The following is a 57671-nucleotide window of genomic DNA, read 5'->3' as shown; positions in this document are numbered from 1 at the left end:
TAGTAAGTTTATGAAACAGACAAATACAAATATAAGGCTTCTTACTAAAATTTCAGATTATATAAAACTCATGAGAATAAAGCAATATATAAAGAATTTCTTTGTATTTTCAGCTATAATTTTTTCAAATAACATACTAAATATAAATCTATTGTTAAATACGATTATTGCATTCGTATGTTTTTGTCTAATGTCATCATCAGTATATGCGTTAAATGATGCCATAGATATGGACAAAGATAAGAAACATCCTAAAAAATGTAATAGACCGGTGGCAAGTGGAAGAATAAGTAAAAAAGGTGCTAATATACTATTTGTAGTATTAGCATTAATCTCAATCTGTTTATCAACAGTTGTTAATTTTAATCTTTCTATAATTCTTAGTCTTTATTTGATAAACAATATATTATATTCTCTTAAACTAAAGAATATAATACTATTAGATGTGTTTTCCATATCTCTTGGATTTATACTCAGGGTTTATGCAGGGTGTGTAGCCATAAATGTTAGTTTGTCGAATTGGATAATATTATGTACATTTTTCTTATCTTTGTATTTAGCTTTTGGAAAACGTAAAAAAGAAATAGTAACCTTAAGAGACGATGCAATTGAACATAGAAAAATACTAGGAGATTATGATGTAGAAAATTTAAATCAAATGATGGTGGTTATGTTAAGTTCTACAATTGTCTGTTATGCATTGTATTCTACAAGTAATCCAGAAAAGCCACATATGATATTTACAACAATATTTGTAGTTTATGGTGTACTTAGATATAATTATATAATCAACACAATAAATGAAGGTAACCCTACTGATATTGTTCTAAAAGACAATGCTTTAAAAATAAATGTAATCTTGTGGATAATTACATGTTTAATAATATTGATTTTTTAGTGATAGGATGGGGAAATACTTATGAAAAAAAGTGTATTATTACTCGATGTAGATTATACTGTTATAAATACTGACAGCATGATAGATTTTTTTATTTACTCTTTAAAAAATAAAACTTTTAAAACTGTTATAAAGTTGCCATACATTATTTTTAATCTATTTATGTATTTGATTAGAATAATACCGTTGAAAAAGGCAAAAGAGGCAATCTTTTATCCAATAGTAGATTTTAGTGAAGAAGATTTAAAGAGATTTTTTGATGACTGTATAATGAAAAAAATTAATGAGTATATGAAAAAGGTTATCTACAAAAATAAAGAAGAGCATAATGTTGTAATTATGATAACTGCATCTCCATATGCGTATATGAAATACTTTAAGTACTATGGTTTTGCAGATGAAGTCATAGGAACTGAGTTGTTTTATGAAAATTCAAGATACAAAAATCAATTCGTTGGAGAAAATTGTAAAGGAATTGAAAAAGTACAGAGAATAAAGGCTTTATTAGATAAACTTGGAATAGAAATTGATTATGAAAATTCATATGCATATTCAGACTCTAAGAGTGATTTACCAATGCTTTCATTAACTAAAAATGCGTTTTTGGTTAGTAGAAAGAATGGTGAGGTTATAGAACAAATAAATTAATAACTTAAGTCGCTTAGAATAGGAGGGAATAGTTTGGGATATTTACACATATTAATTTTATCTATGGTTCCTGTAACAGAATTAAGGGGAGCCATTCCTATAGGTATTGCAATGGGATTAAATCCTATATGGGTTTATGTATTTAGTGTAATTGGTTCTACCTTGGTATCGATTCCCTTGATATTGACATTTAGGCACATATTGCAATTTCTAAGAGGTAAAAAACTATTTAAAGGGATTGCTGATATAGTTGATAGAAAAATAAACTCAAGAATGAAGAAATTAAAAAGTGTTTCAATAGTAGGTATAATACTATTTGTAGGGATACCTCTTCCAACTACAGGAACATGGACTGCATCTGCTATAGCTTCCATATTAAAAATGAGAATAAAAGATGCTTTTATAGGAGTATTTCTTGGTAATTTGCTATCTGGAGTTATAGTTTCAGCCCTTTCTCTACATATAATATAAAACTATCTAAGTAATATACTTGGATAGTTTTTTTATGAGTACATGTAAAAAAATTTTTAAAACTATATAAAAGAATTAGAAAAAGTATTTAAATTCATTTAGTTCTAAAATGTTTACTATGGCAAATGAAATATAGTATAGTATTACTTATGAGGAAAATATTATAACTTTAGCTATTAATAAAATAAATTTTTTATATAGAATAAGATTTTAATCATGATAAATTTTAATTAACAGATTAAGGAGGTTTTAAGATGGGAAATACAAACACTAACTTAGGCAATGAAAGTGTGGGTAAATTATTATTTAAACTTGCTACACCAGCTATTATCGCACAAATTGTAAATGTTTTATACAACATAGTTGATAGGATTTTTATTGGTAGAATGGAAAGTGGAGAAGTTGCTATGGCAGGTGTCGGAGTGGCATTTCCAATAATAATTATAATAACTGCATGTAGTTATTTAATTGGTATGGGAGGAGGACCGTTAGCTGCTATAAAAATGGGTGAGCAGAACAATGATGATGCAGAGAAAATAATGAGTAATAGTTTTTCTGTACTAGTGATTTTAGCAATACTTTTGACTATAGGTTTTCAGATTGGAAAAGAGCCTTTGCTTTGGATATTTGGAGCAAGTGAATCTACCATTGGATATTCAATGGATTATTTAAATATTTATCTAATAGGTACAGTGTTTGTTCAGATTTCAATGGGTATGAATACTTTTATAAATACCCAAGGGTTTGCTACAACTGGGATGATGACAGTTGCTATAGGTGCTTTGATAAACATAGTACTTGACCCGATTTTTATATTTGGCTTTAATATGGGCGTAAAAGGAGCTGCATTAGCTACTATAATTGCACAAGGTGTTTCTGCTATTTGGGTACTTATGTTTCTTTTTGGAAAGAAAAGTATACTTAAGATAAAAAAGAAGTATATGATACCCAAAGCAAGTATCATCTTACCTGTGCTGGGCTTGGGAATATCTCCATTTATAATGCAATCTACAGAAAGTCTAGTACTTATAGCCTTAAATAGTAAATTACAAATGTATGGAGGAGATTTAGCAGTAGGTTCAATGGCTATAATGAGCAGTATAATGCAAATTCTTATGCTTCCTAATATGGGGTTTACACAAGGAGCACAACCAATAATAAGTTACAATTATGGTTCAGGTCAACTTGATAGAGTAAAGAAGACATTTAAGTTATGTCTATTATCATGCTTTACATATTCTACGATTTTGTGGATTTTATTAATGATATTTCCTGCATTTTTTGTTGGTATATTTAATAAGAATCCACAGTTGCTTAGTATGACTAGTTGGAGTATAAAAATATATTTTGCTGGTGCTTTTATGTTTGGTATTCAACTAGCCTGTCAACAGACATTTTTAGCACTTGGAAAAGCAAAAATATCTTTAATTTTAGCTCTTCTTAGAAAGATTGTACTTTTAATACCACTAATATTTATACTTCCACCATTTTTTAATGAAAAACTTTTTGCAGTGCTTTTAGCAGAGCCAGTTGCGGATATAACAGCAGCCACTATAACAGCAATTTCTTTCTTTATATTTTATAAATGTTTTCTATCAAAACCTAAAACAATAGAAGAATAAGATATACAATATAAATTTTTTATGAAAATATTTTATTAGATAAAAATTAGAATTTGTATTTTAATTTAATAAGATATTTTCTATAATGTATAAAGATATAAAGTAGAATTTATTTTTAAAATTATAGTAAGAAAAATGTAAGTATTTGCAATATTAATGGTATAATATTTACAGATATGATAATCAATAAGAGGAAAGGATGTTTATAATGGAAAATGATTTAACAATGCAAGAATTACTTGACCAGCAAGAGCAAGTATTCAGCAAAGTGAAAGTTGGAGAATTGACAACTGGAAAAATAACTGCAGTGAGAAATGATGAAATACAATTAGGATTAGACTATGGGTTTGATGGAATAATACCTATAAGTGAATTGAACATAGAAAAAAATCAATATATAGAAGATTTATACCACATAGGTGATGAAATAACTGTTGTAATAACAAAAGTATCTCAAAAAGATGGGATAATAACTTTATCTAAATTACAACTTGATAAAAGAAATGATTTTGCTGAATTACAAAAGGCTTATGATGAACATAGAATAATAACTGTAAATGTTGAAAAAAATATAGATAAAGGTGTATTTGCTAATTATAATACATATACATTTTTTATACCAATATCTCAACTTAATACAAAGTTTGTTACAGACACATCTAAATTTGTTGGTCTTAACTTAGAAGTTTATATAAAAGAATTGGATATTAGAAAAAATAGACTTGTAGCATCTCATAGAGATGTATTACAAGAGCGTATAAATAAAGAGAGAGAAGAAAGAAGAGCTCAAATTAAAGCAGAAAAAGAAGCTGAAAGAGCAAGAATTAAGCAAGAAAGAGAAGAAGAAAAAGCTCGTATTAAAGCAGCTAAAGAAGAATTATTTAACTCTCTTGAAGTTGGACAAAAAAGAGATGGTAAAGTGACAAAAATAATGTCTTATGGTGCATTTGTGGATATTGGTGGGATTGAAGGATTAGCACATATAAATAATTTAGCTTGGACAAGAGTTGAAAGTGTTGAAGATGTTGTTTCAGAGGGGCAAGAAGTAGAAGTTTATGTGTTAGATGTAAATGAAGAGACTAAAAAAGTTGCATTGGCATTAAAAGACATAAATAATGACCCTTGGGACTTAATAGCAAAAGAAGTAAAAGTTGATGATGTTGTTAATGCTAAAGTTCTTAGAATAATAGAAAAAGGAGCTTTTGTTCAAATTAAAGAAGGTGTAGACGCGTATTTACCAATATCTGAATTGAGTGATACTAGAGTGGCTAAAGTTACTAATATTGTGAATATTGGAGATGAAGTTAAAGTTAAAATTCTTGATTTTAAACCAAAGACTAAAAGAATGTTAGTTTCAATAAAAGAGGCAACTAGAGAGCCAGAAGAAGATATAACAGAATACTTAGAAGTAGAAGAATTTTTAGGAAGTATTGGAGAGTTATTTAAAGATAAATTTAAAGATTTAGAAGTGTAAAACAATTAAAAATGGGGCTGTTTTAAAACGTTACTCTGTCTATTATGACAGCTTTAGTTTTGAAATAGCCCTTTAGCTATTTTCAAAAACTTATATAAGATATTAGGAGGAAATTTAATGAAAAAGTCTATTATGGATGTACATTGTCACACTCTAATAAGTGGACATGCACATAGTACTTTCAAAGAAAATGTTGAAGAAGCAATTAAGAAAAATATAAAATATCTAGGAATATCAGACCATGGACCTAATATGCCTGGAGGGCCACATCCATTTTATTTTTATAATCTACATTTACTTCCACGTAAAGTAGAAGATGTAAAGATTCTTAGGGGTATAGAAGGTAATATAATGGATTATAATGGGAATTTGGATGTTCAAGAAGATATGTTGCAACACTTGGACTATATAATTGCAAGCCTGCATAGACCTTGTATAGCTTCTGGTACAAAAGAAGAAAATACAAATGCTATTTTAAATGTGATGGATAAACACAAGGTAAAGATAATTGGACACCCAGATGATAGTAGGTATCCTTTAGATTATGAACCTATAGTAAAGAAAGCTAAAGATAAAAATATCCTTTTAGAAATAAATAATTCATCATTAAGTTCAAACTCTCATAGGACTGGAACTTGGGAAAATGCAAGTCATATGCTAACATTATGTAAAATGTATGGTGTAAGAGTAATTCTTGGTACTGACTCTCATATATGTTATTCTATAGGAGAATTTGAAAATGCAGAGAAAGTTTTAGAATCAGTAGATTTTCCAGATGAATTAGTCATAAATTATCATGAAGATGAAATTATAGAGTTTTTTGATGTGAATTTTTAGAATCGTGGGAGTGAAAAATTTTGAGTAAAAACAAGTTTATCTATATGAATTATTATGACAATGGTTATTTTAAAAAAGGAATGGCTATATATATGGTCTTAGCACTTATAATTTTAGCCACAATTTTTATATATTCAACGACAATTTTGTATCTTTTATGTATAATAACAGCAGTTTTTCTTTTTAAACAAGGTCGTGATTTTTCAAATAAATATGAGGGAAAAGTATACCTTACTCTCGATAATCATTCAATATTAATAAACAATCAATGTATATTCAGTATAAAATCGAAACATAATCAAAAGTTTAATTATAAAATAATAGAAAAAATAGAAGTAGCAAAAAAAATATTAAACATATATACTGATGATTCTAATTATAAAATTAGATTAAGTGCATTGAGTTTGGAAGATGAAAAAAAATTATTAAATATCCTAGATGAAAAGATGAAAAAGTTTAAGGCATAATATCATACTATTTTCAATAGTTAGCATGTTTTATAAAATTGCTTATCAAAAATCAAAAATAAATATAATTATTTTTTGTGTTGACAATACATTTCAATGTGTATTTAATAACTATTAAATCAGAATATTTAGAAAATTTAAACGATTAAAAAAGTGATGAATAGAAGTAGTAAGAACAATGAAACTTTCAGAGAGCTAAAGTATGGTGTGATTTAGTAGTTGATAGTTCTGAACTTGTCTAGGAGCTGTTTCCTAAGATTTAAGTCTTAGGATAATCGGAGTAATTCCACGTTATAGGAAATATAGTCATCATAATTATTTATATTGGCTATTACTAAGGGAGCTTTTTAGAAAGCTAAATAGAGTGGTACCGCGAGCAAAACCTCGTCTCTAATTTTATTAGAGATGAGGTTATTTTTATTCTAATGATAAAATTGACATTTATTCTTATGAATTAAATAAGGTAGGATTGCGCCAATATAAGGTATACTGGATACAAAAAATAAAAAGGGGGAAATAACATGAAATATGGGAAGTATAAAAGATATGGTAAAATGCAAATAGCAAATCGTAAATGGCCAGACAATGAAATATTTAAGGCTCCAATTTGGTGTAGTGTCGATTTAAGAGATGGAAATCAATCACTACCAACACCTATGAGTGTAAAGGTAGGTAAATTCTTTGCAAGTTCACAAATATGCAATAAATGTGGGTACAAAAACGAGGAAGTGAAGAACTTAAATATAAGAGAATGGATTTGTCCTAGTTGTAATGAAACTCACGATAGAGATATAAATGCAAGTATAAATATACTAAAAGAAGGATTAAGACTAATAACAATTCAAAATAAATAACTTATGTAAGAACCGTAGGAACTATGGGGATAGCCTGTGGAGAATTAGTAAGACATATTTTAGTATGCAAAATTCTATGAAGCAGGAACCCTGTGACTTTAGTCATGGGAGGTTCAGGGTGCACTTTATAAGTCAATGGAATTTTGTGGAGATGGAGTAGAATACTTATCTATGGATGATAGATTTACTATTTGTAATATGGCAATAGAAGCAGGAGCAAAAAATGGAATTTTTCCAGTAGACGATAAGACTATGGAATATATAAATTCACATAAGTGTTCAACTATAACAAAAGATGTAAATATATATGAAGCAGATGAAGATGCAGTCTATGATGAAGTATACGAAATAGATTTAGCCGAACTAAAAGAAACAGTAGCCTTTCCTCATCTTCCTGAAAATACTAGAACAGTAGATGAGATAGATAAGGATATAAAGATAGACCAAGTTGTAATAGGTTCTTGTACAAATGGAAGAATATCAGACCTTGAAGTAGTAGCTGAGATAATGAAAGGCAAAAAAGTAGCAGATGGAGTTAGAGTTATGATATTTCCTGGAACTCAAAAAGTATATCTTGAAGCTATAGAAAAAGGGTATATTACCACTTTTATAGAGGCAGGAGCAGCAGTTTCTACACCAACTTGTGGTCCATGTCTAGGGGGACATATGGGTATACTTGCAGCAGGAGAAAAATCCATTTCAACAACAAATAGGAATTTCGTAGGAAGAATGGGGCATGTTGATTCAGAGGTGTATCTTGCAAGCCCAGCTGTAGCAGCATCATCAGCTATAACTGGAAAAATATCAAAACCATCAGAAATAATTTAAGGGAGGTAAAATTTATGATTGCCAATGGAAGTGTTTTTAAATTCGGTGACAATATAGATACAGATGTAATAATACCAGCTAGATATTTAAATATAGCTGATTATAAAGAACTAGCAACGCATTGTATGGAGGATATTGATGATAAATTTATCTCTAAGGTAAAAAAAGGAGATATTATAGTTGCAACTAAAAACTTTGGTTGTGGTTCATCAAGAGAACATGCACCAATTGTAATAAAAGAAAGTGGAGTATCCTGTGTGATTGCTTCTACTTTTGTTAGAATATTTTTTAGAAACTCTATAAATATAGGGCTTCCTATACTTGAATGTGAAGAAGCTGCCAATAACATAGATGAAGGGGATAATATAGAAGTAGATTTTTCTACAGGTGTGATAAAAAATATAACAAAAGGAAAAGAATATAAAGCAGAACCATTTCCTAAGTTTATGCAAAATATTATATTAAATGAAGGCTTAATTAACTCAATAAAAGCAAATAGGGGGTAGTGGAGTATGAATTGTAATATAGCAGTCATAAAAGGTGATGGTGTTGGACCGGAAATTATAGATGAAGGTATAAAGGTTCTAAATAAAATTTGTTGTAAATTTAATCATAGATTCGATTGTGAATATGTATTAGCTGGAGGATGCGCGATTGATGAAACTGGAGAACCTCTACCTAATAAAACTGTTGAAACTTGTCGAAAAAACGAAGCTGTATTGCTTGGTGCTGTTGGAGGACCAAAGTGGGATAAATGTAAGGGAGATAAAAGACCAGAGTCTGGTCTTTTAAAATTAAGAGAGTCATTGGGTTTATTTGCAAATTTAAGACCAGCTACAATGTATGAAAGTATAAAAGAAGCTTCACCACTTAGAACGGATATAGTTGAGAAAGGCATTGATTTTGTTGTTGTAAGAGAATTAACAGGGGGCATTTATTTTGGAGAACGTGGAAGAAAAATCATTGATGGTATCGAAAATGCTTATGATGTAGAAATATATAACGAAAATGAAATAAGAAGAATTGGTAAGAGAGCTTTTGAAATAGCCAGAAATAGAAATAAAAAACTTATAAGTGTAGATAAGGCAAATGTGCTTGAGAGTTCAAGACTTTGGAGAAGTATAATGGAAGACTTAGCTAAAGAGTTTGAAGATGTAGAACTGTCACATATGTATGTTGATAATGCTGCTATGCAAGTTGTAAAAGACCCTAGCCAATTTGATGTAATAGTGACTAATAATATATTTGGAGATATAATATCTGATGAAGCATCTATGATTACGGGTTCTATAGGTATGTTACCATCAGCATCACTTAGAGAAGATAGTTTTGGTATATATGAACCAATACATGGAAGTGCGCCTGATATAGCTGGAAAAGATATTGTAAATCCAATTGCAACTATTCTATCTGTAAGCATGATGTTAAGACATAGTTTTAACTTAGAAGAAGAAGCTAAGTGTATTGAAGATGCTGTACAAAGTGTACTCAATAAAGGTTATAGAACTATTGATATCTATAATGGTGTGGGAAATGTTGTAGGAACAAGAGAAATGGGCGAATTAATAGTAAATGAAATTTAGAATTATAGTTTAATTTGAATAATATAATTTAAATATATAACTTGTAGAATTAGTAAAAATCTATTGTAATATAATTTGTTTTATGAGGGGTGTCTCAAAATAAACTTTATTAGTTAATGAGACGCTCTTTTTTATATTAAGTAAAATATATTTTTACTATTTTAATAACGAAAAAGAGGCTTATATCTACTTTGAGTTTCTATTTTGATAAAGTTATTTTTTGGAAAATAATACTTTAAATTAAACTTATCATATTGAAGTAGCCTATTTTTATTATTAGAAGTTTGCAGTGATTTTATTAATATTATATAATATATTTTAGAATTATTTAATATTAAGCGACTACTAATGTCGGTTAGGAGATGGATTTTTTGGCAAAGTATAAAGTTTTGAAGAAGCAAAATAGTAGCAAATCTTGTTTAGTTTGTGGAACACAAAATGAGTTAGGACTTAAAGCAGATTTTTATGAACTTGAAAATGGGGAACTTGTATCAATTTGTAATACAAAGGATTGGCATCAAAGTTATCCTGGGAGAGTTCATGGAGGTATGTCTGCTGCAATATTAGATGAGACTATTGGAAGAGCTGTAAGTATAAATGATGACCAAATATGGGGAGTGACAGTATCATTAGAATTGAAATATAAGAAACCAGTACCAACAGATGCCACTATAAAAGTTGTTGGAAGAATAACTAAAGAAAACAGAAAATTATTTGAAGGTACAGGTGAAATAATTCTACCAAATGGAGATATAGCAGTAACAGCAACTGGAAAGTACATGAAAATGCCTATTGGGCAAATTGCAGAAGGTGATTTTTCTAATGAAGAATGGTTTTTTGAAGAATCGAAAGAAAAAGTGGAATATATTGAACTTTGATTAAATAAAAATTTTATATTTTAAAACATAAATTTTATATTTTAAAAACTTAAAATTAAAAAATACAATAAAAATACAAGATAAAAATAAATTGGTTATACTAAAAAGATTTATCGTAATAGCGTTAAATTTACATGCTAAAAAAATAAATTTATATAGGTAAAAAGCATATTTTTTTTGAAGAATAAATTCGTAATATTCAAACTTATGAAAAGGTATAAAATGAATGTTTTCATAAAATATATAAAATAAATTATATATAAAAAATAAATTATGTGTTGACATAGTTAATTCAGCTTGATATTATAGTTATTAAAAATAAGGACAGTAAAAACGCTATCCATATTACAAACTAAAAAGGGGGGAATTATAATGAGTAAGAAATTATTTATTCCTGGTCCTATTGATGTTAAAGAAGAAGTCTTGCAAAAGATGGCTACATCAATGATAGGACATAGAGGAAAAGATGCATCTATACTTCAAAAGAGTATAAGTGAAAAAATGCAAAAACTATTCTATACAAACAACACGATACTTTTATCCACGTCATCCGGAACTGGTTTAATGGAAGGCTCCATTCGTTCCTGTACATCCAAAAAGGCAGCAGTATTTTCCTGTGGATCCTTTGGTGATAGATGGTACAAAATGGCAGTGGCTAATAATGTCCCAGCGGATATATTTAAAGTTGAATTAGGAGAGGCAACAACACCAGAAATGGTTGATAAGGTGCTTTCTACCGGAGAATACGATTTGATAACTGTAACTCACAATGAAACTTCAACTGGAATAAGAAATCCAATAGAAGAAATTGGAGAAGTTGTTAAAAAGTATAAAGATGTGGTCTACTGTGTAGACACTGTAAGTTCAGCCGGTGGAATAAAAGTCGAGGTTGATAAGATTGGAATAGATATTTGTATAACATCAGTACAAAAAGCACTGGGATTACCACCAGGAATGTCTATTTGCACATTTTCTCAAAAAGCAATCGATAGAGCTAAGCAAGTACCTTTTAGAGGAGTATATCTTGATTTGTTAGCAATGTATGAATACTTAATCAAGAAAAACTACCAATACCCTTCAACACCATCTCTTTCTCACATGTTCGCTTTAGATTTCCAATTAGATAATATATTAGATGAAGGCCTAGATAACAGGTTCAACAGACATGAAGACATGGCAAACTTAGTTAGAAACTGGGCTAAAAAACACTTCCAAATTTTTACCAATGAAAATCACTTATCCAATACACTTACTGTTATAGAAAATACTCAAGGTATTAGTGTATCAAATTTAAATTCCAAATTACAAGAACGAGGATTCCAAATAGCAAATGGCTACGGAGATTTAAAAGAAAAAACTTTTAGAATTTCACATATGGGTGACTATACTGTCGAAGATGTACAAGAATTATTAGATAATATTGATGATATATTAGGTTTTAATAAATAATATTATAAAAATATGTATATTTTAAGAAAAATTTATAATATATAATTAACTATATTTTATAAAAATTACATATTAAATTTTTAACAAACAATAAGAAAATTTGATATGATTTTAATAAAAAATATTTTGAAAATTATATAAACAGAAAGTTGAATTAAACAAAGTGTTTTATTGATGAAAATACTTTAAAAAATAAAAATTGGGAAAATTAAGTGAATAAAAATTGGAGGAGTTTGCTATGTATAATATATTAATTACTGATGGAATAGAGAAAGAAGCAGCGAGAAAATTGAGAGAGTTAAATTTTAATGTGATAGAGCAATTTTATGAAAAAGATGTTTTAGGAGACAAACTTAAAGATGTTGATGTACTTGTAGTACGTTCAGCTACTAAAGTTACTAAGGATGTAATAGATAAAGCATTAGAGGGCAAAAAGTTGAAGTTGATAGTAAGAGGTGGAGTAGGACTAGATAACATAGATGTTAAATATGCTCAAGCTAAAGGTATAAAAGTTATGAATACTCCAAATGCAAGTAGTATATCTGTTGCAGAGCTTACAATAGGTCAATTATTTGTTCTTGCAAGATTCATAAATACTGCCAATGTAACTATGAGAGATGGAAAATGGGAAAAGAAAAAATACAAAGGTACAGAAATTAATGGAAAGACACTTGGACTTATAGGTTTTGGAAGAATTGCAAAAGAAGTTGCAAAGAGAGCAGAATTATTAGGTATGGATGTTATATATACTGACATAATGGGTGAAGCACAAGGCTTTAACAATTATAGATTCTGTGATATGGAAGAAGTTTTAGAAAAGGCAGATTTCTTATCTTTACACATACCATTTGATAAGAATAAGGGGGCAGTAATAACTGAAAAAGAAATAAATAAGATGAAGAAGGGGGCTTATTTAATAAACTGTGCAAGAGGTGGTTTAGTTGATGAAAAAGATTTACTAAAAGCATTAGATGAAGGTAAATTATCAGCAGCAGCTATAGATGTTTATGAACAAGAACCTACTTTAAATCTAGACTTAGTAAATCATCCAAGAGTTTCTCCTACACCTCATATTGGGGCATCTACAGTAGAAGCTCAAGAAAGAATAGGAGAAGAAATAGTAACTGTGATTCAAGATTTCTTTCTTGACTTCAACAATCTAATAGGGGTAGCATTATAAAATATTTTATATAATTAGGAGGAAATTAGTAATGGCAACGATTAAAGCATTTAAGGCGATTAGACCAAACAAATATATAGTAGATAAAGTAGCAGCACTTCCTTACGATGTTATGAATAGTAAAGAAGCTAGAAAAATTGCAGAAGGGAATCCATATTCATTTTTGCATATAGATAAATCAGAAATTGATTTAGATGAAAATATAAATTTATATGATGAAAAAGTTTATTTAAAAGCACGAGAAAATTTAGATGAGTTTCGAAAACAAGAAATTCTAGTAAAAGATGACAAAGAGTGTATATATATATATAAACAAATCATGGATGGTAGAGCTCAAGTTGGTATAGTAGCATGTATATCAGTTGATGAAAGCTTAAATGGAACAATAAAAAAACATGAGTACACTCGACCAGAAAAGGAAATTGATAGAACAAAACACATAAAATACTGTGATGCTAATACGGGAACTATACTTGTAACTTATAAACATCAAAGATTGATAGATGATATAATCAATGATTTTATGGATAATAATGAACCTTTATATGATTTTATAACAGATGACAAGATAGAGCATACAGTATGGAAGATTGATAATGATGATATAATATGTAACTTAGTAGATGAATTTGGGAAATTAGATTATCTATACATTGCAGATGGTCATCATAGAACAGCTTCAGCAGAAAATGTAGCTAAAGAAATGAGATCTAAAAATCCAAATTATACTGGAAAAGAAGAATTTAATTACTTTATAGCAATGATTGCACCAGATGAGAATTTAATGGTTTTGGATTATAATAGAGTTATCAAAGACTTAAATGGTTTAAGTGAGGAAGAATTTATAAATAAAATAAAAGAAAATTTTGAACTAGAAGAAATAGAAGGAAAAGAAAAATATAAACCTGACAAAAAAGGAACTTTCGGAATGTATTTAGGTAATAAATGGTACAAAATGAAAGCAAATAAAAATTTATTAGAAATAGAAGACCCTGTTGACTCATTAGATATTTCTATATTACAAGATTATGTTATTGATGCTATTTTAGGAATTGATAATCCTAGAGTAGATAAAAGAATTGATTTTATCGGCGGAATTAGAGGTCTTGAAGAATTAGAAAAAAGAGTTAATGAAGATATGAAGGTAGCGTTTGCAATGTATCCTACTAGTATTGAGGATTTAATAAGAGTAGCAGATGCAGGTAAGATAATGCCAGCTAAGTCAACATGGTTTGAACCTAAAGTAAGATGTGGTCTATTTCTACATGAAATAAACGAATAATTAATAAAGGGCTAAAAAGTGAATTTTACACTTTTTAGCCCTTGTTTTTTTTGAGTTATATGTGAAATATAAATTTTAGAAGTTAAGATTATTAATAATAGTTGCCTTTTTTGAAAATGGATAATTTTAAGATATAGGTAGTGATATTCTATGTTATAATTTAGAATGGAAAGTTATATAATTGTATTTATATATTTAAAAAAAATTAAATACATATTATATAATAAGATTATCATATGTTTTCATTACAATTATAAAAAAAGTAGTATTTATAAGGAATAGTTAGTATTTTTTTGTTGTGAAATTAAGGGGATAGTAATTAATTAGAAAAGGAATGAATAATAATGAGTATATTACGTTATCAATTTTTGATAAACCAAACGCAAAATTAGAGTTTTTAATACTAATTAAGAATAAAGATTTTACAAATAAATCTGAAGGCATGTTATTTAACTCTAATATAAGAGGAAGGTAATTGTATATTGAAAAATCATAAAAATATGAATAAAGAATCTAAATAAATACAAAGGTTTGCAAGATAAGTAAATAATATAATTATATAATGAGGATGTGAGTATGATGAACAGACTAAAGCCAAGAATCCTGGGTATTAGCATCTTGTTTATTATTATAATTATTTTAACCTGTGGAGCTATTTTCAAGTTTAAGTTTATTAAGTTTAAATTGGATAATAAATTAAAAGAAACCACACAGATATATTTGTCAGAGTTTACAGAACATAATATAGTTAATCTAAAGACAAGACTTAGTGGTCAATTTGACATGCTTGAATCTATTGCTAAATTCATTGGAAACTCGAACAATATAAGTGATGAAGAGGTGATTGATAATTTAGGTAGTGATGTGAAAAAAAGACTTAAGCCACAGGGTATACGTTCAATATTACAATGTAAGATTTTAGAAGGTAATAAATTTAGAGGGTTCGTAGGATTTGATGAATGTTCATACAATCGTATGTGGACTAATGATGAAGTGAATACACTGACTTTTATATCTAAAACACTTAGTATGTTTTTATTAAAAATGCGTATTCAAAATAAACCTTGTAAAAAATGTCCTATGAGAGATTTAAAAGATGGTGATGATACTTGTAAATCATTTATGCGTAATAGAAAGTTTGATGTGAAGGCAAATATAACTACAACTACTTTGAAATGGTTTGATGGTAAAGATGCATGTTTAATCTTTGGAAGTGAAGTAAGTAGCATTGAATCCGAAGAAAATGTTTAAAATACTGTATTATAGATTTACTTAAAATCACAATTTGAACTTATTAGACTTAAAAAGTCTATATAAATCATTTAAGTTGTGGCTTTAAGTATTTTTTATGATATAATTAAGCGTTAAGAACAAAATTAAACGATACTTTTGTATAAGAAAAATATTTGTTAAATATATATTGAGCAGGTGATAATATGGAAAATAAGTTTTTACCAATAAGTAAACAAGATATGATAGATAGAGGATGGGAAGAATTAGATTTTGTTCTAGTTACAGGAGATGCATATGTAGACCATCATAGTTTTGGTACAGCAATAATATCTAGAGTTTTAGAAAAGGCTGGGTACAAGGTTGGGATAATAGCTCAACCAAACTGGAAGACTACAGATGATTTTATGAAGCTAGGAAAACCTAGACTTGGTTTTTTGGTCAATGCAGGAAATATGGATTCAATGGTTAATCATTATTCTGTAAGTAAAAAGCATAGAGAAAAGGATATGTATTCTCCAGGTGGGAAAATGGGTCATAGACCAGATAGAGCTACTATAGTATATTGTAATAAAATAAGAGAAGCATACAGTGATGTTGCAATAGTAATAGGTGGAATTGAAGCTAGTTTAAGAAGATTTGCACACTATGATTATTGGAGTGATAAGGTTAGAAAATCTATGTTAATAGATAGTGGAGCAGATTTATTAGTTTATGGTATGAGTGAAAAGCAGATTGTAGAAGTAGCCAATGCACTTAATGATGGATATGACCCAAAATATATTAGACATATTGATGGGACATGCTATATTGCAGATACATTGGAAGAAATATATGATAAATATATATTAATTCCATCATATAAAGAAATATGTGAAGATAAAATGAAGTATGTAGAGGCTTTTAAAATTCAGTATGATGAACAAGACCCATTTAGAGGGAATATAATTGTTCAACCTCATGGAAGTAAGTATTTGGTTCAAAATAAACCAGAGAAACCACTTAGTAGGGAAGAATTAGACGAAGTATATGGATTGCCATATCAAAAGACATACCATCCTGTATATGAAGAATTTGGTGGTATACCAGCTATAGAAGAAGTAAAATTTAGTATAGTAAGTTCAAGAGGATGTTTTGGTAGTTGTTCATTTTGTGCAATAACATTTCATCAAGGAAGAGCAGTACAAAGTAGAAGTGAAAAATCAATTATTGACGAAGCAATAGGAATAACAAATTTAGATGATTTTAAAGGGTATATACATGATGTTGGAGGTCCAACAGCTAATTTTAGAAGACCAGCTTGTAACAAACAAATTACTAAAGGTGCTTGTAAAAATAGACAGTGTTTATCGCCATCACCATGTAAAAATCTAGATGCAGACCATAGTGAATATCTACACTTACTTAGAGCTGTAAGAAAATTACCTAAAATCAAAAAGGTGTTTGTACGTTCTGGAATTAGATACGATTATGTAATGGCAGACAAGAATAATAAGTTTCTTAGAGAGTTGATAGAGCATCATGTAAGTGGTCAACTGAAGGTAGCACCAGAACATATATCTGAAGAAGTTTTAAAGTATATGCAAAAACCAGCAGGAAAAACTTATGATAAGTTTAGACAGAAGTTTTTTGCTATAAATGAAGAATTAGGTAAAAAGCAATATTTGATACCGTATTTAATGTCTAGTCATCCTGGTTCTACATTAAATAGTGCTATAGAGTTAGCTGAGTATTTAAGAGATACTCACTATCAACCAGAACAGGTTCAAGACTTTTACCCAACTCCTGGAACTCTGTCAACAACCATGTTTTATACAGGTATAGACCCACTTACTATGCAGCCAGTTTATGTACCTAAATCAAAACGTGATAAGGCAATGCAAAGAGCTTTATTGCAGTATAGAGCACCTAGAAATTATGATTTAGTATATTCTGCACTAGTTGAAGCAGGAAGAGAAGACCTAATAGGTTTTGGGCATAGATGCTTGATAAAACCAAAAGATGAGAAGCCTTATTTTAATAGAAATAATTCTAAAAAAAATACATCTAAAGGTGCAAATAAAAACAAAAGAGGTAATACAAATAACAGAACTAATAAAAATCAACAAAAAAGTTCAACTAAGAAAAAGAAAAAGTATTAGAATATAAATAAAAATATTTAAAGAAGAAGGATTATTCGATAAATTAACAGAAATTAATATAAATAAATATAATTATTTTATAAGATGTTAGCTTTGGGAGGAAGAGATGAAAAAGTATATTTCTATAATATTATTAGTAGCATTGAGTGTGATTTTTTTGGGAGGATGTACATCGAAAGAAGATAAAACTCCAAAAAAAGAGTTATCAGTTGTTAAAGAAGTAAAAGTAGCTGTTCCAGATGGATTACCAGCAGTAGCAATAGCTAAACTTGCAAATGAAAATCCAGAGATTAAAGATGGATATGAAACAAAATATAGCATTGAAAAGACACCTGAGGCGATTTCCACTAGAGTGATGAAAAAAGATGTAGATATAGCTATAGTTCCATCAAACATGGCTGCAATAGCATATAATAAAACTTCAGCATATAATATCGTTGGAACTGTGGGAATGGGTTCGCTTTATTTAGTATCAACAGAAGATATAAAAGACTATTCTGATTTAGTTGGTAAAGAGGTTGGATGCACTGGAAAAGGACTTACTCCAGATATAACTATAAAAAGCCTTTTGTTACAAATGGATATAAATTATTCAGATGTAAATTTTAATTATGTAAATTCAGCAAGTGAATTGGTACCATTGTTGGCTACTGGTAAAGTTAAAACAGGAATTGTTCCAGAGCCTGCACTTAGTGCCTTGATGTCTAAGAATCCAGATATAAAAATTATAAAAAGTTTGAACGATTCATGGAAAGAAGTAAGTGGTTCAAAAGATGGTTATCCTCAATCTACATTAATTGTAAAGTCTGAGTTTTTAAGAGATAATAAAGATTTTGTAGATTCTTTTGTAGGTCAATTATCAAATAGTATAGATTGGGCAAATAAAAATCCTAAAGAATTAGGTGCATATTCTGAAAAAATAAAAATATCTACTGAATCAAAGATAATAGGAGAAGCCCTTGAAAGAGCTAATTTGAAATATATTCCAGTTAAGGATATGACTAAAGATTACAAAAACTACTACGATAAATTGGCTAATTTTGATGATAAGACATTAGGAGGCAAAGTACCAGATGAAGCAATATACTTTGTTGAAAAATAAAAAAAATAAAGAACAGTTTATAGATAAATTAGAGGTAACACTTTCTTGTGTTATCCTCTTATTTTTATGGCAAATTATTGCTTTAAAAATTGATAATGATATTTTTTTACCAACAGTAGGTCAAGTATTTAATAGCATTAAAGAAATCATACTGAATTCTACGTTCTACATAGATATACTTTATTCTATGGGGAGATGTTTTTTTAGTTTTTTATTTGCTATGATTTTTGCTATTATACTATCAATAATGTCTTATTTAAATAGGTTTTTTAGAAATCTATTAAAACCAATCAACGCTTTGGCACGTTCAATACCAACTATGATACTGGTGGTACTTGCACTGATTTGGTTTGAAAAAGATAGCACGCCTTTTATAGTTGGATTTTCTATAGTTTTTCCTATATTATATGATAACGTTTTGGGGGCTATATTAAATATAGACAAGAACTTATTAGAAATGGCAAGTGTGTATAAAATAAGATTTGTAGATAAAGTATTAAAAATTTATTTGCCAGCCATAAAATTTCAAATTATATCTATACTAGTATCAACATTTTCTTTAAGTTTGAAAGTTGCTATAGCAGGAGAGGTATATAGTCAACCTACATATGGTATTGGGAGTATGATACAAACTGAAAAAATTAATTTTAATACATCTGGAATATTTGCGTGGATAATTATTGTTCTTTTAATTTCTGCTATTTTGCAAATAGCTCAAAAGTTTTTAGCAAGGAGAGCTTTTTTATGGAAAAGATAAAGTTAAGTATTGGGAATATAAATAAAAGATACGATACTCATATTATATTCAAAAATTTTAATATTGATTTTTATGTCAATGAGGTTAATTGTATACTTGGAAAATCTGGTTGTGGAAAAACTACGCTTTTGAATATACTAAGTGGAATTATTAAAAATGATACTGACAATCTAAATATCAAAGAAAATTTAAATAAAGTGGGAAATAAGTTGGAAGCTAGCTACATATTTCAAGATGATAGGCTTATAGATTGGTTAACAGTGGAAGAAAATATAAAGATAGTTGTAAATAAATACTATAATAAAACTCAACTAAATAAAATTTGTGATGAATATTTAGAATTGGTTGGTATTAGTGAGTATAAAAAATTTTATCCTCAGATGCTTAGTGGAGGTCTTAGACAAAGAGTAAATATTGCTAGAGCTTTTATATATCCATCAAGAAACATTATAATGGATGAACCTTTTAAATCTATTGACGCAAAGAATACACAACTTATAATGGATAATTTTAGAGAGATATTAAAAAAAGAAAAGAGAACTGTGTTATTTGTAACTCATAATATTGAGGAAGCATTATTTTTAGCAGATAGAATATTTATTTTAGGAGATTCTCCAATTAGAATAAAAAAAATATTAAAAAATGCTAAGGAATTGGAAAAAAATGAAGTTTTGAATTTGATATAGAGTTATAATAATACTGTCATTTTAAAATCTATAAGACTGTATTAAAATAGTACAGAATATTCGAAAAGGTGTATAATGTTCGTATTTTATAAAAAGGAAGTGAAGATATGGTTAAGACTAATGCTATGAGAATATTAGATTCAAATAAGATTGATTATAAAGTAATGTCTTATGAAGTGAAAAGTGAACATGTAGATGGTGTTGAGGTAGCACATGATATAGGAAGAGATGTAAATGAAGTGTATAAGACATTGGTAACTCAAGGAGTTAGTAAGAATATATATGTATATGTAATACCAGTACATGAAAACTTGGACTTAAAAAAGGCTGCAAAAGTAGCTAAAGAGAAAAGTGTAGAGATGATTCATGTAAAAGATATAAATAAATTTACAGGATATATTAGAGGTGGGTGCTCTCCTATAGGTATGAAAAAACTTTATAAAACTTTTGTAAATGAAAGTGCAAAAAATTTAGATACAATTATCGTGAGTGCAGGAAAAATAGGCTATCAAATAGAACTATCGCCATTTGATTTACAAAGACTTATACAAGTAGAATTTGTAGATGTAATAAAAAAATAAGAATCATATATAAAATATAGGGGTTGTATGCTTAATAATAAGTATTATATTGTTAATAAAATGAATAATAACTTTGAAACAAATATGCAGTTACCTATACGCAATTGGTACAAAAATATTGAGAAATTTTGAAAATAATGATAAAGTGTAAGTATAATTACGAATGTTTTTATAAATTAATGGAGGGATGTTCGCTTGAGGAAAATAAATTCTGAACAAATTGTTGAACAAGTAAAAAAACTTTGTATAGAAGCGAATCTATACTTAGGAGAAGATGTTCTAAGTTGTATAAAAGAGAAAGTTAAAAGTGAAAAGAGTGAAGTTGGAAAAAATATATTAAATATATTAGTTGAAAATGCTGAAATAGCTAAAGAAAAAAATATACCAATATGCCAAGATACTGGTATGGCTGTATTTTTTGTTGAATTAGGACAAGAGGTTGTAATCGAGGGAGATACACTTACTGAAGCTATAAATGAGGGAGTAAGACAGGGGTATGAAGAAGGATATTTAAGAAAATCTGTTGTAAGCCCAATTAGTAGAGTGAACACAAAAGATAATACACCTGCTATTATTCATTATGATATGGTAAAAGGTGATAAGATTAAAATAGAATTTGCAGCCAAGGGGTTTGGAAGCGAAAATATGAGTAAGATGAAAATGTTAAAACCATCAGATGGCTTAGAAGGAATTAAAAAATTCATAATAGATACAGTTTCAGAAGCTGGACCTAATCCATGCCCTCCTATGGTAATTGGAGTTGGCATAGGTGGAACTGTGGATAAATGTGCTCAAATAGCTAAGAAGGCACTTTTTAGAGAACTTGGTGAATTTAATAAAGATGAAAATATAGCAAAACTTGAGAGTGAATTATTGGCATCTATTAATAAACTTGGTATAGGACCTCAAGGCTTAGGTGGTACTACAACAGCTTTGGGCTTAAATATAGAAACTTTTCCTACACATATAGCAGGTCTTCCTGTTGTTGTAAATATAAACTGCCATGCATCAAGACATAAAAAGGTAGTAATTTAGGAGGAAAATAAAATGATAAAAATAACTACACCTGTAAGTGAGATTGATATAGCAAAATTAAATTGTGGAGATACAATTAGTTTGAGTGGTATACTTTATACAGCAAGAGATGCTGCTCATAAAAGATTGATAGATTGTATAAATAAAGGTGAAGAATTACCCTTTGATGTATATGGTCAAGGAATATATTATGTGGGTCCTACCCCTACAAAGCCAGGAGAAGTTATAGGTGCAGCTGGACCAACAACAAGTTATAGAATGGATGATTTGACTATACCTCTTTTGGAGAGAGGTCTTAGATTGATGATAGGTAAAGGAAAAAGAAGTGATGAAGTTATAGAAGGTATGCAAAAATATGGAGCGGTTTATCTTGCTGCAATAGGTGGAGCTGGAGCATATATCTCAAATTCAATAAAGTCATGTGAAATTATTGCATATGAAGATTTAGGAGCTGAAGCTATAAGAAAGATTGTAGTAGAAGACCTTAGGCTTACAGTAGCAATAGACAGCTATGGAAATAATATATATGAGCAAGGTAGAGCAATTTATGAATGTAAATAAAGTTTAGAAATTTATGTGAATATCAAAGTTAAAAAATGGTTGTATATATTTTAAGGAGGAAAATAAATGTCTAAGGATTATGCAAAATTGGCATTAGAAATGCATGAAGTTAATAAAGGGAAAATAAATGTACAAAGCAAAGTAGAAATTAAAACTAAGGATGATTTATCAACAGCATATACGCCAGGTGTTGCAGAACCTTGTTTAAAAATACATGAAAATCAAGAGGATGTTTATAGATACACTTCAAAAGGTAATCTAGTAGCAGTAGTCAGTGATGGAAGTGCTGTGCTTGGATTAGGTAACATAGGAGCTGAAGCATCTATACCTGTCATGGAAGGTAAGGCTATATTATTTAAACAATTTGCAAATGTAGATGCTTTTCCGATTTGTTTAAAGACTACTGATATAGATGAGATAGTTAAATCTGTGGAGTTGATGGAGCCTGTATTTGGAGGAATAAATTTGGAAGACATATCTTCTCCAAGATGTTTTGAGATAGAAGAAAGATTAAAAAAATCTTTGAGTATACCTGTTTTTCATGATGACCAGCATGGAACAGCAATAATAGTTGCAGCTGCTATAATAAATTCAATAAAATTGATTGAGAATAAAAAAATAGAAGATTTGGAAATAGTTATAAATGGAGCAGGAGCTGCTGGTATAGCTATAGCAAAGATACTACTTAATATGAATGTTAAGAATATAATATTGTGTGATAGAAGTGGTGCATTGGAAGCTAGTATAGAAAATCTAAATTATGTTCAAAAAGAAATGTTAAAAGTAACAAATATAAGAAATGAAAAAGGTTCTTTAAAAGATATTATAAAAAGAAAAGATGTATTTATAGGTGTTTCAGGTCCAGGAGCTGTTACAAAGGAAATGGTTGAAAGTATGTCTGAAAAGCCAATAATATTAGCTATGGCAAACCCTACTCCAGAGATAATGCCAGAAGAAGCTAAACTAGGTGGAGCATTCATAATGGGAACAGGTCGTTCAGATTTCCCTAATCAAGTCAATAATGTTTTGGCTTTCCCTGGAATATTTAGAGGTGCACTTGATGTTAAGGCTAAAGAAATTAATGAAGAGATGAAGATAGCCGCTGCATATGCAATCGCCAATACAATAAGTGATGAAGAAATATGCCCAGAGTATATATTGCCAGATGTATTTAATAAGAATGTAGTAAAAAATGTTGCTAAGGCAGTTAAAGAAGCAGCAATAAAAACTAAAGTAAATAGAATATAATTTTTTCTAAAATAGTAAAAATTAAGAAAGTAAAAAAAGACTAATGAAATTATGTCCAGTGGGGTGATTTTATTAGTCTTTTTATTTTTAATATGACACAATAATGTCATATTAGTCTTGATATAATTTAAATATGGTTAGGAGCCAAAGAAAAATATAAGGAGTGGTTTAAAATGGAAGAAACTAAATTTTGCCAATGTTGTGCTATGCCAATGGGACAAACTGATGAATTATATGGGACAAATAAAGATGGAAGTAAAAGTACTGATTATTGTAGTTATTGTTTTAAAGATGGTGAGTTTACAGCTGATATAAGTATGGAAGAGATGATAGAAGTTTGTATCCCTCATATGCTTCAAAGTAATAAGGATATGAGTGAAGATGAGGCAAGAACAATGATGAACAATTTCTTTCCAACATTAAAACGCTGGAAATAATTTTATGGAAAATTAGTTACATTCAGACCATGAAAAGTGGTGTTAACAATAAGTGGTGGTATGTTCTATAGCATACCACCTGTTTTGTTGCTGGTAGTTTAGTTATTTCAAATTGTAAAATCTAAAATATGTTATTTATATTCAGTTTCTCTATCCATGTCTTTTTCTACCTCAAGTCAAATTCCACTACAAAATCATCATTTTCAATTCGCTGACTGCTATTTTTGGGCTTGCAGATATGGCTATACAATGTCAAAAGATACAATTTATTAAAGATGATGGAAATTGGCACATAGTAATTAAAAATCTTGATGAAAAGTCTATATCAGAAATAAATAGTAGAGTAGATATAGCTCACCATGGTAGGGGGCAAGTCGTTGACAATGGAGAGTTTAAATCAAAGGAAATATTGATACAAGGTTTAGATGAAGAATTAGCAAAACAATTTAGCTTAGAAATAATAAAGGGTCGTTATCCTATTGGGGAGAATTAAACTTTAATAGATGAGGATGCAGTTGAAAGATTTAATCTAAAAATAGGGGATTTTATTAAAATAAAATTAGCAGATGGTAGAAATAAAAATTATAAGATAGTAGGTGAATATTCATCAATATTAAGCTTAAGAGCTACAGATAAGCATGGATTAATACTTTCAATATTGGGTACACAAGCTATCAAAAAATCAGAAACATACGATTATTATATTACATTTAAAGAAAAGGCTAATATTAGAAAAGCTACTTCTGATATTAAAAATACCTTCAATTTAAGTGATAAACAAATTGGTAAAAATGAAAGATTACTTTCTATCATAGGTCAAGGTGACTCTGACTTTTCTAAACCACTGTATTTAACAGCAGGATTACTTTTTGTACTTGTTTTAGTAGCAAGTATTATCATGATATATAATAGTTTCAATATGAGTGTGATTGAGAGAATTAAATTTTTTGGTCTGTTACGTTGTCTAGGGGCATCAAAACATCAAGTTAAAAAATTTGTTGTTTTAGAAAGTTTAATTTTAAGTGTAAAAGCTATTCCAATAGGTCTAGTGTTAGGAAGTATTGTAACTATTATATCATCTATATTTCTTAAACATGTTAATGAGTTATTCAGTTCGATGCCAATAAAAGTTAGTTTTATTGGGATTGCATTTGGAATAATTGTAGGATTTTTAACTGTGATATTATCAGCTATTGTTCCAGCAAAAAAAGCTTCTCGTGTATCTCCGCTTAGTGCTGTACGTGGGAATCTGATGTCCAAAGAAATTTTAAACAATGGAAAGACAAGTAAAGTTGCAAATACAGGAAGTTCTAAAATTGAGATTGCTATGGGATTAAATCATGCTTTTTCAAGAAAGAAATCTTTTGTATTTATGACTTCTTCATTTGCTATTAGTATTATACTATTTTTAGGGTTTAGTGTGTTTATAGATCTTATGTATCAAGGGCTTAAGCCTATGAAGCCAGAAGCCTCTCATATATCTATTGTTGAACCTAATTTTAGGTCTATTTTAACCAAGGAAGATATTAATGAAATAAGTAATATCAAAGGAATAAAGAAAGTATATGGTAGAATGGTGACAGATGTAGAAGCTATATATAATGGGAAGAAGACAAAATCACAATTAATTTCTTATGAAAAGCATCAATTTCATTGGGCAAAAAAATATCTATTAAAAGGAGAAATTAATGAAGATAAATTACAGTCAGAAAATATTGCTTTAGTAGAAGAGGGGCATGGATTTGACATAGGAGATAAGATATATATTGAAGATGGAAATTCTGAAAAAGAGTTAAAGGTAGGAGGTATACTTTCCTCAATTCCATTTGATGCTAAAGATGAATATATTGGAAATATTATAACATCTGAAAATACTTTTACAGCTATAACAGGTATAAAGAATTATATAATAATTGACACTCAAGTTGATAAAAATGCTCCTAGAGATTTAATTGAAAATATAAGAAGTGTAGTAGATGATAATTTAGAGGTTAGAGATAAAAGACAAAGTAACTTTGAGGTCAAAAATTCGTTTTATACTATGGCAACATTTGTATATGGATTTGTGTTTATTATTGCGATTATAAGCATGTTTAATATCATAAATAGCATGAATATAAGTGTTACAAGTAGAAAGAATTACTATGGTATTATGCGTGCAGTAGGTATATCCAACAAACAATTAAGAAAAATGGTGATAGTAGAGGCAAGTTCATATGCAGTGAGTGGCTGTTTATTAGGTAGCATACTAGGGTTAATGTTACATAGGTATATGTTTATATCATTAGTAAGCTCAATGTTTCATTTAGAGTGGCAAGTACCTTCTAATTTGCTACTTATCACTGTACTAACTATGATAATAATAACTCTATTATCAGTAAGAAAACCAATTAAAAAGATTTGTGAACTAGATATAATAGATTCAATAAATGCACAATAAATATGGCTATTAATTTAAATTAAAAAAACGAAGCAAATATAAAATAGAAAATATTTTTCATTTTTGCTTCGTTTTTTATATTATAAAATTTTTATTTTGTTACAAAATTTATATAAAGATAATGTAAATATAAACATTATATGACAGTATGAGCATTTAAATTAAGATATTTTAAATACTCTACTTTAGATAAGTTCCTTCTTCATCTTGATAAATTAATCCTTTTTTCATAAGCACTCCAAGAGCTCGTTTAAAATTTTTCTTACTTGAATTAAATAAGATAGAAATATCTTTAGGGTCAGACTTATCATTAAATCTCATATATCCATCAGAACCTTCTAAATAACTTAAAATCTTATTTTCTAAAGTATCAAGTTCATCTTTTCTATTTCCTCTAGGAGAAAGCCCTAACTTACCATCATCATATATTTTTATAACATGCAAGTTTTCAAGAACATCACCAGCTTTTAATTCAGTAAAGTACTCATTATGAAGGATTACACCAGCATATTTATTATCTACACATATCATTGCAGAGTTATTAGTTTGGAATCCATATACAACTCCAGTTACAATATCTCCAACATTATAAGTATGGTCTGTTAATAAGTATGAATCTATATCTGTAGTTGCGGCAATTCTTTCACTTTTGTCTAAATATATATAAAATAAATACTTTTCATCTCTAAACAATGGATAAGTCTTAGCCTTAAAAGGAACTAGTATGTCTTTAGGAAGTCCCATATCTATAAAAGTCCCAATATCTGTATTATCAACTACTTTCAAATGTGCTACATCTCCAACCTTAGCTAAAGGAGGTATTAAAGTTGCAGCAGTTCTGTCATCAGAATCTTTAAATATGAAAGCATCTACTTCATCACCTATATTTATTTCATTTTTTCCAATCAATCTGTTATGAAGAAGTATATCATCCTTTGTGTTATTAGTTTGTCCATCCAAAAAATATCCAAATTCAGTTTTTCTTTTTACTGTAAGTTTATTAAAATCACCTATTTTTATCAAATTAAAATCATCCTCTCATTTTATATTTATAATTTAGCCATAATATACTTATGTAGTAGTTTGTCACAGTATCTATATTAGTATTAGTGAAATTTACAATAAATAATGTAGTTATTTATGTATTTTTCAATTCTCTAGCTTCTTATATAGTATAAACTCCAATTTCTTTTTTGTCTTTAGGTTTTACTAAAATTTTTACAAAATAAGTTAAAAACTATTGAAATAAAATTTCTTTTAAAGTATAATTGGTATATACCAAAATTGGTATATACCATATCGAAAAGTGGTGACTATATGAAAATAGTAAATAAATCTAGTAACATACCATTGCATACTCAATTAAGTTCAATAATAAGAGAAATGATAGAAACTGGTGAACTTAAAGAGGGTGATGCAATAATGCCAGAAAGAGAACTTTGTAACATACAAAATGTGAGTCGGATGACAGTAAACAAAACTATTGTTGGATTAGTTACAGAAGGACTTCTTTATAGGGTACAAGGTAAAGGGACATTTGTTGCAAAGCAAAAAAAGAAGTATCAGTTTTCAAATGTAAAAGGTTTTACTGATGTCATGAAAGAAAAGGGAGTAGACATAAAAACGGATATATTATCCTTTGAGATGGAACTGCCAGATGATTTAGTTAAAAGAAAACTTGGAATAAGTGATAATACTACAAATATATATAAGATTGTTAGACTTAGATATACTGATGGAGAGCCATTTGGATTAGAAATAGTATATCTGTCAGAAGAAATGTGTAAGGGTCTTACAAAAGGGATATTAGATAATTCTTCACTATATAGAGTTTTAAATGAAAAATATGGCTATAAGATACAAAAAGCTGAACAAGTAATGGAGCCAGTAATACTTTCAGATGAAGAAAGTAAACTTCTTGAAACAGAAGAAGGTGCTTTAGCTCTTAAACTTCATAGAAATTCCTATAATAGAGAAGGTAGCCCTATAGAATATACCATATCAATATTTAGAACAGATAAATATCAATATGAAATAGTATTGAGTGAGTAGGTGAATAATATGAAATGTTTAATTAATGGAAAGATAATATTAAAAAATCAAATCTTGGAAAATAAAGTATTAGTATTTGATGAAAAAATAATTGATATAGCTGATAGCATACCAAAAGATTGTGAAGTTATAGATGCTGATGGAAAATATATATCTCCAGGGCTTATTGATATTCATATACATGGAAACATGGGAAAAGATACAATGGATTCAACTGATGAATCTATTGAAACAATTTCAAAGTCAATAATGAGACATGGAGTAACATCTTTTCTTCCAACTACAATGACTATGGATAAAGAACATGTCTATGATGCACTTGAAGTTATTAAAAAAGCTCAAAAGAGAAAGCTTGAAGGAGCACAAGTATTAGGAGCACACCTAGAAGGTCCTTTTATAAATGAAAATTATAAAGGAGCACAAAATGAAAAATTTATAATAAATTCAAAATATGAATTTATCAAAGAATATAAAGATGTTATAAAAGTTATAACTTATGCTCCAGAAAAAGATATTGACTTTGATTTTACTAGAGAAATAAAAAGATGTACAGATATAGTTTTATCTATTGGTCATAGTAATGCAAATTATGAGCAAGCTAAAGAAGCTATAAACTTAGGGGTAACAAATGTAACTCATATGTTCAATGCAATGACTGGTTTAAATCATAGAGACCCAGGTGTTGTTGGTGCAGCACTTACAACTAATGTATATAGTGAACTAATAGCAGATACAATCCATATAAATAAAGATTTATTTCAATTTATATTGAACAATAAAGGAAAAGAAAGACTGATTTTAATAACAGATTCTATAGAAGCTGGTGGTCTTGAAGATGGAAATTATGCTCTTGGAGGTCAGAAAGTCATAGTTAAGGGTAATGAAGCTAGACTTGAAAATGGAGCATTAGCTGGAAGTGTACTATCTTTAAATAAAATGGTATTTAACTTCTTAAATAATACAAACCTTAAAATTAATGAAGCGATTAATCTAGCATCTTTAAATGCAGCAACCTCTTTAGGTATAAATGACAAAAAAGGAAGTTTAGAAATAGGTAAGGATTCAGATATAGCTGTATTTGATGGGAACTTGGACTGTAAGATGACATTTTGTTTGGGGGAAGTAGTATATAAAAATATATAGTATAAAACAAACTTTAAAGAAAATAAAAGTAGTATAAAAAATAATAATAAATTAAACATATATCAGTTGAAGTAATAGCTAAAATTTAGGAGGTACAAAATGAGAGTATTAGTATGTAAAGATTATAATGGAATGAGCAAAAAAGCAGCTGAGATGATAGCAGCTCAAATAGTTTTAAAGCCAAATTCAATATTGGGACTAGCTACAGGAAGTACACCAGTAGGTATGTATAGAGATTTAGTAAAAAAATATAATGATAATATAGTAGATTTTTCAGATGTAATGAGCTTTAATTTAGATGAATATTATAAGTTACCAGTATCCAATGACCAAAGTTATGATTATTTTATGAAAGAGAATCTGTTCAATCATGTAAATATAAAGCCAGAAAATACTCATCTACCAAATGGAATGGCTGATGATATTGAAGAAGAATGTATAAACTATGAAGCTTCTATAGATGCAGCTGGTGGTATAGATGTACAAGTGCTTGGAATAGGTCGTAATGCTCATATAGGTTTTAATGAGCCTGACAATAAATTTGCAAAAAGAACTCATGTAGTTGAACTTACAGAATCTACAATAGAAGCTAATGCAAGATTCTTTAAGTCAAGAGAAGATGTTCCTAAAAAGGCTGTAAGTATGGGAATAGGTTCAATATTAAAGTCTAAAAAAATATTACTTTTAGCTTCAGGAGAAGAAAAAGCTGATGCAGTATATAAGACTGTTTATGGAGATATAACTCCAGAAGTTCCTGGTTCTATACTTCAACTTCATAAGGATACTATAGTTATAGTAGATGAAGCAGCGGCAAGTAAGTTGAATCCAAAAGATTATAAATTAGTATAAGAGTAGAATGTAGTTTAAGTAAAAAATAGCTGTCTTTAAATAATTAAATTTATTTAAGGACAGCTATTTTTATTTAAATTAGTTAGTTATTTTTGTTTAAATTACTTAATTATTACTTTTACGAAAACTTGTTATCAAGAAGTATCTAAATAAGATGTTAAAAATTATTATATTCAGTGGTATTCTATCAAAGATAGGCAAGATACTCCATTTTTAAATATTTACCTAAGGTAATTAAAGTGGAGTAGTTCAAGATATTTCTAGACTGAGTTTAATAAATTCTACAATAATTTATCTTGCCTTAAAATTGCCTTAAAATCCAAACAATTTTAAAACTAATGTACTATAAAAAGCTGATATAATTTAAATATAGTAAAAAAATAAGATTTATATTATATATTGAGATTTAACTGTTTAATCAATGTATTTATACTATTCAATTTAAATAAAAAGTCTATTAAGGAGTGAGTTTATGAGTAAGTTAATTTATATAGCAGATGATGAAGATAATATAAGAAATTTGGTAAAGACGTTCTTAAAAAATGAAGGTCATGATGTTATGGATTTTAAAACGGGTGATGAACTTTTGGAACAATTTGATATAAAGGAATGTGACTTAGTAATACTAGATATAATGATGCCTGGTTTAAGTGGTTTCGATGTATGTACAAAACTTCGTGAGAAAAGTACAGTTCCAATAATCATGCTTACTGCAAGAGATACAGACATAGATTATATTACAGGAATAACTTTGGGTAGTGATGATTATTTTACAAAGCCATTTAGTCCAATGTCTTTGGTTATGAGAGTAAAGTCTATATTTAGAAGGATAGAATTTGAAAAGAAACAAAATTATGATAAGTATGGTGATTCTGTAGATATGGAATTGAAATTTGGAGATGTGACAATAAATAAAAAAAATAAAATAGTTACAAGTAAAAATGTAAATATAGACCTTACACCAAATGAATATAATCTATTAACATATTTATTTGAAAATATAGATAGGGCAGTTTCTAGAGATGAGTTATTAAATAAAATATGGGGATACGATATAGAAGTTGAGACAAGGGCTGCTGATGATACAGTGAAGAGATTACGTAAAAAAATTTTAGATACAAATATTTTAATAGAAACTGTGTGGGGGTTTGGATTTAGATTAAAGGAGAAAAATCAAAATGAAAAATCAAAATGACAAAAAGATATTTGGTAAGATTAAATCTGCATTTAAATTAAAATTCTCAAAGAAAAATATAAGCATAAAAACTAGGATTTTGTTGAGTATATTGTGTTTGATAATTGTAGTTTTTATGATAATACTAGTATCTTTTAACATATTACTTGATACGTACATAAAAACGACTGCAAATGAAGAACTAACAAAATCTACAGAAATAGTAGAACATATGGATAGTAATTTTAGACCTATTAAGCCACCTCAAGATGATGAAAAACTTCCTCCAAAAGTATTATCTAACTTTATGAGAAATGTACAAGATAAAGTCAGAGTAGCAGAAACACAATCAGATGCTGATGCTATGGTGGTTGATTCCAAGTACAACTTGATATTTCCAACAAGAGAGGATGACTTCTTAAAAAATGTTGATGAGATGGAGTTAATTAGAGAGTGTATTCAAAATAAAAAATTAGATTTAAACTCAGATGAAAATACACGAATATCTGCTGGAAGTAAGGATTATTATATTTCAACTGTAAAAATTACTAGTATATATGGTGAAGAAGATAAATATCTAATACTTTTTATAGATATATCAAAAACTCTAAATCTGGCTCAAAAGATAAATATTGTATTAATATCTGTAATGTGTTTTGCTGGGATATTAGCAATATTTACAGCTGTGATTTTATCTGAAAAGATTGCAAAACCTATAAAAGAGTTGTGTGAATTTGCAAAAAAAATCGGTCATGGAGATTTCAAAAGAACCTACTTTGACTTTTCAGATAAGGAATTAGTAGAGCTTTCAAATGTTATGAATAAGAGTGCTGAATATCTGGATAGGTATGATAATGAACAAAAAATATTTTTTCAAAATGCATCTCATGAATTGAGGACACCACTTATGTCTATTAAAGGTTATGCAGAAGCTATAAAGTATGATGTTATAGATAGTAAACATGCAAGTGATATAATACTTGAAGAAAGTGATAGATTGAGCGATATGGTTGAGGATTTGTTATACATTTCTAAAATAGATAATATAACTAAAGATTATGAACTTGTAGAATGTGATTTAAGAGAAGTTCTTTCAAATTGTGGAGCTAGACAAAATGTAAGGGCTATAAATAAGGGTATAAAATTTATTTATGAGTTTGATGAAGAAATGGTTCTATTTGAATGTGATGGAAAAAACATCTCCAAAGCATTTATGAATCTTATAGAAAATGCTTTGAGATATGCTAAGAATGAAATTAAAATAGTGTGTAAGTACAACCAAAAAAATATAGTTGTAATAGTAGAAGATGATGGAATTGGAATCAACAAAGAAGATTTACCTCATGTTTTTGAGAGATTTTATAAGGGAGTAGGGGGAAATCATGGAATTGGACTATCAATAGTTAAGTCTATTGTAAATAAGCATGGTGGACGTATATATGTAGAAAATGGCAAAAAAGGTGCTAAGTTTACTGTAGTGTTTAAGTTATAAAAAATTAAAGAAAATATAGAATGTTTGAAGTTGTTTTTTATACTATCAGAAATTGTAGTTGCAAGTATTTTTGTTTTATTTATAAAAGAAGGCTTTGAAGTAATGTTTACGAATAATAGTATAAGAGTATTGGCAACAATTTTATCTAAAATTGTCTTTTTATTGATATGTAAAATTATTTGTCTATTTAAAAAAGATGTACATTCAGATATGTCAATAAAGTATTGGATTCCATTACTTTTAATACCTTTATTTAGTTTATTTCTGTCTATTTCTATCTTTGATGTAAATACATTTTTTACTCTTGAAAATTTAAAATTTATAAGCTTAATATCAAGTATTGGTATTTTATATATTAATTTTATTGTGTTTTATTTATTTAAATTTATTATAGATAAAACTAAATTATCCATGAAATATGAAATACTTGAAAAAGAAATAATTCACAAGGAAGAATTAAGACTCAGTAATGAACGTTATAAAATTGTTGTTGAACAGACTGATTCTGTCGTTTTTGAGTGGAATATCAAAGAAAATAAATCATTTGTATCGCAGGGGTGGATTGATTATGAATTTATTACTCTATAAATGATTTATAAAGTATGCAAGACTACAAGCAGTTTTTCTTGGAGGTATAGGAGTTGCACTTTTATTATTTCCTAAATTTTTACTTGGTAGTATGTTTTATGTGATTGTTGGATATATAATTTTGAGTGGTGTTTTGCTTATTATTGATTTTATCAGAGACAAGACAACTAAACCTATTTTTAACTATATAAGCCTTGTTTTAGCAAGTTTACTTATTGTGTTTGGCTATAATTCAATTGTTTTTTCACGTTATTTAGTCCATGTATCGCCTATTTATCTTGGTGCATTGTTACTCATTGAAGCTATGATATACTTTGTGATTGCTTTGTGTGCTACTACATTCTGGCAGAGAAGTATATTAGCTATCTTTGCAAGTATAGCTTTTTTAGGTGGTATGGCTGTTTTTATTTTTATTTTTACATTTGGATTTGGTATTGGAGGTATTGCAGGTCTTACTCGAGTTTCTGGATTTGCCTCATTACTTTCGTGTATATGTACTCTTGTAGTATATCTAATTTATAAAAGATGTTAATTTGTATATTTTTATTGTTTCAATGAAGTTAATTTATATAAATGAAGGTGTAAGTAAATTTATATTAACATAAGTTTACTTACGCCTTTTTTAAAATAAATTTTGTGAATTTGAACAGTTAATTTCATAAAACTAAAATACCCATTCCTAAGATTACAGTTTCATTATCTATTACTCCAAATGCTTTTAAAGTAACTAGAAATAGAGATAATAAAAAGTCAGCTATTATGACACAATGAAGTATAATATGTTCATCAACTTTTTTATGTTTATAAATCTTTGCTATTGAAACTACTTTTACATTTTAACTTCTGCTGATATTTGAGTTAGATATTCATTAGAATCTCTCACACTTATATCATATAGAAGATATTCTTCATAAATGAAATCCCCCATACATAAATTATTCTGATTAAAAAAATTTAATAACTTTTCATAAGTTTTGTAAATGGTTTCATAACTCCCTTTATGATAAGCAGTTGCATAAAGCCCTTTTGGCTTGATTGATATAGGATATTTCTTGTATTCTTTATTAACTTTCGTAAATAAATATGAATATGATTCAAAATCCTTATTAATTATATCTTCACCCTTAATGATAGAGCCAATCGTACCATAATCACTCAATTCATAGTTGTCCATAAAGTTAATACATTCATATAAAAAATTTTCTTCATCATCTTCTAAAAATTGCTCTTTGTATGTAATAGGCGTTTTGACTAAGTACTCTTCTTCATGTTCTTCTAAAGTAATAGTATTTGCATCTATATTACATGCATTTTTAGTAAATGAAATCGTAGACTCCATTAGAGCCTGAATATTAGTTAGTTTTTCAATTTCGTTGTTAATGTCAATCATTTTATTTTCTAAAAGTTCAATTAGTAAATTAGGAGTACGTTTATCTATATAAGCTTTAATTTCTTTTAAAGGCATTTTGACTTCCTTAAGTGAAGAAATTATACCAAAAATGCTAAGTTGATGGTATGAGTAGTATCTATATCCATTTTCTTTCTTTAATTCTGGAGAGAAAAGACCTATATCATCATAATAGAAAAGTGTTTTTTTATTAACTCCACAAATTTTTGCGAATTCTCCAGTTGTGAAATAATTTTTTGAGACTTGACTCATAATTATAATTCCTCCTTGACTATCCTGTTACAGTATAGTTTATCATAATATTTTGTAAAGGAGTGTGAATATATGAAAAAATTAATTCGTTTTTTAAGACCATATAGAGTTTTAATTGTTATAGTTTTGATATTTACGTTTTTGCAAACACTTGGAACTTTATATATACCAACACTTACAGCAAGTATAGTAAATAATGGTGTAGTAAAAGGAGATATAGATTATATTGTAAAAACAGGTTTAATAATGTTGATAGTAGCTGGTATAACAGCCTTATCAGCTGTGTTGGTTTGTAAAGTATCAGCAAATCTCTCATCTGGATTTTGTAGAGATATTAGAGAAGCAGTATTTATAAAATCACAAGATTTATCAATAAATGATTTTAATAAGATAGGTACAGCCTCAATGATTACTAGGAGTACTAGTGATATTACTTTAATAGGTCAATCTGTGTTTATGTTTATTCAGTTGGTATTACCAGCACCAATTATAACTGTTTCTGGTCTATTTTTAGCATATTCTATAGATAAAGCAATGACAATTATTATTGTTGTAGTAATGTTTCTATTCATGTTATCAGCCTTTTTGGTTGGTAAAAAGCTTATCAAGTTGTTTAAAATGATGCAAGTAAAGATGGATAATATGAATAGAGTGTTACGTGAGGTAGTAACTGGAGTAAGAGTTATAAGAGCTTTTAATAGAAGCTACTTTGAAAAAAAGAGATTTGATAAAACTGCAATAGATTATTCTGAAACAGCAATTTCAATAAATAAAATATTTGCAGTACTTATGCCTATTGTAATGTTAATAATGAATTTAGGTATAGTAAGCATTATTTGGTTTGGTGGGATGAGAGTCAGTAATGGGAATATGGAGATAGGTCATATAATGGCACTTGTTGAGTATTGTATCTTAATACTGTTTTATTTAATCATGGGAGTAATGGTATTTATGTATATACCTAGAGCAGGTGCTTGTGCAGATAGAGTAAATCAAGTATTAGATATAAAACCTGAAATTGTAGATGGAAATGGTTGTAAAGATATTATTTCAGAGAGAGGTCATTTAGTGTTTAAAAATGTAACATTTTCATATGCTCAATCAGAAGAACCTGTTTTAAGTAATATAACATTTGAAGCAAAATCTGGAGAAGTAACTGCAATTATAGGGAGTACTGGTTCAGGTAAATCTACTATTGCAAATATAATACCACGTTTTTTTGAAATTCAATCTGGACAAATATCTATAAATGGTCAAGATATTAAGAACATACCTCAAAAAGAACTTAGAGATAAAATTGGATTTGTACCACAAAAAGCATTTTTATTTAGTGGTACGATAGAGGAAAATATAAGGTATGGAAAAGAAGATGCAAGTATTGAAGAAATAAAGCATGCTGCAAGTATAGCCCAAGCTGACGAGTTTATTTCTGAAATGGAAGATAAGTATGATTCATTTGTAGCCCAAGGTGGAAATAATTTATCTGGTGGTCAGAAACAGAGAATATCTATTGCAAGGGCATTAGTTAGAAAGCCTGAAGTATATATCTTTGATGATAGTTTTTCTGCATTAGATTTTAAGACAGATAAAAGACTTAGAAAAGCATTGAAGAATGAAATTAAAGATTCATCAGCTATAATTATAGCACAGCGTATAAGTACAATTATGGATGCTAATCAAATTATAGTTTTGAATGATGGAAAAATTGTTGGTATTGGAAAACATAAAGATTTACTTGAAAATTGTGAGGTTTATAAGCAAATTGCAGATTCACAGCGTAGTAAAGAAGAACTTGCATAGTATGAAGAATTAATCTGTATATTTGGAGGTGTAATATGAGTGAAAAAATAACAGAGAAACAAGATATAGACGTACTTAGCTTTGAAGATGGTATGTCAGCAGAAAAAGCTAAGGATACAAAAAAAACTACTAAAAGATTATTGAAATATATGGCAAAACAAAAGTTTAAAATATTAATTATTTTTATTTCAGTATTGATAAGTTCAGCACTTACAGTTTTAGCACCTATGGTTATGGGAAAAGCTATTGACCAACTATTTAATGGAATAAAAACTGCAGTCCAAACAGGTACAAAATTCAGTGTGAATTTTGGTACTATGGGAAGTACAATATCAATACTTCTAGGGTTATACTTAATTAGTGCAGTATTTATATATGTACAACAATACATTATGTCAGGAGTTGCACAAAATTTAGTCCTTAACATGAGAAAAGATTTAAGTGATAAACTCAATAAACTTCCTCTTAAGTACTATGACTCCCATAAAAAGGGGGAAACACTTAGTATAGTTACAAATGATTTGGAAAAAGTAGCAGATAGTTTACAAGAAGGATTAATGCAATTTATCACATCAGTAGTTACAGTAGTTGGTTCTATCATAATGATGGTAAGTATAAGTATACCACTTACAATAGTATCAGCTGTAACATTGGTTGTTTCATTGGGTATTACTGTCATAATTGCAAGAAAATCACAAGAAAGATTTTCAGAAAATCAAAAGGCATTAGGAGAATTAAATAGCAATATAGAAGAGATATTTACTGGTCAAATATTAGTTAAGGCATTTAGTAAAGAAAAAGACACTATAAAAAATTTCAAAACATTAAATCAAAATCTTTATAATGCTAGTAGAAAAGCACAATTCTCATCATATGCAATATCTCCAATTATTAGATTTATAAATCAAATTGGGTATGTTATTATAGCAGTTGTAGGTGGTGTATTTGCATCAACTGGAACAATGACTCTTGGTAGTATACAGGCGTTTATTCAATATGTAAATCAAGCATCAGAGCCTACTACAGAGATATCTTATATTGTAAATATGCTACAATCAGCAATTGCATCTGCAGAGAGAGTTTTTGCAGTTATGGACGAAGTAGAAGAAATAAAAGATGAAGAACATTCAAAGATTATCAATATGCCTAAAGGGAAAGTCCAATTTGAGCACGTTAAGTTTGGATATAGTGATGATTCTATTCTTATGAAAGATATTAATATTAATTTGAATGCAGGAGATAAGATTGCAATTGTTGGACCTACAGGAGCTGGAAAGACAACTCTTGTAAATTTACTTATGAGGTTTTATGAGATACAAGGTGGAAAAATTACTATTGATGATGTTAATATAAAAGACTTAAAGCGTGGAGAACTTAGAACTATGTTTGGAATGGTGCTTCAAGATACATGGCTATTTAATGGAAGTATAAAAGAAAATATTGCATATAGTAAGTCAGATGCTACAATGGATGAGATTGTAAGAGCGGCAAAATCAGCAAGAGTAGACCATTTTATAAGGACTTTGCCTCAAGGATATGACACTGTATTGACTGAGGATGCTTCTAATTTATCTCAAGGTCAAAAGCAACTTCTAACAATTGCCAGGGCAATACTTTCAGACCCATCAGTGTTAATTCTCGATGAAGCAACATCTAGTGTAGATACTAGAACAGAAGTAGAAATTCAAAAGGCAATGAATAACTTGATGAAGGGAAGAACCAGCTTTGTTATTGCACATAGATTATCAACTATTCGAGATGCTGATTTAATATTGGTAATGAAAGAAGGCACTATTATTGAACAAGGAAGCCATCAAGAACTTATTGAAAAGAAAGGGTTCTATGAAGAACTTTATAACAGTCAATTTTCAAGTGAATATGACGAAGATGTTGTATGATTCTCAAGTTTTAGGCAACTAAATAATTTATAAATATTAAGTTATATATTGTAACATATAAGGTTATATGGAATAAGAGTATTTTTCTATTTTATATAGCCTTTTTTATTTGTCAACATAAGATAAAATTTCCTTTCTATATTAGATTACAAGAATGTATTTATCAATATAAAAGTAAAATAATTCTTATTATTAGTGAAGTAAATATTGTTTGCCACATATATGCCATAAATATGCACTTATTTTACGGAGATTTAACAAAGTATCATAAAGTATACTCTAAATATAAAATAAATCAAATAAAGTTAAATAAATTGAGAGGTGATATAAATAATGGATAAAAAGTTGAACTATAGATTTGAAATGAAGCACAAAATAACTGAAGCAGATGTGTTAGCTTTAAAATCAAGACTCTATACAGTAATGAAGAAAGATAAAAATGCATCAAAAGATGGAAAGTATCTTATTAGGAGTTTATATTTTGATACTCCTGAGGATAAAGCGCTTTTGGATAAATTGAATGGTGTTGCAATAAGAGAAAAGTTTAGAATAAGATTTTATAATAATAACTGTTCTTATATAAAATTAGAGAAAAAAATAAAACATTATAACATGACATCAAAGTTATCTGCTAATTTAACAAAAAAAGAAGTAATAAAGATACTGAATAAAGATATTGAATTTTTAAAAGAATCGACAAATTGTTTATTAAGAGAATTTTATTTGAAATTAAAATGTGAAAGATTGGAGGCAAAAAGTATAGTTGATTATGATAGAGAAGCCTTTGTTTATCCTGTTGGAAATGTGAGGGTTACAATTGATAGCGATATTAAAACTTCTGTAAATTCAATAGATTTATTTAATAAAGATTTGCCAACTGTTTCAGTGATTGATGAGAATATGACTGTATTAGAGGTGAAATATGATGAATTTATACCAGATTTTATAAAGGATTTAATTCAAATTAATAAGACTACTTCTACAGCAGTTTCAAAATATGCTTCAAGTAGATTATATATTTAGGAATAAAATCTATGATTTGTATGAAGCTATACATAAATAAAGCTAAAAAATAAATGAGTTAAAAAATAGGAAGGATGATTTTAATTATGACATTTAATGATATTTTTAAATCAAGTTTTATAGAAAACGTATCAGGTTTTTCATTTGTGGACAGTGCTTTAGCACTAGGTTCAGCTTTTTTAATAGGTGTGTTTATATATATGGTCTACAAAAAGACTTATATGGGAATTATGTATTCTCGACCATTTAATGTGTCACTTGTAGCACTTACAATGCTTACAACTTTTGTAATATTGGCAGTTACTTCAAATGTAGTTTTATCCCTAGGTATGGTTGGTGCTTTATCTATAGTAAGATTTAGAACAGCAATTAAAGACCCAATGGATTTAGTATTTCTATTTTGGTCATTGGGTTCAGGTATAGTTTTAGGAGCAGGTTTGATTCCATTAGCTGTTATGGGTTCAATAATTATGGGATTGATTCTAATATTCTTTTCAAATAAAACAATATCTGAAACACCATATATATTGATGGTAAATTGTAATAATGAAGATTCAGAAGATATTGCAACTGATAAAATTAAAAAAGTATTTTCTAAATATCAAATAAAATCAAAAAGTGTTACACCAGAAAAAGGTATAGAATTGGTGCTTGAAGTAAGAATGAAGGATGGAGAAACAAGCCTTATAAATGACTTGAGCCAAGTAGATGGAGTTACTAATGCAGTTCTTGTAAGTTATAATGGTGACTATGTAGCATAGAGAGGAGTAATCTTTTATGAAAGATAAAAAATTTACCCTTCTTATCTCAATTATGATTATAGTTTTGTGTGCAGTAGTTGGAGTTTACAGTACATCTGGTAATAAAGGTATTGACTTATATAGTGATGTATATATTGAAAAATATTTTGATAGAGACAAAGTTATGGAAGTTAATATAGAAATAGATGAGAGTGACTTGAAAGACATGAATGAAAATGCTATAAAAGAAGAATTTAAGTCTGCAAAAGTAACTGTAAATGGAGATACATATGGAAATGTAGGTATAAGAACTAAGGGAAATTCAAGTCTTACATCTGTAGCAAATAGTGATAGCAATAGATACAGCTATAAGATTAATTTTGATAAGTATAACACTAGTCAAAGTATGGAAGGTCTTACTCAATTAAATCTTAATAACTGTTATTCTGACCCATCTTATATGAGAGAGTTTTTAACGTATAGTATTTGTGAGGAAATGGGATTAGCCACTCCAGAATTTGCATATGCTAAAGTCTCTATAAATGGTGAATATCATGGTTTGTATTTGGCAGTAGAAGGACTAAAAGAATCTTATCTTGAAAATAATTTTGGAGATGTAACTGGGGACTTATATAAATCAGATGAAGGAAGCTCGTTGCAATATAAAGGAGATGACCCAGAAAGTTATTCAAATCTAATCATTGAAAGCGATAAAAAGACAGCTGACTGGTCTAAAGTTACAAAGTTATTAAAATCTTTAGATACAGGTGAAGATATTGAAAAATATCTTGATGTAGATTCTGTTCTTAAAAATATAGCAATAAATACAGCTTTATTAAATCTTGACAGTTATCAAGGTAGTTTTGCTCATAATTACTATTTGTATGAACAAGATGGAGTATTTTCTATGTTACCGTGGGATTTTAATATGTCATTTGGTGGATTTAGTGGTTTTGGTGGAGGTAGTCAATCTATATCCATTGATGAACCAACAACAGGTAATTTGGAAGATAGACCTTTAATATCTTCACTATTAAAAAATGAGACATACAAAACAAAATACCATGAATATCTAGAAGAAATAGTAACTAAATACTTAGATTCAGACTATCTAGAGAATATGACAACAAAATTGCATGACTTGATAGCATCATATGTAAAAGAAGACCCAACAGCATTTTATACTTATGAAGAATTTGAAAAAAATATAACATCTTCAATTGAAGATTCTAGTGATAATAAGGGATTTGGTAATAAAGAACTTAACAATAATAACTCTAATAATAATTCTAATAGTGAAAATAAGAGTTCTGGAAGTAAAAGTAATGAAAAAGAAGTTAATGCTGAATTAACATTAAGTGAAGTCAAAACTAATACAGATAATGAAAATAAAAATAACACTATATATTCTAGTCAAAATGAGAATAGTGTAAATGACAATAAAACTGGCAATGATACTAATGAAAAGTCAGGAGGTCCTATGGGTAAAGGCGGTAAGTCAATACCAGGAGTTTTGGAAGTTGCAGAAGATATGAGTAAAACTATAAAATCTCAATTAAGTGGAGAAACTTCTTCAACAAAGCAAAGTTCTGATGATGAAAGTTCAAGTGAAAGTAAAGGGACTGAAAAGTTTGATGAAGATATGAGTGGTATGCCAGAACCACCTGAGGGAATGGATGGTAAAATACCACCAGGAATGGGAAATATGGATAAGGGTGATATGAATGGTAAAAATGGCGATATGAATATAGATAGAAGTCAAGGTAATCCAAAAGAAGCTGGAGGTTTTGGTAATAAAGGAGACAGCTCTATGAATAAAACAGCAATATACTCTAAATTAATTTTAGGTGGAGTTTCAATGATGATTGTGTCTATTATGTTAGTAGGTGTATCAAAGATAAACCGAAGAAGATTTGTAAAGTCAAAGTAAGGTTGATATTAAAAAGTACTGTAGAGTAGATGTCTACTTAACAGTACTTTTTAGACATTAAGATTAAATTTATTTAGGAATAACTATAGGAACTGCCTCTATAATTGTAGGTTCTATAGTAGTTATTGCAGATGTTGTTCTTGGAGAAAATGTAGGATGGGGAACTGTTTTTAGCATGTTACTAATTGGATTTTTTATGGATTTACTTTTATATAGTAATTTTTTATTTGTTTAATGTTTTTAGGTAATAGAAGTCTTATTCTGTATTTAATGAATTAATTAATTTATAATTAGAGATACTAAACTTTATAGATATTAATATAAACATCTTTAAACTGTGTATTTTCCAAAGCCTTTAAAATACTTGTATTTATTCTAAGTAAAAAAATAAAAAAATGTCAAAAAAACTCTTGTATTATATCCAGATTTTATATATAATTACCTATGTTGTTTAGAAATTTTAAACTCAATGTTTAGTAAACAAAATGTTTAGTAAAATAAAACAGAAACTAGGAGGTGCAACATGGATATAGGTGAAAAGATAAAAAGATTAAGAACAGAAAAGCAACTGACCCAGGAAGAGTTAGCTAATAGATGTGAATTGTCAAAGGGATTTATTTCTCAATTAGAAAATAACTTAACATCACCATCCATAGCTACCCTTATAGATATACTTGAAATACTAGGTACAAATTTAAGGGAATTTTTTAATGAAATAGATGACGAAAGAATCAGTTTTACAAAAGAAGACATGTTTGAAACTGAAGACGAAGACTTAAAATATAAATTAAAGTGGTTAATTCCAAATTCACAAAAAAATGAAATGGAGCCAATAATAATAACATTGTATCCAGGAGGACAGTATAAAGAGGAAAAGCCACATGAAGGCGAAGAATTTGGATATGTATTAGCAGGTTCAATATATGTTCATATAGGCGAAAAGAAAAATAAGGTAAAAAAAGGAGAAAGCTTTTACTTTAGACCAAAAGCAAATCACTATATATCGAACGAAGGTAAAACTACAGCAAAAGTGATTTGGGTTAGTACGCCACCATCATTTTAGAATAGAGGTGTTTAATAATTGGTAGAAAATATAATAGAATTAAGAGATATATCTAAACATTATGAGGAACTTACCGTTTTAGATAATTTTAATTTAGATATAAAGAAAAATGAGTTTTTAACTTTACTTGGACCAAGTGGATGTGGAAAAACTACTACATTAAAAATAATAGCAGGATTTGAGTATGCTGATGATGGTAAAGTTTTATTTGAAGGTAAAGAAATAAGTAATTTGCCACCATATGAAAGACAAGTAAATACAGTGTTTCAAAAATATGCTTTATTTCCACATATGGATGTATATGAAAATGTAGCTTTTGGACTAAAAATTAAAAAGACTCCAAAAGATGTAATAGATGCTAAAGTAAAAGAGGTTTTAAAACTTGTTGCACTAGAAGGTTTTGAAAGACGACAAGTTGAGTCATTAAGTGGAGGACAACAACAGAGAATTGCAATAGCAAGAGCTCTAGTTAATGAGCCAAAAGTACTGTTACTAGATGAGCCACTTGGAGCACTTGATTTAAAGTTAAGACAAGAAATGCAAATAGAATTAAAAAGAATTCAAAAAAAATTAGGAATAACATTTGTGTTTGTAACTCATGACCAAGAAGAGGCTCTTACTATGTCAGATACAATTGTTGTAATGTATAAGGGTAAAATTCAACAAATGGGAACACCTCAAGATATATACAATGAACCTAAAAACTCATTTGTAGCTAAATTTATAGGTGAAAGTAACATATTTGATGGAATTATGATAGAAGATTATAAGGTTAATTTCTGTAATAGAGATTTTGAATGTGTTGATAAAGGATTTGAAAAAAATGAAAATATAGAAGTAGTAATAAGACCAGAAGATATAAAAATGGTAAAGCCAGAAGAAGGAATGTTAAAGGGGAAAGTTACATCTACAGTATTTAAAGGAGTGCATTACGAGATAGAGTTGAATGAAAATGGAAGATTGTGGATACTTCATAATACTAAAAATGCTGAGGTTGGAACAGAACTAGGCATGGACATATATCCAGAAGACATCCATATAATGAGAAAAGAGACTAACTAAAATGAAGAAAAAATCTTTCTTAGCATATCCATATGTAGTTTGGAGTGCGATATTTGTAATAATTCCTTTAATATTAGTAGTATTTTTCAGTTTTACAAAAGAGTCAGGTGGAGGTTATACATTTACACTTGAGAATTATAAAGAAGTAATTGACCCTATATATATTAAAGTCTTTGCTCGTTCTATTCTTTTAGCAGGAGGAGCGACATTGATATGCCTTGTAGTTGGTTATCCAGTAGCATATATAATTTCAAAAGCTCATGTAAGTAGAAGAGGTTCATTAATATTATTGTTTATTCTTCCTATGTGGATGAATTTTCTTTTAAGAACATATGCATGGGTTGCTATATTAGGAAAAAATGGACTTTTAAATACATTTTTAGGTTGGCTTGGAGTACAACCATTAGCAATTTTGTATACTAATTTTGCTATACTTTTAGGTATGGTATATAACTTTTTACCATTCATGGTTCTTCCAATATATACTGCACTATCAAAGATGGATAATGATTTGATAAATGCTGCTCATGACTTAGGAGCAAATAATATGACAGTATTTAGAAAAATTATATTTCCTTTGAGTTTGCCAGGTGTAATGTCTGGAATAACTATGGTATTTATGCCAGCAGTCACTACTTTTGCAATATCAAGACTGTTAGGTGGAGGTAAAATAATGCTAGTTGGAGATTTGATTGAACAACAATTTACAGTTGTTGGAGATTGGAACTTTGGCTCAGCAATATCGATATTTATGATGATAGTAATATTAATATCGATGTCCATAATGTCAAAATTTGGAGATGAGTCTGATAAAGAAGGTGGTGGGTTACTATTTTAAAATTAAAGAAAATAACTTCTAATATATATTTAGCCTTAGTATTCTTATTTTTATATGCACCCATATTTGCCTTGGTACTATTTTCTTTTAATGATTCAAAATCAATGGCAAGATGGAATGGATTTACATGGAAATGGTATGGGCAATTACTTCAAAATGAGAGTATAATGAGTGCTTTATATTATACTATAGTAATAGCCATATTAGCATCTGTAATATCTACAATAGTAGGAACTATAAGTGCTATAGGAATACATAAGATGAGAGGTAAGAGTAAGAAATTAATACTAAATGTAAACTATCTTCCTATTTTAAATACAGAGATAGTTACAGCAGTAGCTCTTATGAGTCTGTTTGTATTTGTAAAAATAGAATTTGGGTTTACAACAATGCTATTGGCACATATAATGTTTTGTTTGCCATATGTTATACTTTCAGTTTTGCCGAAAATGAAGCAATTACCTGATAATATAGAAGATGCTGCCATGGATTTAGGAGCAACACCTATATATGCTCTTAGAAAAGTAATTTTACCACAAATAAAGCCAGGAATAGTTTCTGGATTTTTAATTGCATTTACTATGTCAATAGATGACTTTATAATAAGTTTCTTTAATGCTGGAAATGGTGTAAGCAATCTTTCTATAGAAATCTATGGAATGGCTAGAAGAGGTATAAAACCTGAAATAAATGCATTGTCAACAATAATGTTTGCAGTGGTTTTAGGCTTACTTTTACTGGCTAATAAAAAAGAATCTATAGTAAGGGGGACTAAATAATGATTAAGTTTAAAAAAGTAATATCCCTTGTAGCTGTAGGTATTATGACAGTTACTTTATTTACAGGATGTAATAAAGCAACTGATTCTACAAAAGTTCTAAATGTATATAATGTTGGAGATTATATAGATGAGTCTCTTATAGATAAGTTTGAAAAAGAAACAGGAATAGATGTTCAATATTCAACTTATGATACTAATGAAATGATGTATCAAAAGGTAAAAAGTGGTAGTACACACTACGATTTAGTATTTCCTTCAGATTATATGGTAGAGAAAATGAAAAATGAAGGGCTTTTGGAAAAATTAAATTTTAAAAACATACCTAATATGAAGTATTTAGATAAGAGTTTTTTAAATCCTGTATACGATAAAACTAATGAATATAGTGTTGCATATATGTGGGGAACTCTTGGAATATTGTACAACAAAAAAGAAGTTAAAGAGCCTATAGATAGCTGGAATATACTTTGGAATCCAAAGTATAAGGGAAATATGATGATGTTTGACTCTGTTAGAGATACTATAGGAATAACTCTTAAAAAATTAGGATATAGTATGAATAGTGTAAATCCAAAAGAAATAAATGAAGCAAAAAATCTTTTAATGAAACAAAAGGATTTAGTATTAGCTTATGTAAATGATGAAGGTAAAGATAGATTACTTGGCGGAGAAGTGGCAATGGGTATGCTATATTCAGGAGATGCAGTTACATTAATGGAGCAAAATCATGACCTTGATTATGCTATACCTAAAGAAGGTACTAATAAATGGGTAGATGCTATGTGTGTGCCAACAACAGCACAAAATAAGAAAGAAGCTGAGTTGTTTATAAACTTTTTACTAGACCCAGAGAATGCAAAAGTAAATGCTGAGTACATTGGATATTCAACACCTAATACAGGAGCATTAAAATTATTAGACCCAGAAATAACTAAGAATCCTGTTGCATATCCATCTAAAGAAGTGATTAATAAATGTGAAACTTTTGAAGATATTGGTGAAAATATAAAATTATATGATAAGGCTTGGATAGAGTTAAAATCAAAATAGGGTCTTGTTGATTTAAGTAAATTTACTTAATAAAACTGTTCTTTTTTAGAAATTGACTTTCTAATTATTGAATAGTTTTATTTTTTGTTTAGGTTATATCTTTATTTTGAGTTTATTTTTATAACAATTTAAAGTTCAATAAGCTTAATTGATTACTATTTTTATAATAATAACTATAAAGAGGCTGTCTCAAAATTGAGATAAGCCTTTTTTCATTGTTGAAATGATGAAAATATATTTGATTTCATAATTTTTTTATTAAGTTATATTCATATGTAATTTGACTAGTCTTTTAATAAGTGAAAACTTATTTGTATAAGGAATTTAATAATAATTAGAAAAAATGGGCAACTTAATAGAATAGTTGGAGGTGTGAACTTATAGAAAATGAATAGGATAAATAAAAAAATAGATTTATTAATATTAACTTTACTTGTTTTCATATTTTTAATTGTTGGAATAGTAATACTATCAATTAGGACAGAAAATAAACTGAATGTGTTTATAATGTTAGCAATAATTTTTTTCATAATAATGTTAACTTATTTATCAAACTCAATAGTAGGATTGATAACAAGTTCAATAATTATATTTATGTATACATCCTATATTTTATATAACAATATTACTCACAATATGGATGTTGAGTTTATATCATATATGTGGATAATAGCAATACCAATATCTTCAATTATAATGGGCAATTTAAATAAAAATATAAACGAATTACAAGATACAAATACAAAACTGTCCAAACAGTACAAGGAATTAGTTACTATTGATAGTGAAACTGGACTTAGAAATTTAAAAATTTTTTATAATGATGTAAATATGGAGATAAGTAAATCTATTAGACATAATACTAATTTTTCTCTTATGATAGTAAAATTGCCGTATTACGGAAACCTACAGACTATATTTGGTGAAAATAAAACTAATAAAATAGTAAAATATATCAGTTCAAATATTATAGAATGTACAAGAAATGAGGACATAATCTATAGCTTACAAAAAGATATGATAGGGATACTAATGCCAAATACATCTTTTGAAGGCTCAAAAGTTGTAAAAGATAGAATAAAGAAAAGAATAAAAGATTTAAATTTAGATTTAAATAATAGAGGAAAATATGTAAATATAGATGTAAAAATTGCATTTTTAGAATATAAGGATATATTTGGAGATAGTATAAATTTTAAGAATGTAGTTGAAGAGGAACTACAATATGATGTTTAAAACATTCAATAAAATTCTATCAAAATTAGTAACTGCACTATTAATAGGAATAATAATATCAAACTTTAACCTACCTTCATATGCAGCACAAATTACTTCAAGTACAGATAAGGTATTAATCATATATGATTCTAAGAAAGAAACAGCTTATAATAGAGATATTTTAAAGATTATGAGGACTCTATTGGGAAGATTTAGTTCAGATATCGAGTTATTACAATTAAGTAGTTATGATAAAAAAATAAATAAAAATTATTACAGTCATATATTTATTGTAGGAATTAACGAAAATTCGTATGGTAATGATAAAAAAACTAAAGACTTGATTAGTTCATTAGATTTATACAAAGGAACTATATGTTGGTTGGGATATGGCATAGAAAATCTTTTGGAATATAAAAAATACAATTTAGACTATCTGGGAAAAACAAATAATATAGTTAGTGTAAATTATAAAGGTAAGTCGTATAATTTGGATGAACATTATGTTTTTAACATTGTAGAATCAAAAGATACAAGTAATAAAGTAATAGGAAGTATTGATGATACATTAAATAAGTATCCATATATAATAAATGATAAAAATCTTTTTTATGTATCGAAATTGGATTTGGATGGTGTCTTATTTTATATATTTTGCGATTCACTGAACGATATTTTTAATGTTAAAATGTTTAATAAAGGAAGTATATTTGTAAGGATAGAAGATGTACATGCTTTCAGAGACCCAAAAGACCTTGTAAAGATAGCTGATTATTTAAGTAGTAAGAATATACCATTTACAATTGCATTGATACCAGCTTATGTAAATCCTAAAAATCATAAAATAACCACTTTATCGGAAAGCCCTGAAATTGTCAAAGCAATAAAATATATGCAAGATAAGGGTGGTACTGTGATATTGCATGGATATACTCATCAATACAAAAAAGAAGCGATTTCTGGAGAAGGATATGAATTTTGGGATGGTAAAAAAGATGCGCCCTTAAAAGAAAATATGAAGATATTTGTAAAAGATAGAGTTTTGAGTGGTCTTAGAATATGTATAGAAAATGGAATTTATCCTCTTGCATTTGAGGCACCACATTATGCAATGGAATCAGATGGATATAGAGAATTAAAAAAATATTTTTCTACTTATATGGGTCAACATCAAAATAATGATAAAAAATTTAGTACAAATACATATCCTTATGTTATTAGAGATACAGAAGAGTTTAATGTACTTATACCTGAAAATTTAGGATATATAGACCCAGAAGATAAGCTTACTTTTCAAAATATAAAAGAAAATTTGGACAAAGTATCCATTGTAAGAGGTTTTAGTGGAGGTTTTTTCTTTCATTCATATTTGAATATAGAGTACCTAAAAAACACGATAGAATATTTAGAAAAACAAAATATAGAATTTATGGATTTAAGAGATTTTGATAATTGGGTAAAAGTTGATGAAGTACAAATAAGAAATAATGGAGATAAAATTATAGTTAGCTATGATAAGGATTTAGAAGAAAATACTGAAAGTGAGATTAGATTTAAATCTATATCCAATATTAGTAAAATTTTGATATTGATAGTATCTTTAAGTGTTTTAATATTTGTGATTGTATTTATATATTTTAAGAAAATAGATAAAAAGAAATTTTTAAAATAAATGATTTTATATTAGAATCAATATTTTAAAAGATTTTAGGAGAACTTTATGAGAGATTTAAATATATCAGAGTGTTTGTTCATATTTAGTTTGTTTAGTATATGGTCTTTATTGCTCATAAACATTGTTTTGGCTATGGGTGGATATATATTTTACTTTAAAAACTTTGATAAAGAAGTAAAAAAAATTGATGAATATCCTATGGTATCAATACTTGTTCCTGCTCATAATGAAGCTAAAGTGATAGGAAGAACTGTGGAATCTTTATTATTACTCAATTATCCTAAGAATAAAATGGAACTTATCGTTATAAATGATAATTCATCTGATAATAGTAAAGAGATTTTAGAAGACATAAAGAATAAGTATGACAACTATAATTTTACCATAATAAATACAGATAATTTAACTGGAGGAAAAGGAAAATCAAATGCATTGAATATTGGATATACAATTTCAAAAGGAGAGTTTATAGCAGTTTACGATGCAGATAACACACCAGATAGAAATGCGCTTAGATATTTAATACAAATCATAGTAATGGATGATAAATTAGGTGCTGTTATTGGAAAATTTAGAACTCGAAATAAAAATAAAAATCTATTAACTAAATTTATAAACATAGAAACATTAAGTTTTCAATGGATGTCACAAGCTGGTAGATGGCAACTATTTAATCTATGTACAATACCAGGAACTAACTTTATATTGAGAAGAAGTATCATAGAAGAAATTGGAGGATGGGATAGTAAAGCAATTGCAGAAGATACAGAAATCAGTTTTAGGATATATAAATTGGGATATAAGATAAAGCTTGTACCACAATCTATAACATGGGAACAAGAACCAGAAACTGTTAAGGTATGGATAAAGCAACGTACTAGATGGGCGAAAGGGAATATATATGTCTTAATGAAATATATAAAAAATATATTTAAACAGGGAAAAAATAAGATTGTATTTGATATAGCCTACTTTTTTTCTGTATATTTTTTATTTTTGACATCTGTTATTATATCAGATATTTTATTTGTTTTAAGTATATCTAAGCTAGTAGAGATTTCTATTCCAATTAACTTTTTTCTAATATGGATACTATCTTATCTTTTATTTATTATAGAAGTGAGTATAAGTCTAACTATAGAAAAAGGTGAAGCAACAATTGAAAATATATTCATAGTTGCAATAATGTATTTTACATACTCTCAACTGTGGCTGTTGGTTGCCATAAAAGGAATGATAGAGTATTTAGAAGATGTAATTTTTAAAAGAGAAGTTAAATGGTATAAAACAGAAAGATTTTAATTCATGTACAGGAGGACTAACATGAAAAGGTTTGTTATATCAATTATATCTTTAGTATTGTTTTTTTCAAATATATCACTTACAAATGAAGTAAATGCGGATGAAACTAAAGTTAAAAATTATAAGTTTGAAAGAGACATCACTATTGATGGAGTTATAGGAAGTAATAGTACCTTCTTTGAGGTAAATAAAAATTGGGATATTGAAGAAGTCTTATTACATCTTAATTTTAGTAAGAGTCAAATATTAAATGGAAATGTTTCAAGTTTAACTGTTTTGATAAATAATGTACCAATAAAATCTATTAAATTAAATGCTAAGACAAACTATAAAAATACACTAGAAGTATTAGTTCCAAAAGATTATATAATTCAAGGCTATAACGAAATAAAAATAAAAGCATATAAAACAATATCTGATAAAATTTGCCAAGATGATTCCAATACTGGAAACTGGTTGGTTATTCACAAGGAATCATATACATCAATTAGATATAAGCAGAAAAAGATGGGAAATTCAATAAATGAATACCCATATCCATATGTAGAAATTGAAGATAATCTTAAGTTAGATACAACTATGGTAGTACCAGATAATATGACTAGAGGAGAGTCTACAGCTGTATTCAATTTAGCTTCAGATTTTGGAAAAATAACAAAAAACGATAATTTAAAGTTTGATGTTAAATTATATTCAGAAATGAAAAATTGGTCAGACGATAATATTATATATATTGGTAAACCTGAAAATACAGCAGAAGAAATCTTGGATACTTTAAGTACAAAGGAACAAACCCTATTATCTTCAAACTGTCTAATCAAGCAAGTAGATTCACCATACAATAAGAATAAGAAGATGATGGTGGTAATTGGTAGCAATGAAGAAAATTTAATAAAGGCATCAAATTTATTAATAGAAAATAGACTTTCTAATCAAGTTTTATCGTCATCAATACTTGTAAACAAAGACACCAATATAAAAATCAATAGGGAACAAGAACTAAATTTAGGCCATTTAACATTAAAGGACTTAAGATATTCAGACTTTTTGCTGGAAGGAGCATTTAATCAACAAGCTTTGTTTGATGTCAAAATACCAAAGGGTAAGGTATTAGATAATGGTTCAAAGATTGTCTTGAATTTGAGATACTCTGACAATTTAGACTTTGAAAAATCATTAGTTACAGTATCTATAAATGATGTTGTCGTTGGAAGCAAAAAACTTGATAGGTCACATTCTAATAATGATAAGTTAGAATTAAAGATACCTAAAGATATAGATAATAAAAACTATTATCAAGTTAAGTTATCCTTTAATTTGAGTATAAAAAATTCGAATTGTATTACAAGGGAAAGTAATAGTCCTTGGGCATATGTATTAAATAGCTCTTATTTGGAGTTATCTACAAAAGAAAATGAATCTTTGTCTTTTGAAAATTATCCATATCCATTTGTTAGAGATGATGAGTTTAACGATTTAACTGTGATAATGCCAGATTATTCAGGTTCACAAGCTATGACTTGGATGTCTAGACTAGGTGTTAATTTAGGTGCAAATATAAATTCTCATAAAGGTAAGATAAATGTAATTAGAGGGAAAGAGTTTAATGACAAATATAAGGATACCAATATTATAGTTTTTGGAGTACCACGTAATAATTCTGTTATAAAGAAGTTAAACAATAATTTAAATATAAAGTTCAACAAAAGTTACTCCAACTTTTTATCGAATGATAAGATAAGCTTTATTGATGATTATGGAAAAAATATTTCTGCAATTCAATTGATAAAATCTCCTTTTAATAATCAAAAAGATATTATGGTAATTAGTTCAATAAATGAAAAAAACTTATATTTAGGAATGGATTATTTATTGAATAAAAGTAAAGTTAATGATTTAAAAGGAGATACATTAACGATTGATGAATATGGAGAGGTAGAAGATTTAGCTTATAATGTAAAAACTAATAAAGAAATAGAGGATTCAAGCAGTAATATCAGTATAAATAAGACAACCAAAGTATTTTTAATGATTTCTTTTATTACTATAATTGTAGCCATAATATTGTCAATGTTATATATGAAAAAATATAAAAGAAGATAATATGATAAATCTAGTATTTTAAAAGAGGTATATAATTTGAAGAAATATATAAATAAATTTAAATTAAAGAGAAATATTTTAATCTCAGTAATGGTCTTAATTTTTATATTTATAATTTACTTTATAAGTGCTGAGTTAAAAGATAGAAGTATAATAAATAACCAATATAATGGTAAGATTAAGTCGGCCAATTTATCTGTAGATTATGAAATAAATCAAGTTATGAAGGATATAGATAAATTAGGATTGAATACAGTAAATGTACCTGTAATTATAAATGTAGATGATATTAATTCTGACATTATGTCAATAGATAATAATAGCAAAGATAAAGCAATTAAGCTAATAAAAAAATTAAATAGAAAAGGTATTTCAACAATATTAGAAGCATATCCATGGATAGAAAATGGAAAGTTATATGAGACTGACTGGAACCCTATAAATAAAAAGAGGTTTTTTTATACATGGCAAAATACTATATTAAATGAACTTATAATTGATGTAGCAAATCCCCTAGATGTAAATGTTTTGAATGTTGGTTCTAACTTTGTACACTTAGAGGAATATCAGCAAAACTGGAGTGAAATAATAGATTTTGTACAATCTAAATTTGATGGTCTTGTAACATACAGAACTAATTGGTGGTATACAAAAAAAGACGATTTAAATAGTAAGTTTTCTTATGAACAAAAACTAAATAATAAATTCTTTGATAAGTTAGATTTTATATCTATTGCAGCATATTTTGAATTAAGTAATAAATCTGTTAATACAGTGGATGAATTGATTTCTGCTTTGTATTCATCCACCGTAAATAATAGAGGGCAAAATATAAAAGAAGAAATATATAATCTCTATAAAGTTCATGGGAAACCAATATTTTTTGGAGAATTAGGTTTTTCAAATAGAGAAAATGCTAGTTCTCAACCATGGAATCATATTCCCTCAAAAGTTATAAATGGTGAAGAACAAGCAAGATGTTTTGAGGCGTATAAAAAAGTTTTTGAAAATGAAGACTGGATAAATGGTTTTTCTGTGTTTTGTGTAGGGAAAATAGATAAAGAAAAAAATTTTTATCCATCAAAAGAGAGTATAAAGGTTATTAAGTCTTGGTATGAATAGTCTTATTATATAAATGTAGCATTTATAGAAATTAAATGATGATTAGGAGAGATATAAATGAATGACATCAAGGTTATAACTGTATTTGGAACTAGACCTGAAGCTATCAAATTAGCTCCATTAATAAAGGAACTTGAAAAAAGAGCACACATAAATAGTATTGTATGTGTTACAGCTCAACATAGAGAAATGCTTGACCAGGTTATAGAAACTTTTAATATAAATGTAGACTATGATTTAAATATAATGGAAAAAGGACAAAGTTTAAATGATATAACTTGCAAGGTTTTAAATAAACTTCCATTGATTATAAATAAGGAAAATCCAAATATAATATTAGTTCATGGAGATACAACAACAACTTTAGCTACTAGCTTGACTGCATTTTATAGTAAAACTCCTGTTGGTCACATAGAAGCTGGACTTAGAACATATGATAAGTATTCTCCATTTCCTGAGGAATTAAATAGACAACTCACAGGTATTATTGCTGATATGCACTTTGCTCCTACTAATTTGGCTAGAAATAACTTGATTTCTGAAGGAAAGCCAGAAAATAGTATATTTGTAACTGGAAACACTGCAATTGATGCTTTAAAGATGACAATAAAAGAAGATTATAATCATCCTATAATTGATGAGATTGGCAATGATAGGATGATTTTATTAACCTCTCATAGAAGAGAAAATTTGGGTAAGCCTATGAAAAATATATTCAGAGCTGTAAAACGAATAGTAGATGACTTTAAAGATGTACAGGTAGTCTATCCCATACATTTAAATCCTGAAATACGAAATATAGCTGATGAAGTATTTGGGAAATCTAATAAAAGAATTCATATTATAGAACCTTTAGAAGTAGTTGATTTTCATAATTTTTTAAATAAATCTTATATGATAATGACCGATAGTGGAGGAATACAAGAAGAAGCTCCATCATTAGGTAAACCAGTTCTTGTTTTGCGTGATAAGACAGAAAGAACTGAAGGGGTTGAGGCAAAGACACTTAAGTTAGTAGGCACAAATGAAGAACGAATATATAACTCAGTGAGCAGTTTATTAATAAAAAAAGAGAGATATATTCAGATGAGTAAAGCATCTAATCCATATGGGGATGGATATGCAAGTAAATATATAGTGGATATAATAACTAAAAAGTTTAATTGTAAATATTTAAATTAGTTTTTATTTATTTTATAATGTAGAATTAAAGTTATCAGACACTTGATGTAAAATTTTTGATAAGATAATACCATTGTTAAGGGGGAATAAGATGGCTAGAAAATGTATAAAAAATTTAGGTAAAAGCAAAAGTATAAAAAGAGCAAAACTTTTATTTAAGAAAATTTTTATTACTGTATTTATAATAGCAAGTATAGTTGCTATTTTTAATATAACAAAATATTTTGAGGAATTATATAAAATAAGAGATATAGAAAGCAATAAAATTGAATATTATATGGATGTAGCTGACGAAGCAGGAGATGGAAAAGTACAGTTAAGTTGGAAGGCCTTACTTGCTATAGATATGGTAATACATGATGAAGATTTAACCAATATAAAAAAGAAAGACACATTGGATATAGGAGAAAAGTTTATAGTAGAAGATAAAAATGATAAAGGCGAAAAAGTGTATAAGGTAAAAAAGTTTAATAAGGTATTAAGTGAATTGAGATTTGACTCTTCTCAAAAAAGTAGAGCGAGAAAATATATGAAGGATTTGGAGTACACATACCTTGGAAATAAACAATTAGACAGTAGTGATGAAAAAATTAAATTTATAAAGAAGTTAGAAGACTCAGCTATAAGAGAATATGTTGATTATGGAATATTGCCATCTATAACAATTGGACAAGCTATATTAGAATCTGGATGGGGAAATTCTAAGCTTACAAAACAAAGTAATAATTTATTTGGTATAAAAGCAGATAAAGCGTGGAAAGGAAAAAGTGTAGAAATTTCAACTTCAGAACATTATAATGAGAAAATTGTAGCGAGTTTTAGGTCGTATAACTCATTACAGGACTCTGTAAAAGACCATAGCTTGTTTTTAGTTAATAATAAAAGATATAGAAAACATGGTTTATTTGAGGCTAAAGATTATATTAGTCAAGCACAAGCATTAGAAAATGCAGGATATAGTACAGCTGAAGATAAAAAAGGAAATCGCATATATGCAGAGCTATTAATAGAAGTTATCAGAAGCTATAATTTGCAACTGATAGATAATAAAGTAGAAACAAAATAACTATTCACTTCATATGAAGCCATAGTAAGATAAGATTGTTTTCTACAAAAGAATAGAAAATTTGTAAAAAAAACTAAAAAAATGTATTGACTTGTTATTTAAAAGGTGATATTATTATTACTGTACTCGAAAGAGAACAAAATGAACTTTGAAAATTAAACAGTAGGTTAA

52 protein-coding genes, 2 pseudogenes and 1 other annotated feature are annotated in these 57671 nt (G+C 28.0%); of the genes and pseudogenes, 52 read left to right on the top strand and 2 right to left on the bottom strand.

Going from position 1 to position 57671, the window contains the following annotated elements; all coding sequences use genetic code 11:
- Positions 1-10 precede the first annotated feature (10 nt).
- From KGF39_RS06240 to KGF39_RS06105, 28 genes and pseudogenes are all read left to right on the top strand, one after another.
- Complete coding sequence (locus KGF39_RS06240) at positions 11-898, top strand: decaprenyl-phosphate phosphoribosyltransferase (protein ID WP_227821613.1); 888 nt, start codon at positions 11-13, stop codon at positions 896-898.
- A gap of 21 nt (positions 899-919) precedes the next feature.
- The gene (locus tag KGF39_RS06235; RefSeq protein WP_227821612.1) at positions 920-1546 is read left to right on the top strand and encodes an HAD family hydrolase; all 627 of its coding nucleotides are present in this window, start codon (positions 920-922) and stop codon (positions 1544-1546) included.
- Between the two features lie 33 nt (positions 1547-1579).
- Complete coding sequence (locus KGF39_RS06230; RefSeq protein ID WP_107594310.1) at positions 1580-2017, top strand: small multi-drug export protein; 438 nt, start codon at positions 1580-1582, stop codon at positions 2015-2017.
- Positions 2018-2271: 254 nt separating this feature from the next.
- Positions 2272-3639, top strand: coding sequence for an MATE family efflux transporter (locus tag KGF39_RS06225; RefSeq protein WP_227821611.1), 1368 nt, complete (start codon positions 2272-2274; stop codon positions 3637-3639).
- A 199-nt stretch (positions 3640-3838) separates the two neighbouring features.
- Positions 3839-5113: a S1 RNA-binding domain-containing protein gene (locus tag KGF39_RS06220; protein ID WP_227821610.1), complete on the top strand. Its 1275-nt coding sequence runs from the start codon at positions 3839-3841 to the stop codon at positions 5111-5113.
- Between the two features lie 117 nt (positions 5114-5230).
- Positions 5231-5950 (top strand): phosphatase, encoded by a 720-nt coding sequence (locus tag KGF39_RS06215; protein ID WP_054272910.1) that lies wholly within the window; start codon positions 5231-5233, stop codon positions 5948-5950.
- 20 nt (positions 5951-5970) lie between these two features.
- A complete protein-coding gene (locus KGF39_RS06210) occupies positions 5971-6417 on the top strand; it encodes a hypothetical protein (protein WP_054272911.1) in 447 nt (148 codons plus the stop codon).
- A gap of 147 nt (positions 6418-6564) precedes the next feature.
- Positions 6565-6812: a binding site (T-box leader), on the top strand.
- 267 nt (positions 6813-7079) lie between these two features.
- A pseudogene (locus KGF39_RS20195) lies at positions 7080-7271 on the top strand (zinc ribbon domain-containing protein); the annotation flags it as partial.
- A 111-nt stretch (positions 7272-7382) separates the two neighbouring features.
- Positions 7383-8099, top strand: a pseudogene (locus KGF39_RS06200) (aconitase family protein); the annotation flags it as partial.
- Between the two features lie 14 nt (positions 8100-8113).
- Positions 8114-8605, top strand: coding sequence for a 3-isopropylmalate dehydratase small subunit (gene leuD, locus KGF39_RS06195; RefSeq protein WP_227821608.1), 492 nt, complete (start codon positions 8114-8116; stop codon positions 8603-8605).
- Between the two features lie 6 nt (positions 8606-8611).
- Entirely contained in the window at positions 8612-9682 is a 1071-nt protein-coding gene (gene leuB, locus KGF39_RS06190) for a 3-isopropylmalate dehydrogenase (protein WP_227821607.1), read from the top strand.
- Positions 9683-10044: 362 nt separating this feature from the next.
- Positions 10045-10560, top strand: coding sequence for a PaaI family thioesterase (locus KGF39_RS06185; RefSeq protein ID WP_003437086.1), 516 nt, complete (start codon positions 10045-10047; stop codon positions 10558-10560).
- Between the two features lie 372 nt (positions 10561-10932).
- Entirely contained in the window at positions 10933-12009 is a 1077-nt protein-coding gene (locus tag KGF39_RS06180) for a pyridoxal-phosphate-dependent aminotransferase family protein (RefSeq protein ID WP_227821606.1), read from the top strand.
- 238 nt (positions 12010-12247) lie between these two features.
- Entirely contained in the window at positions 12248-13189 is a 942-nt protein-coding gene (locus KGF39_RS06175; RefSeq protein WP_054272918.1) for a D-2-hydroxyacid dehydrogenase, read from the top strand.
- A 31-nt stretch (positions 13190-13220) separates the two neighbouring features.
- The gene (locus KGF39_RS06170; RefSeq protein WP_227821605.1) at positions 13221-14471 is read left to right on the top strand and encodes a DUF1015 family protein; all 1251 of its coding nucleotides are present in this window, start codon (positions 13221-13223) and stop codon (positions 14469-14471) included.
- 334 nt (positions 14472-14805) lie between these two features.
- The gene (locus KGF39_RS06165) at positions 14806-14946 is read left to right on the top strand and encodes a hypothetical protein (RefSeq protein ID WP_227821604.1); all 141 of its coding nucleotides are present in this window, start codon (positions 14806-14808) and stop codon (positions 14944-14946) included.
- Positions 14947-15155: 209 nt separating this feature from the next.
- Positions 15156-15722, top strand: coding sequence for a hypothetical protein (locus tag KGF39_RS06160; protein WP_227821603.1), 567 nt, complete (start codon positions 15156-15158; stop codon positions 15720-15722).
- Between the two features lie 185 nt (positions 15723-15907).
- On the top strand, positions 15908-17842 hold the full coding sequence (locus KGF39_RS06155; protein WP_227821602.1) for a YgiQ family radical SAM protein: 1935 nt from the start codon (positions 15908-15910) through the stop codon (positions 17840-17842).
- Positions 17843-17948: 106 nt separating this feature from the next.
- On the top strand, positions 17949-18944 hold the full coding sequence (locus KGF39_RS06150) for an MqnA/MqnD/SBP family protein (protein ID WP_227821601.1): 996 nt from the start codon (positions 17949-17951) through the stop codon (positions 18942-18944).
- Complete coding sequence (locus tag KGF39_RS06145) at positions 18916-19701, top strand: ABC transporter permease subunit (protein WP_227821600.1); 786 nt, start codon at positions 18916-18918, stop codon at positions 19699-19701. Before KGF39_RS06150 ends, KGF39_RS06145 begins: the two co-directional genes overlap by 29 nt.
- Positions 19689-20387, top strand: a complete 699-nt coding sequence (locus tag KGF39_RS06140; RefSeq protein ID WP_227821599.1) for an ABC transporter ATP-binding protein — start codon at positions 19689-19691, stop codon at positions 20385-20387. Before KGF39_RS06145 ends, KGF39_RS06140 begins: the two co-directional genes overlap by 13 nt.
- Before the next feature lie 107 nt (positions 20388-20494).
- A complete protein-coding gene (ybaK, locus tag KGF39_RS06135; protein ID WP_107594558.1) occupies positions 20495-20968 on the top strand; it encodes a Cys-tRNA(Pro) deacylase in 474 nt (157 codons plus the stop codon).
- A 195-nt stretch (positions 20969-21163) separates the two neighbouring features.
- The gene (locus KGF39_RS06130; protein WP_227821598.1) at positions 21164-22003 is read left to right on the top strand and encodes a fumarate hydratase; all 840 of its coding nucleotides are present in this window, start codon (positions 21164-21166) and stop codon (positions 22001-22003) included.
- 12 nt (positions 22004-22015) lie between these two features.
- Complete coding sequence (locus KGF39_RS06125) at positions 22016-22564, top strand: Fe-S-containing hydro-lyase (protein ID WP_227821597.1); 549 nt, start codon at positions 22016-22018, stop codon at positions 22562-22564.
- Positions 22565-22630: 66 nt separating this feature from the next.
- Positions 22631-23812 (top strand): NADP-dependent malic enzyme, encoded by a 1182-nt coding sequence (locus KGF39_RS06120; RefSeq protein ID WP_227821596.1) that lies wholly within the window; start codon positions 22631-22633, stop codon positions 23810-23812.
- A gap of 173 nt (positions 23813-23985) precedes the next feature.
- The gene (locus KGF39_RS06115) at positions 23986-24249 is read left to right on the top strand and encodes a zinc ribbon domain-containing protein (RefSeq protein WP_227821595.1); all 264 of its coding nucleotides are present in this window, start codon (positions 23986-23988) and stop codon (positions 24247-24249) included.
- Between the two features lie 238 nt (positions 24250-24487).
- Positions 24488-24742, top strand: a complete 255-nt coding sequence (locus tag KGF39_RS06110) for a hypothetical protein (RefSeq protein ID WP_227821594.1) — start codon at positions 24488-24490, stop codon at positions 24740-24742.
- Between the two features lie 165 nt (positions 24743-24907).
- Complete coding sequence (locus KGF39_RS06105) at positions 24908-26689, top strand: FtsX-like permease family protein (RefSeq protein ID WP_227821593.1); 1782 nt, start codon at positions 24908-24910, stop codon at positions 26687-26689.
- Positions 26690-26869: 180 nt separating this feature from the next.
- On the opposite strand, the gene KGF39_RS06100 is transcribed toward KGF39_RS06105, so the two are convergent.
- On the bottom strand, positions 26870-27712 hold the full coding sequence (locus tag KGF39_RS06100; protein WP_054272933.1) for a S1 RNA-binding domain-containing protein: 843 nt from the start codon (positions 27710-27712) through the stop codon (positions 26870-26872).
- A gap of 294 nt (positions 27713-28006) precedes the next feature.
- Here KGF39_RS06100 and KGF39_RS06095 point away from each other — a divergent pair, with 294 nt between their 5' ends.
- The 7 genes from KGF39_RS06095 (at position 28007) to KGF39_RS06065 (ending at position 34519) form a co-directional block, all read left to right on the top strand.
- A complete protein-coding gene (locus KGF39_RS06095; protein WP_107594564.1) occupies positions 28007-28741 on the top strand; it encodes a GntR family transcriptional regulator in 735 nt (244 codons plus the stop codon).
- A 9-nt stretch (positions 28742-28750) separates the two neighbouring features.
- Positions 28751-29884 (top strand): N-acetylglucosamine-6-phosphate deacetylase, encoded by a 1134-nt coding sequence (nagA, locus tag KGF39_RS06090; protein ID WP_227821592.1) that lies wholly within the window; start codon positions 28751-28753, stop codon positions 29882-29884.
- A gap of 99 nt (positions 29885-29983) precedes the next feature.
- Entirely contained in the window at positions 29984-30733 is a 750-nt protein-coding gene (gene nagB / locus KGF39_RS06085; protein ID WP_227821591.1) for a glucosamine-6-phosphate deaminase, read from the top strand.
- A gap of 472 nt (positions 30734-31205) precedes the next feature.
- Entirely contained in the window at positions 31206-31928 is a 723-nt protein-coding gene (locus KGF39_RS06080; protein ID WP_227821590.1) for a response regulator transcription factor, read from the top strand.
- Positions 31912-33399 carry a sensor histidine kinase gene (locus tag KGF39_RS06075; protein ID WP_227821589.1) on the top strand — a complete coding sequence of 496 codons (1488 nt, stop codon included), beginning with the start codon at positions 31912-31914 and terminating at the stop codon, positions 33397-33399. Before KGF39_RS06080 ends, KGF39_RS06075 begins: the two co-directional genes overlap by 17 nt.
- Positions 33400-33423: 24 nt before the next feature.
- Complete coding sequence (locus KGF39_RS06070; RefSeq protein WP_227821588.1) at positions 33424-33987, top strand: hypothetical protein; 564 nt, start codon at positions 33424-33426, stop codon at positions 33985-33987.
- Between the two features lie 121 nt (positions 33988-34108).
- Entirely contained in the window at positions 34109-34519 is a 411-nt protein-coding gene (locus KGF39_RS06065; protein ID WP_227821587.1) for a hypothetical protein, read from the top strand.
- A 297-nt stretch (positions 34520-34816) separates the two neighbouring features.
- Here the strand turns inward: KGF39_RS06065 and KGF39_RS06060 are convergent, their stop codons facing one another.
- Positions 34817-35647: a MerR family transcriptional regulator gene (locus tag KGF39_RS06060; protein WP_227821586.1), complete on the bottom strand. Its 831-nt coding sequence runs from the start codon at positions 35645-35647 to the stop codon at positions 34817-34819.
- 72 nt (positions 35648-35719) lie between these two features.
- Between KGF39_RS06060 and KGF39_RS06055 the strand changes: the two genes are divergently transcribed.
- From KGF39_RS06055 to KGF39_RS05975, 17 genes are all read left to right on the top strand, one after another.
- Positions 35720-37447, top strand: a complete 1728-nt coding sequence (locus KGF39_RS06055; RefSeq protein WP_227821585.1) for an ABC transporter ATP-binding protein — start codon at positions 35720-35722, stop codon at positions 37445-37447.
- 35 nt (positions 37448-37482) lie between these two features.
- Positions 37483-39345, top strand: a complete 1863-nt coding sequence (locus tag KGF39_RS06050; protein WP_227821584.1) for an ABC transporter ATP-binding protein — start codon at positions 37483-37485, stop codon at positions 39343-39345.
- A gap of 333 nt (positions 39346-39678) precedes the next feature.
- Entirely contained in the window at positions 39679-40368 is a 690-nt protein-coding gene (locus tag KGF39_RS06045) for a polyphosphate polymerase domain-containing protein (protein WP_054273068.1), read from the top strand.
- An 86-nt stretch (positions 40369-40454) separates the two neighbouring features.
- The gene (locus KGF39_RS06040; RefSeq protein WP_413927021.1) at positions 40455-41129 is read left to right on the top strand and encodes a DUF4956 domain-containing protein; all 675 of its coding nucleotides are present in this window, start codon (positions 40455-40457) and stop codon (positions 41127-41129) included.
- A 16-nt stretch (positions 41130-41145) separates the two neighbouring features.
- The gene (locus KGF39_RS06035; protein WP_227821582.1) at positions 41146-43038 is read left to right on the top strand and encodes a CotH kinase family protein; all 1893 of its coding nucleotides are present in this window, start codon (positions 41146-41148) and stop codon (positions 43036-43038) included.
- 523 nt (positions 43039-43561) lie between these two features.
- Positions 43562-44101, top strand: coding sequence for a helix-turn-helix domain-containing protein (locus tag KGF39_RS06030; protein ID WP_003418769.1), 540 nt, complete (start codon positions 43562-43564; stop codon positions 44099-44101).
- An 18-nt stretch (positions 44102-44119) separates the two neighbouring features.
- Complete coding sequence (gene potA / locus KGF39_RS06025; protein WP_227821581.1) at positions 44120-45163, top strand: spermidine/putrescine ABC transporter ATP-binding protein; 1044 nt, start codon at positions 44120-44122, stop codon at positions 45161-45163.
- 1 nt (position 45164) lies between these two features.
- Positions 45165-46001: an ABC transporter permease gene (locus KGF39_RS06020; protein ID WP_227821580.1), complete on the top strand. Its 837-nt coding sequence runs from the start codon at positions 45165-45167 to the stop codon at positions 45999-46001.
- 104 nt (positions 46002-46105) lie between these two features.
- Entirely contained in the window at positions 46106-46780 is a 675-nt protein-coding gene (locus KGF39_RS06015) for an ABC transporter permease (protein ID WP_079739967.1), read from the top strand.
- Positions 46780-47832, top strand: coding sequence for a spermidine/putrescine ABC transporter substrate-binding protein (locus KGF39_RS06010; protein WP_227821579.1), 1053 nt, complete (start codon positions 46780-46782; stop codon positions 47830-47832). Before KGF39_RS06015 ends, KGF39_RS06010 begins: the two co-directional genes overlap by 1 nt.
- A gap of 387 nt (positions 47833-48219) precedes the next feature.
- Positions 48220-49068: a diguanylate cyclase domain-containing protein gene (locus KGF39_RS06005; RefSeq protein WP_227821578.1), complete on the top strand. Its 849-nt coding sequence runs from the start codon at positions 48220-48222 to the stop codon at positions 49066-49068.
- Positions 49058-50722, top strand: a complete 1665-nt coding sequence (locus KGF39_RS06000; protein WP_227821577.1) for a polysaccharide deacetylase family protein — start codon at positions 49058-49060, stop codon at positions 50720-50722. Before KGF39_RS06005 ends, KGF39_RS06000 begins: the two co-directional genes overlap by 11 nt.
- A 48-nt stretch (positions 50723-50770) precedes the next feature.
- The gene (locus KGF39_RS05995; protein ID WP_227821576.1) at positions 50771-52027 is read left to right on the top strand and encodes a glycosyltransferase family 2 protein; all 1257 of its coding nucleotides are present in this window, start codon (positions 50771-50773) and stop codon (positions 52025-52027) included.
- Between the two features lie 21 nt (positions 52028-52048).
- Positions 52049-54130, top strand: a complete 2082-nt coding sequence (locus tag KGF39_RS05990; RefSeq protein ID WP_227821575.1) for a cellulose biosynthesis cyclic di-GMP-binding regulatory protein BcsB — start codon at positions 52049-52051, stop codon at positions 54128-54130.
- 36 nt (positions 54131-54166) lie between these two features.
- Positions 54167-55252 (top strand): glycoside hydrolase family 113, encoded by a 1086-nt coding sequence (locus tag KGF39_RS05985; RefSeq protein WP_227821574.1) that lies wholly within the window; start codon positions 54167-54169, stop codon positions 55250-55252.
- Between the two features lie 57 nt (positions 55253-55309).
- Positions 55310-56434, top strand: coding sequence for a non-hydrolyzing UDP-N-acetylglucosamine 2-epimerase (gene wecB, locus KGF39_RS05980; RefSeq protein ID WP_227821573.1), 1125 nt, complete (start codon positions 55310-55312; stop codon positions 56432-56434).
- 91 nt (positions 56435-56525) lie between these two features.
- A complete protein-coding gene (locus KGF39_RS05975; protein WP_227821572.1) occupies positions 56526-57500 on the top strand; it encodes a glucosaminidase domain-containing protein in 975 nt (324 codons plus the stop codon).
- Positions 57501-57671 lie beyond the last annotated feature (171 nt).

It is taken from the genome of Clostridioides sp. ZZV14-6345, from assembly GCF_020657775.1.
Taxonomy (GTDB): domain Bacteria; phylum Bacillota; class Clostridia; order Peptostreptococcales; family Peptostreptococcaceae; genus Clostridioides; species Clostridioides difficile_D.
Note: the sequence above shows the minus strand (reverse complement) of the source record. Positions and strands in the feature narration are given on the sequence as shown.

Bases quoted from the DNA above. Each gene is read 5' to 3' on its own strand.
- KGF39_RS06240 (WP_227821613.1), top strand. From the start codon at position 11: ATGAAACAGACAAATACAAATATAAGGCTTCTTACTAAAATTTCAGAT.
- KGF39_RS06235 (WP_227821612.1), top strand. From the start codon at position 920: ATGAAAAAAAGTGTATTATTACTCGATGTAGATTATACTGTTATAAAT.
- KGF39_RS06225 (WP_227821611.1), top strand. From the start codon at position 2,272: ATGGGAAATACAAACACTAACTTAGGCAATGAAAGTGTGGGTAAATTA.
- KGF39_RS06220 (WP_227821610.1), top strand. From the start codon at position 3,839: ATGTTTATAATGGAAAATGATTTAACAATGCAAGAATTACTTGACCAG.
- KGF39_RS06215 (WP_054272910.1), top strand. From the start codon at position 5,231: ATGAAAAAGTCTATTATGGATGTACATTGTCACACTCTAATAAGTGGA.
- leuD (WP_227821608.1), top strand. From the start codon at position 8,114: ATGATTGCCAATGGAAGTGTTTTTAAATTCGGTGACAATATAGATACA.
- leuB (WP_227821607.1), top strand. From the start codon at position 8,612: ATGAATTGTAATATAGCAGTCATAAAAGGTGATGGTGTTGGACCGGAA.
- KGF39_RS06185 (WP_003437086.1), top strand. From the start codon at position 10,045: ATGGATTTTTTGGCAAAGTATAAAGTTTTGAAGAAGCAAAATAGTAGC.
- KGF39_RS06180 (WP_227821606.1), top strand. From the start codon at position 10,933: ATGAGTAAGAAATTATTTATTCCTGGTCCTATTGATGTTAAAGAAGAA.
- KGF39_RS06175 (WP_054272918.1), top strand. From the start codon at position 12,248: ATGTATAATATATTAATTACTGATGGAATAGAGAAAGAAGCAGCGAGA.
- KGF39_RS06170 (WP_227821605.1), top strand. From the start codon at position 13,221: ATGGCAACGATTAAAGCATTTAAGGCGATTAGACCAAACAAATATATA.
- KGF39_RS06165 (WP_227821604.1), top strand. From the start codon at position 14,806: ATGAATAATAATGAGTATATTACGTTATCAATTTTTGATAAACCAAAC.
- KGF39_RS06155 (WP_227821602.1), top strand. From the start codon at position 15,908: ATGGAAAATAAGTTTTTACCAATAAGTAAACAAGATATGATAGATAGA.
- KGF39_RS06150 (WP_227821601.1), top strand. From the start codon at position 17,949: ATGAAAAAGTATATTTCTATAATATTATTAGTAGCATTGAGTGTGATT.
- KGF39_RS06145 (WP_227821600.1), top strand. From the start codon at position 18,916: ATGAAGCAATATACTTTGTTGAAAAATAAAAAAAATAAAGAACAGTTT.
- KGF39_RS06140 (WP_227821599.1), top strand. From the start codon at position 19,689: ATGGAAAAGATAAAGTTAAGTATTGGGAATATAAATAAAAGATACGAT.
- ybaK (WP_107594558.1), top strand. From the start codon at position 20,495: ATGGTTAAGACTAATGCTATGAGAATATTAGATTCAAATAAGATTGAT.
- KGF39_RS06125 (WP_227821597.1), top strand. From the start codon at position 22,016: ATGATAAAAATAACTACACCTGTAAGTGAGATTGATATAGCAAAATTA.
- KGF39_RS06120 (WP_227821596.1), top strand. From the start codon at position 22,631: ATGTCTAAGGATTATGCAAAATTGGCATTAGAAATGCATGAAGTTAAT.
- KGF39_RS06115 (WP_227821595.1), top strand. From the start codon at position 23,986: ATGGAAGAAACTAAATTTTGCCAATGTTGTGCTATGCCAATGGGACAA.
- KGF39_RS06110 (WP_227821594.1), top strand. From the start codon at position 24,488: ATGGCTATACAATGTCAAAAGATACAATTTATTAAAGATGATGGAAAT.
- KGF39_RS06095 (WP_107594564.1), top strand. From the start codon at position 28,007: ATGAAAATAGTAAATAAATCTAGTAACATACCATTGCATACTCAATTA.
- nagA (WP_227821592.1), top strand. From the start codon at position 28,751: ATGAAATGTTTAATTAATGGAAAGATAATATTAAAAAATCAAATCTTG.
- nagB (WP_227821591.1), top strand. From the start codon at position 29,984: ATGAGAGTATTAGTATGTAAAGATTATAATGGAATGAGCAAAAAAGCA.
- KGF39_RS06080 (WP_227821590.1), top strand. From the start codon at position 31,206: ATGAGTAAGTTAATTTATATAGCAGATGATGAAGATAATATAAGAAAT.
- KGF39_RS06075 (WP_227821589.1), top strand. From the start codon at position 31,912: ATGAAAAATCAAAATGACAAAAAGATATTTGGTAAGATTAAATCTGCA.
- KGF39_RS06060 (WP_227821586.1), bottom strand. From the start codon at position 35,647: ATGAGTCAAGTCTCAAAAAATTATTTCACAACTGGAGAATTCGCAAAA.
- KGF39_RS06055 (WP_227821585.1), top strand. From the start codon at position 35,720: ATGAAAAAATTAATTCGTTTTTTAAGACCATATAGAGTTTTAATTGTT.
- KGF39_RS06050 (WP_227821584.1), top strand. From the start codon at position 37,483: ATGAGTGAAAAAATAACAGAGAAACAAGATATAGACGTACTTAGCTTT.
- KGF39_RS06045 (WP_054273068.1), top strand. From the start codon at position 39,679: ATGGATAAAAAGTTGAACTATAGATTTGAAATGAAGCACAAAATAACT.
- KGF39_RS06040 (WP_413927021.1), top strand. From the start codon at position 40,455: ATGACATTTAATGATATTTTTAAATCAAGTTTTATAGAAAACGTATCA.
- KGF39_RS06035 (WP_227821582.1), top strand. From the start codon at position 41,146: ATGAAAGATAAAAAATTTACCCTTCTTATCTCAATTATGATTATAGTT.
- KGF39_RS06030 (WP_003418769.1), top strand. From the start codon at position 43,562: ATGGATATAGGTGAAAAGATAAAAAGATTAAGAACAGAAAAGCAACTG.
- KGF39_RS06020 (WP_227821580.1), top strand. From the start codon at position 45,165: ATGAAGAAAAAATCTTTCTTAGCATATCCATATGTAGTTTGGAGTGCG.
- KGF39_RS06015 (WP_079739967.1), top strand. From the start codon at position 46,106: ATGGCAAGATGGAATGGATTTACATGGAAATGGTATGGGCAATTACTT.
- KGF39_RS06010 (WP_227821579.1), top strand. From the start codon at position 46,780: ATGATTAAGTTTAAAAAAGTAATATCCCTTGTAGCTGTAGGTATTATG.
- KGF39_RS06005 (WP_227821578.1), top strand. From the start codon at position 48,220: ATGAATAGGATAAATAAAAAAATAGATTTATTAATATTAACTTTACTT.
- KGF39_RS06000 (WP_227821577.1), top strand. From the start codon at position 49,058: ATGATGTTTAAAACATTCAATAAAATTCTATCAAAATTAGTAACTGCA.
- KGF39_RS05995 (WP_227821576.1), top strand. From the start codon at position 50,771: ATGAGAGATTTAAATATATCAGAGTGTTTGTTCATATTTAGTTTGTTT.
- KGF39_RS05990 (WP_227821575.1), top strand. From the start codon at position 52,049: ATGAAAAGGTTTGTTATATCAATTATATCTTTAGTATTGTTTTTTTCA.
- wecB (WP_227821573.1), top strand. From the start codon at position 55,310: ATGAATGACATCAAGGTTATAACTGTATTTGGAACTAGACCTGAAGCT.
- KGF39_RS05975 (WP_227821572.1), top strand. From the start codon at position 56,526: ATGGCTAGAAAATGTATAAAAAATTTAGGTAAAAGCAAAAGTATAAAA.